The 56,427-nt window shown below is 69.5% G+C and carries 51 protein-coding genes (1 of these 51 only partly in view); 27 read left to right on the top strand and 24 right to left on the bottom strand.

The genetic code is table 11. From position 1 onward, the window contains the following. On the top strand, positions 1-59 hold the end of the coding sequence (gene trxA, locus C516_RS0113535) for a thioredoxin TrxA (RefSeq protein WP_018718946.1). It extends 268 nt beyond the left edge of the window; only the last 59 of its 327 coding nucleotides appear in the window; the start codon falls outside the window, past its left edge; the stop codon is at positions 57-59. 179 nt (positions 60-238) lie between these two features. Here trxA and dxs read toward each other — a convergent pair whose 3' ends face one another. Beyond that, complete coding sequence (gene dxs / locus C516_RS0113530) at positions 239-2,140, bottom strand: 1-deoxy-D-xylulose-5-phosphate synthase (protein ID WP_018718945.1); 1,902 nt, start codon at positions 2,138-2,140, stop codon at positions 239-241. An 11-nt stretch (positions 2,141-2,151) separates the two neighbouring features. After that, a complete protein-coding gene (locus C516_RS0113525; protein WP_040409579.1) occupies positions 2,152-2,628 on the bottom strand; it encodes a YcgN family cysteine cluster protein in 477 nt (158 codons plus the stop codon). 120 nt (positions 2,629-2,748) lie between these two features. Here C516_RS0113525 and C516_RS0113520 point away from each other — a divergent pair, with 120 nt between their 5' ends. After that, positions 2,749-4,329, top strand: a complete 1,581-nt coding sequence (locus C516_RS0113520) for a peptide chain release factor 3 (protein ID WP_018718943.1) — start codon at positions 2,749-2,751, stop codon at positions 4,327-4,329. A gap of 23 nt (positions 4,330-4,352) precedes the next feature. Here C516_RS0113520 and C516_RS0113515 read toward each other — a convergent pair whose 3' ends face one another. From C516_RS0113515 to C516_RS0113495, 5 genes are all read right to left on the bottom strand, one after another. Then, a complete protein-coding gene (locus C516_RS0113515) occupies positions 4,353-5,015 on the bottom strand; it encodes a nicotinamidase (RefSeq protein WP_018718942.1) in 663 nt (220 codons plus the stop codon). Positions 5,016-5,094: 79 nt separating this feature from the next. After that, the gene (locus tag C516_RS0113510) at positions 5,095-6,993 is read right to left on the bottom strand and encodes a propionyl-CoA synthetase (RefSeq protein ID WP_018718941.1); all 1,899 of its coding nucleotides are present in this window, start codon (positions 6,991-6,993) and stop codon (positions 5,095-5,097) included. Between the two features lie 274 nt (positions 6,994-7,267). Continuing rightward, positions 7,268-10,963: a DUF1631 family protein gene (locus C516_RS0113505; protein WP_018718940.1), complete on the bottom strand. Its 3,696-nt coding sequence runs from the start codon at positions 10,961-10,963 to the stop codon at positions 7,268-7,270. 65 nt (positions 10,964-11,028) lie between these two features. After that, the gene (locus tag C516_RS0113500; protein WP_018718939.1) at positions 11,029-11,475 is read right to left on the bottom strand and encodes a CBS domain-containing protein; all 447 of its coding nucleotides are present in this window, start codon (positions 11,473-11,475) and stop codon (positions 11,029-11,031) included. 275 nt (positions 11,476-11,750) lie between these two features. Then, positions 11,751-12,428, bottom strand: a complete 678-nt coding sequence (locus tag C516_RS0113495) for a YiaD family glycine zipper/OmpA-like lipoprotein (RefSeq protein ID WP_018718938.1) — start codon at positions 12,426-12,428, stop codon at positions 11,751-11,753. A 161-nt stretch (positions 12,429-12,589) separates the two neighbouring features. Here C516_RS0113495 and C516_RS0113490 point away from each other — a divergent pair, with 161 nt between their 5' ends. Next, on the top strand, positions 12,590-13,189 hold the full coding sequence (locus tag C516_RS0113490; RefSeq protein WP_018718937.1) for a GNAT family N-acetyltransferase: 600 nt from the start codon (positions 12,590-12,592) through the stop codon (positions 13,187-13,189). Positions 13,190-13,238: 49 nt separating this feature from the next. Here the strand turns inward: C516_RS0113490 and C516_RS0113485 are convergent, their stop codons facing one another. Continuing rightward, on the bottom strand, positions 13,239-14,258 hold the full coding sequence (locus tag C516_RS0113485) for a class I fructose-bisphosphate aldolase (RefSeq protein WP_018718936.1): 1,020 nt from the start codon (positions 14,256-14,258) through the stop codon (positions 13,239-13,241). A 195-nt stretch (positions 14,259-14,453) separates the two neighbouring features. Between C516_RS0113485 and C516_RS0113480 the strand changes: the two genes are divergently transcribed. Continuing rightward, the gene (locus tag C516_RS0113480) at positions 14,454-16,094 is read left to right on the top strand and encodes an acyl-CoA synthetase (RefSeq protein WP_018718935.1); all 1,641 of its coding nucleotides are present in this window, start codon (positions 14,454-14,456) and stop codon (positions 16,092-16,094) included. Positions 16,095-16,165: 71 nt separating this feature from the next. Next, positions 16,166-16,834: a rhomboid family intramembrane serine protease gene (locus C516_RS0113475; RefSeq protein ID WP_018718934.1), complete on the top strand. Its 669-nt coding sequence runs from the start codon at positions 16,166-16,168 to the stop codon at positions 16,832-16,834. A 15-nt stretch (positions 16,835-16,849) separates the two neighbouring features. On the opposite strand, the gene C516_RS0113470 is transcribed toward C516_RS0113475, so the two are convergent. Next, positions 16,850-17,365 carry a methylated-DNA--[protein]-cysteine S-methyltransferase gene (locus C516_RS0113470; protein WP_018718933.1) on the bottom strand — a complete coding sequence of 172 codons (516 nt, stop codon included), beginning with the start codon at positions 17,363-17,365 and terminating at the stop codon, positions 16,850-16,852. Between the two features lie 5 nt (positions 17,366-17,370). Then, complete coding sequence (locus C516_RS0113465; RefSeq protein ID WP_018718932.1) at positions 17,371-18,819, bottom strand: DNA-3-methyladenine glycosylase 2; 1,449 nt, start codon at positions 18,817-18,819, stop codon at positions 17,371-17,373. Between the two features lie 352 nt (positions 18,820-19,171). Here C516_RS0113465 and fabG point away from each other — a divergent pair, with 352 nt between their 5' ends. Beyond that, the gene (gene fabG / locus C516_RS0113460) at positions 19,172-19,918 is read left to right on the top strand and encodes a 3-oxoacyl-[acyl-carrier-protein] reductase (RefSeq protein WP_018718931.1); all 747 of its coding nucleotides are present in this window, start codon (positions 19,172-19,174) and stop codon (positions 19,916-19,918) included. A 41-nt stretch (positions 19,919-19,959) separates the two neighbouring features. Here the strand turns inward: fabG and C516_RS0113455 are convergent, their stop codons facing one another. From C516_RS0113455 to dusB, 3 genes are all read right to left on the bottom strand, one after another. Next, positions 19,960-20,940: a threonine/serine dehydratase family protein gene (locus tag C516_RS0113455; protein WP_018718930.1), complete on the bottom strand. Its 981-nt coding sequence runs from the start codon at positions 20,938-20,940 to the stop codon at positions 19,960-19,962. Continuing rightward, entirely contained in the window at positions 20,924-22,174 is a 1,251-nt protein-coding gene (locus C516_RS0113450; RefSeq protein ID WP_018718929.1) for a M24 family metallopeptidase, read from the bottom strand. The genes C516_RS0113455 and C516_RS0113450 overlap by 17 nt, the downstream gene beginning before the upstream one ends. Before the next feature lie 136 nt (positions 22,175-22,310). Beyond that, positions 22,311-23,291: a tRNA dihydrouridine synthase DusB gene (dusB, locus tag C516_RS0113445; RefSeq protein ID WP_018718928.1), complete on the bottom strand. Its 981-nt coding sequence runs from the start codon at positions 23,289-23,291 to the stop codon at positions 22,311-22,313. A 332-nt stretch (positions 23,292-23,623) separates the two neighbouring features. Between dusB and C516_RS0113440 the strand changes: the two genes are divergently transcribed. The 4 genes from C516_RS0113440 to C516_RS19575 are packed head-to-tail and all read left to right on the top strand — an operon-like array spanning position 23,624 to position 27,087. Further along, positions 23,624-24,619, top strand: a complete 996-nt coding sequence (locus tag C516_RS0113440; protein WP_018718927.1) for a D-2-hydroxyacid dehydrogenase — start codon at positions 23,624-23,626, stop codon at positions 24,617-24,619. After that, positions 24,616-25,446: a M90 family metallopeptidase gene (locus tag C516_RS0113435; RefSeq protein ID WP_018718926.1), complete on the top strand. Its 831-nt coding sequence runs from the start codon at positions 24,616-24,618 to the stop codon at positions 25,444-25,446. The genes C516_RS0113440 and C516_RS0113435 overlap by 4 nt, the downstream gene beginning before the upstream one ends. A 2-nt stretch (positions 25,447-25,448) precedes the next feature. After that, complete coding sequence (locus tag C516_RS0113430; protein ID WP_040409564.1) at positions 25,449-26,189, top strand: SDR family NAD(P)-dependent oxidoreductase; 741 nt, start codon at positions 25,449-25,451, stop codon at positions 26,187-26,189. After that, positions 26,164-27,087, top strand: a complete 924-nt coding sequence (locus C516_RS19575; RefSeq protein ID WP_245558780.1) for an alpha/beta fold hydrolase — start codon at positions 26,164-26,166, stop codon at positions 27,085-27,087. Before C516_RS0113430 ends, C516_RS19575 begins: the two co-directional genes overlap by 26 nt. Before the next feature lie 17 nt (positions 27,088-27,104). On the opposite strand, the gene C516_RS0113420 is transcribed toward C516_RS19575, so the two are convergent. Beyond that, on the bottom strand, positions 27,105-28,184 hold the full coding sequence (locus C516_RS0113420; RefSeq protein ID WP_018718923.1) for a hypothetical protein: 1,080 nt from the start codon (positions 28,182-28,184) through the stop codon (positions 27,105-27,107). Positions 28,185-28,603: 419 nt separating this feature from the next. Here C516_RS0113420 and C516_RS0113415 point away from each other — a divergent pair, with 419 nt between their 5' ends. From C516_RS0113415 to C516_RS19570, 5 genes are all read left to right on the top strand, one after another. Then, positions 28,604-29,788, top strand: coding sequence for a thiamine pyrophosphate-dependent dehydrogenase E1 component subunit alpha (locus C516_RS0113415; protein WP_051088243.1), 1,185 nt, complete (start codon positions 28,604-28,606; stop codon positions 29,786-29,788). Between the two features lie 8 nt (positions 29,789-29,796). Continuing rightward, positions 29,797-30,765: an alpha-ketoacid dehydrogenase subunit beta gene (locus C516_RS0113410; protein ID WP_018718921.1), complete on the top strand. Its 969-nt coding sequence runs from the start codon at positions 29,797-29,799 to the stop codon at positions 30,763-30,765. A gap of 9 nt (positions 30,766-30,774) precedes the next feature. Beyond that, complete coding sequence (locus C516_RS0113405) at positions 30,775-32,088, top strand: 2-oxo acid dehydrogenase subunit E2 (RefSeq protein ID WP_018718920.1); 1,314 nt, start codon at positions 30,775-30,777, stop codon at positions 32,086-32,088. Between the two features lie 13 nt (positions 32,089-32,101). After that, the gene (locus tag C516_RS0113400; protein WP_018718919.1) at positions 32,102-33,982 is read left to right on the top strand and encodes a protein kinase domain-containing protein; all 1,881 of its coding nucleotides are present in this window, start codon (positions 32,102-32,104) and stop codon (positions 33,980-33,982) included. A 164-nt stretch (positions 33,983-34,146) separates the two neighbouring features. Next, complete coding sequence (locus C516_RS19570; RefSeq protein WP_018718918.1) at positions 34,147-34,584, top strand: GtrA family protein; 438 nt, start codon at positions 34,147-34,149, stop codon at positions 34,582-34,584. 5 nt (positions 34,585-34,589) lie between these two features. Here C516_RS19570 and C516_RS0113390 read toward each other — a convergent pair whose 3' ends face one another. The 8 genes from C516_RS0113390 to C516_RS19565 form a co-directional block, all read right to left on the bottom strand. Next, positions 34,590-35,054 (bottom strand): RrF2 family transcriptional regulator, encoded by a 465-nt coding sequence (locus C516_RS0113390; RefSeq protein ID WP_018718917.1) that lies wholly within the window; start codon positions 35,052-35,054, stop codon positions 34,590-34,592. 126 nt (positions 35,055-35,180) lie between these two features. Then, the gene (locus tag C516_RS0113385; protein WP_018718916.1) at positions 35,181-35,432 is read right to left on the bottom strand and encodes a cytochrome C oxidase subunit IV family protein; all 252 of its coding nucleotides are present in this window, start codon (positions 35,430-35,432) and stop codon (positions 35,181-35,183) included. Beyond that, on the bottom strand, positions 35,429-36,019 hold the full coding sequence (locus tag C516_RS0113380; protein WP_018718915.1) for a cytochrome c oxidase subunit 3: 591 nt from the start codon (positions 36,017-36,019) through the stop codon (positions 35,429-35,431). The genes C516_RS0113385 and C516_RS0113380 overlap by 4 nt, the downstream gene beginning before the upstream one ends. Then, on the bottom strand, positions 36,016-37,851 hold the full coding sequence (locus C516_RS0113375; protein ID WP_018718914.1) for a nitric oxide reductase activation protein NorD: 1,836 nt from the start codon (positions 37,849-37,851) through the stop codon (positions 36,016-36,018). The genes C516_RS0113380 and C516_RS0113375 overlap by 4 nt, the downstream gene beginning before the upstream one ends. 14 nt (positions 37,852-37,865) lie before the next feature. Next, positions 37,866-39,275: a cbb3-type cytochrome c oxidase subunit I gene (locus C516_RS0113370; RefSeq protein WP_084594219.1), complete on the bottom strand. Its 1,410-nt coding sequence runs from the start codon at positions 39,273-39,275 to the stop codon at positions 37,866-37,868. Between the two features lie 28 nt (positions 39,276-39,303). Beyond that, entirely contained in the window at positions 39,304-39,750 is a 447-nt protein-coding gene (locus C516_RS0113365) for a c-type cytochrome (RefSeq protein ID WP_018718912.1), read from the bottom strand. A 47-nt stretch (positions 39,751-39,797) separates the two neighbouring features. After that, positions 39,798-40,607 (bottom strand): CbbQ/NirQ/NorQ/GpvN family protein, encoded by an 810-nt coding sequence (locus tag C516_RS0113360; RefSeq protein ID WP_018718911.1) that lies wholly within the window; start codon positions 40,605-40,607, stop codon positions 39,798-39,800. 145 nt (positions 40,608-40,752) lie between these two features. Beyond that, a complete protein-coding gene (locus C516_RS19565; RefSeq protein ID WP_018718910.1) occupies positions 40,753-41,154 on the bottom strand; it encodes a putative zinc-binding protein in 402 nt (133 codons plus the stop codon). Between the two features lie 77 nt (positions 41,155-41,231). Between C516_RS19565 and C516_RS0113350 the strand changes: the two genes are divergently transcribed. From C516_RS0113350 to C516_RS0113295, 12 genes are all read left to right on the top strand, one after another. Further along, complete coding sequence (locus C516_RS0113350) at positions 41,232-41,984, top strand: helix-turn-helix domain-containing protein (protein ID WP_018718909.1); 753 nt, start codon at positions 41,232-41,234, stop codon at positions 41,982-41,984. Between the two features lie 239 nt (positions 41,985-42,223). Continuing rightward, positions 42,224-43,405: a transporter substrate-binding domain-containing protein gene (locus C516_RS0113345; protein WP_018718908.1), complete on the top strand. Its 1,182-nt coding sequence runs from the start codon at positions 42,224-42,226 to the stop codon at positions 43,403-43,405. Then, on the top strand, positions 43,402-44,037 hold the full coding sequence (locus C516_RS0113340; protein WP_084594210.1) for an ANTAR domain-containing response regulator: 636 nt from the start codon (positions 43,402-43,404) through the stop codon (positions 44,035-44,037). Before C516_RS0113345 ends, C516_RS0113340 begins: the two co-directional genes overlap by 4 nt. A gap of 321 nt (positions 44,038-44,358) precedes the next feature. Next, positions 44,359-45,930, top strand: coding sequence for a substrate-binding domain-containing protein (locus C516_RS19560; RefSeq protein WP_018718906.1), 1,572 nt, complete (start codon positions 44,359-44,361; stop codon positions 45,928-45,930). A 67-nt stretch (positions 45,931-45,997) separates the two neighbouring features. After that, positions 45,998-46,867 carry an ABC transporter permease subunit gene (locus tag C516_RS0113330; RefSeq protein ID WP_018718905.1) on the top strand — a complete coding sequence of 290 codons (870 nt, stop codon included), beginning with the start codon at positions 45,998-46,000 and terminating at the stop codon, positions 46,865-46,867. 32 nt (positions 46,868-46,899) lie between these two features. Continuing rightward, entirely contained in the window at positions 46,900-47,883 is a 984-nt protein-coding gene (locus tag C516_RS19555) for an ABC transporter permease subunit (protein ID WP_018718904.1), read from the top strand. A 10-nt stretch (positions 47,884-47,893) separates the two neighbouring features. Beyond that, the gene (locus C516_RS0113320) at positions 47,894-48,634 is read left to right on the top strand and encodes an ATP-binding cassette domain-containing protein (RefSeq protein WP_018718903.1); all 741 of its coding nucleotides are present in this window, start codon (positions 47,894-47,896) and stop codon (positions 48,632-48,634) included. A 40-nt stretch (positions 48,635-48,674) separates the two neighbouring features. After that, the gene (locus tag C516_RS0113315) at positions 48,675-49,379 is read left to right on the top strand and encodes an ABC transporter ATP-binding protein (protein ID WP_018718902.1); all 705 of its coding nucleotides are present in this window, start codon (positions 48,675-48,677) and stop codon (positions 49,377-49,379) included. Between the two features lie 15 nt (positions 49,380-49,394). Next, entirely contained in the window at positions 49,395-50,411 is a 1,017-nt protein-coding gene (locus tag C516_RS0113310; protein ID WP_018718901.1) for an acetamidase/formamidase family protein, read from the top strand. A gap of 31 nt (positions 50,412-50,442) precedes the next feature. Then, entirely contained in the window at positions 50,443-51,957 is a 1,515-nt protein-coding gene (locus C516_RS0113305) for an amidase (protein WP_018718900.1), read from the top strand. A gap of 149 nt (positions 51,958-52,106) precedes the next feature. Continuing rightward, on the top strand, positions 52,107-53,465 hold the full coding sequence (locus tag C516_RS19550; RefSeq protein ID WP_018718899.1) for an MFS transporter: 1,359 nt from the start codon (positions 52,107-52,109) through the stop codon (positions 53,463-53,465). An 84-nt stretch (positions 53,466-53,549) separates the two neighbouring features. Next, positions 53,550-54,725 carry a trans-sulfuration enzyme family protein gene (locus C516_RS0113295; RefSeq protein ID WP_018718898.1) on the top strand — a complete coding sequence of 392 codons (1,176 nt, stop codon included), beginning with the start codon at positions 53,550-53,552 and terminating at the stop codon, positions 54,723-54,725. Between the two features lie 87 nt (positions 54,726-54,812). On the opposite strand, the gene C516_RS0113290 is transcribed toward C516_RS0113295, so the two are convergent. Both C516_RS0113290 and C516_RS19545 read right to left on the bottom strand, forming a co-directional pair. Then, on the bottom strand, positions 54,813-56,171 hold the full coding sequence (locus C516_RS0113290; protein WP_211210623.1) for a multidrug effflux MFS transporter: 1,359 nt from the start codon (positions 56,169-56,171) through the stop codon (positions 54,813-54,815). 17 nt (positions 56,172-56,188) lie between these two features. After that, the coding region (locus C516_RS19545; RefSeq protein WP_018717190.1) for an IS256 family transposase at positions 56,189-56,427 on the bottom strand (239 nt) is incomplete at its 5' end.

Genomic DNA, 56,427 nt, shown 5'->3' with positions numbered 1-56,427 from the left:
CCAAGGTCGGCGCCCTGAGCAAGGCGCAGCTGACCCAGTTCGTTGACGCCAACGTCTAGAGACAGCCCGTCGCACCAAACCGCGTCAGGGCAGAGGGAGTGTCGGCGCCGGGGCCCCGTCCCGGCCTGTATGTGATGACGTCCCCGGCCCGACGGGCCGGCTCCCGGTAACCTGACGGTCTGGTTAGACCCCGCCTCCACCGGGTCTGCGGGTGCCGCCCGGCACCCGCAGACCGGGCTCATCCCCGGCCACGACCCGTGTCCGTGGCCGCCGCCTTCTCCGACCCCAGCCATTCCCCGACCTGTGCGGCGATACCGTCCGCGTCCAGGCCCAGCCGCGAGAGCAGGGTGGCCGGGTCGCCGTGATCGGTGAATCGGTCCGGCAGGCCGATGTGGCGGCAGACGGCCGTCTCCCCGGCGGCGTCCAGCGCCTCGGCCACCGCGCTGCCGGCGCCGCCGGCGATCACGTTCTCCTCCACGGTCACCAGAAGCTCGTGCGTGGCGGCGGCCTTCAGCACCGCGTCTTCATCCACCGGCTTGACGAAACGCATGTTGATCACCGTGGCGTCCAGTCGCTCGGCGGCCGCCAGGGCAGGCGCGAGCATGCTGCCGAATGCGAGCAGGACGACGCGGTGGCCGTTCCGGCGCGGCTCTGCACGGCCGATGGGCAGGGCCTGCATCTCCGGGGAGACCGTGACCCCGGGGCCCGTTCCCCGGGGGTAGCGGACCGCCGCGGGACCGTCGTGCCGGTAGCCCGTGTAGAGCATCTGTCGGCACTCGTTCTCGTCCGCGGGGGCCATCACCACGAGGTTGGGGATGCAGCGCAGGTACGAGAGGTCGAAGCTGCCGTTATGGGTCGGTCCGTCCGCGCCCACCAGGCCGGCACGATCGAGGGCGAGGAGTACTGGCAGCTCCTGGAGGGCGATGTCGTGGATGAGCTGGTCGTAGCCGCGCTGCAGGAACGTCGAGTAGATCGCGAGCACCGGGCGCTCGCCCTCGCAGGCGAGGCCGGCGGCGAGGGTGACGCTGTGCTGCTCGGCGATCCCGACGTCCAGGTAGCGCCCGGGGAAGCGCCGGGCGAACTCCACCAGGCCGGAGCCCTCGCGCATGGCCGGGGTGATGCCCCAGACCCGGCTGTCGCGCTCGGCGATATCGCACAGCCACTCCCCGAATACCTGGGTATAGCTCGGCCGGCCGCCGCCACTGCCGCCGGTCAGCCCCTCGGCGGGATCGAACGCCTTCACGCCGTGGTAGGCGATGGGATCCTCCTCGGCCAGGGCGTAGCCCTTGCCCTTGCGGGTGACCACGTGCAGGAGCAGTGGTCCGGGCGTGGTGCGCAGACGGCGCAGCACCGGGAGCAGGGCCGAGAGGTCGTGGCCGTCCACCGGCCCGAAGTACTGGAAGCCGAGCTCCTCGAAGAAGGTCCCGGGCACGACCATGCCCTTGGCATGGGCCTCGGCGCGCCTGGCGAACTCGCGCATCGCCGGGGGCATGTGCTCGAGAACGCGCTTGCTCTCGCGACGGAGGTTGCCGTAGAGGCCGCCGGCGAGCAGCCGCGCGAAGGTACGCGAGAGCGCGCCGACGTTCTCGGAGATGGACATCTCGTTGTCGTTGAGTATCACGAGCATGTCCGGGCGGGCGTCGCCGGCGTGGTTCAGCGCCTCGAAGGCCTGGCCCGCGGTCATGCCGCCATCGCCGATCACCGCGCAGACCCGCCGGCCGTCGCCGCGGGCGCGGGCCGCGAGCGCCATGCCGATCGCCGCACTGAGTGAGGTGCTGGAGTGACCGACGCCGAAGGTATCGTAGGGGCTCTCGTCGCGCTTGGGAAAGCCGGCGAGGCCGTCGGTCTTGCGCACGGTGCCGATGCGCTCGCGCCGCCCGGTGAGGATCTTGTGGGGATAGCACTGGTGGCCGACGTCCCAGACGAGCCGGTCCTCCGGGGTCTGGTAGACGTAGTGCAGGGCGATGGTCAGCTCCACGACCCCGAGGCCGGCGGCGAGGTGGCCGCCGGAGCGGGCCACGCTGTGGAGCAGAAAGTCCCGCAGCTCGCGGGCGAGCGCGGGGAGCTCGCCGGCGGACAGGGCGCGCAGGGCCTCGGGGGAGTCGATGCCTTCGAGCAGGGGGTAGTCTCCGGGTGTCATGATGTCCCTGGTCAGTCCGTGTCGTCGTCGAGGTCCTCGACGATGAAGTCCTCGAGATCGTAGGGCGGCGCTACCGCCTGTTCACCGACCACCCGGCCGCGCACGGACATGCCCGCGCGATGTACCGTCTCCGGGTCGCCGGAGACCAGTGGGTGCCACCACGCCAGCCCGCGACCCTCGGCCACACGGCGGTAGGCGCAGCTCTTCGGCAGCCAGCCGAAGCGCTCCACCCGCTCCGGGGTGAGGGTGATGCAGTCCGGCACGTGGCGGTGGCGATGCGCATAGTCGCTGCACAGCGCGGTGCGGGTGTCGAGCAGTCGGCAGGCCAGCTCGGTGAAGTGGTAGTCGCCGTCCTCGTCCTCGAGCTTGTGAACGCAGCACTTGCCGCAGCCGTCGCACAGGGCCTCCCACTCGGGCGCGGAGAGCTCGTCGAGGCGCTTGCGCTCCCAGAACGGGCGTTCGGCGGCGCCGGAAAAGCTGCCAGTCATGCGCGGGTCGTCCTCGTCGTCGGCGCGGTGTTTCCGGGGCTCGGTGCGGATCCGCCGGGTCATGTATAATCGCGGCGCTTTGACGATGCCACACTCCAACGCCCGAGCGCACGGAACCCCATGAGCGAGTTTCTCCAGGAGGTCGCCCGGCGGCGCACCTTCGCGATTATCTCACACCCGGACGCGGGTAAGACCACCGTCACCGAAAAGCTCCTTCTCTACGGCGGCGCGATCCAGATCGCCGGGACCGTGAAGGGGCGCAAGTCCGATCGCCATGCCACCTCCGACTGGATGGAGCTGGAGAAGCAGCGCGGTATCTCGGTGACCTCCTCGGTGATGCAGTTCCCGTACAAGGAGCGGATCGTCAACCTGCTCGATACCCCCGGGCACGAGGACTTCTCCGAGGACACTTACCGCACGCTTACCGCGGTGGACTCGGCGCTGATGGTCATCGATGCGGCCAAGGGCGTCGAGGAGCGCACGATCAAGCTCATGGACGTCTGCCGGTTGCGTAGCACGCCGATCATGACCTTCATGAACAAGCTCGATCGCGAGGGGCGCGACCCGATGTCGCTCATGGACGAGGTCGAGGAGGTGCTGCGTATCCGCTGCGCCCCGGTGACCTGGCCCATCGGCATGGGCAAGGGCTTCAAGGGCGTGTTCCACCTCCTCGATGACCGCGTGCACCTGTTCAGCGCCACCCACGAGGGGCGGATCAACGAGGGCGAGACCATCGAGGGCCTGGACAACCCGCGCCTCGACGAGGTGCTCGGCGACGACGCCGGGACCCTGCGCGAGGAGGTCGAGCTGATCCGCGAGGCCAGCAATCCCTTCGACGTCGAGGCCTACCGCCGCGGCGAGCTTACGCCGGTGTTCTTCGGCTCGGCGATCAACAACTTCGGCGTGCGCGAGCTCCTCGACCGCTTCGTTGAGGACGCCCCCTCGCCCCAGCCCCGGGAGACGGAGACCCGCGAGGTGGCCGCCGAGGAGGAGACGTTCTCCGGGTTCGTGTTCAAGATCCAGGCCAACATGGACCCGAACCACCGTGACCGCATCGCCTTCCTGCGGGTGTGCTCCGGGGTCTACGAGAAGGGTGCCAAGGTCCATCACGTGCGCATCGGCAAGGACGTGAAGATCGCCAACGCCATCACCTTCATGGCCTCGGACCGGGACAACATCGCCAATGCCTATCCCGGCGACATCATCGGGCTGCACAACCACGGCACCATCCAGATCGGCGATACCTTCACCGCCGGCGAGAAGCTCAAGTTCACCGGCATCCCGAACTTCGCCCCGGAGCTCTTCCGCCGGGCGGTTCTGCGCGACCCCATGCGCATGAAGGCGCTGCAGAAGGGACTGGTCGAGCTCTGCGAGGAGGGGGCCTCGCAGCTGTTCCGGCCGCTGCAGGGCAACGACCTGATCGTCGGCGCCGTGGGCGTGCTCCAGTTCGACGTGGTCGCCTTCCGGCTGAAGAACGAGTACGGCGTGGAGTGCAGCTTCGAGCCGGTGAACGTGGCGACCGCCCGCTGGGTGGACAGCGACGATTCGAAGCGCCTGGAGGAGTTCCGCGAGCGCAATGTCGCGAACCTCGCCGAGGACGTCGCCGGCAACCTCACTTATATCGCCCCTTCCCGGGTGAACCTTCAGCTCACCGAGGAACGCTGGCCGGAGATCGGCTTTCACGCCACGCGGGAGCACTGAGTGCCCCCGCGGTGCCGGGGGCGTCAGTTGAGGGCGCTGCTGTCGGTCACGTTCACGCCGGCGTCGGCCAGGGCCTGGCGTACGCCGTCGTCGTTGGCCGGGTCCACCGGCCGGGTGAGATCCCACAGCAGGTAGGTGTTGAAGCCCATGGCCACGGCATCCTCCGCGGTCCATTTCACGCAGAAGTCCCGGGCCAGCCCGCAGACGAACACGTCCGTGACCCCGCGCTCGCGCAGGTAACCGGCCAGCCCCGTGGGCGGGCGCTCGCCCTGGGCGTCGACGTTGTTGCGGAAGCCGCTGTAGCTGTCCACCGCCGGGTCCTCGCCCTTGCGGACGATCACCGACGCGCGCTCCCAGGGCAGGCCGTCGTGGAGCGCCGCGCCCGCGGTGCCCTGTACGCAGTGGTCCGGCCAGAGGACCTGCTCGTGGCCGTAGAGCTCGATGATGTCGAAGGGCTGACGGCCCTCGTGGCTGCTGGCGAAGGAGATATGCCCCGCGGGATGCCAGTCCTGGGTGGCGGCGATCTGGCCGAAGTCGCTGTCGCGCATGATTGTGGCGACACCGTCCAGGATCTCCGAGCCACCCTTGGTGGCGAGGGCGCCGCCCTCCATGAAGTCCGGCTGCATGTCGACCACGATCAGGGCGGAACGCTCCCGGTCGACCCGGACAGGCTGTTGTGCTGCCATGCTCACCTCCGGTTCTCTACCGGAGATGGATGGAGGCGCCGCGCCGGGGAGACAACCCCGCACGGCGCCGTCGCGGCACTCAGGAGAAGCGTCCGACCCCGGCGTCCTCGAGGGTGTCGCGGATCTCGTCCATGATCGCCGGGTCGTCGATGGTGGAGGGCACGGGGACGTCGTCCTCCTGGGCAAGGCTGCGGATGGTCTTGCGCAGGATCTTGCCTGAACGGGTCTTGGGCAGTCGCGGGACGACCATCACCCGGCGCAGGGCGGCCACGGCGCCGATCTCCTCGCGCACCCGGGCGACCAGGGCGGCCTCGACCGCCTCCGGGGTCATGTCGACGCCGTCCTTGAGCACCACGAAGCCCACCGGCACCTGTCCCTTGAGCTCGTCGGGCAGGCCCACCACGGCACACTCAGCGACCGCCTCGTAGCCGCCGATGACCTCCTCCATGGCGCCGGTGGAGAGGCGGTGACCGGAGACGTTGATGACGTCGTCGGTGCGGCCCATCACGAACAGGTAGCCGTCCTCGTCGAGATAGCCACCGTCACCGGAGAGGTAATGGCCGTGGAAGGTGCTCAGGTAGCTGCGCTCGAAGCGCTCGTCGTCATTCCACAACGTCGGCAGCGTCCCCGGGGGCAGCGGCAGCTGCACGACGATGTTGCCGATCTGCCCGGCGGCGGCGGGTTCGCCGTCGTCGTCGAGGACGCGCACGCGGTAGCCGGGGGCGGGCACGGTGGCGGAGCCCGGCTTGATTGGCAGCCGCTCGACGCCGATGGGGTTGGCCGCGATGGCCCAGCCGGTCTCGGTCTGCCACCAGTGGTCGATGATCGGGCAATCCAGGTGCTCGTCGAGCCATTCGTAGGTGGGTGGGTCCAGGCGCTCGCCGGCCACGAACACGTTGGCGAGTCCGGAGAGGTCGTAGCGCTGCTTGTGCCTGGCCTCCGGGTCCTCCTTCTTGATCGCGCGGAAGGCGGTGGGGGCCGTGAAGAAGGTCTTTACGCCGTGCTCGGCGATCACCCGCCAGAACGCCCCGGCGTCGGGGGTGCGCACCGGCTTGCCCTCGTAGACGATGGTCGTGCAGCCGCGGATCAGCGGGGCGTAGACGATATAGGAGTGGCCCACGACCCAGCCCACGTCGGAGGCCGCCCAGTAGACCTCGCCGGGATGGGTGTCGTAGACGACGTCCATGCTGTAGTTCATGGCCACGGCATGGCCGCCGTTGTCCCTCACCACCCCCTTGGGTTTACCGGTGGTGCCGGAGGTGTAGAGGATGTAGAGCGGGTCGGTGGCGGCCACGGATACCGGATCGACGGGGGAGGCGCTTTCCATGAGCTCGAACCAGTCGTGGTCGCGCCCGGGCTCCAGCGCCGCCTCCGCCTGCTCCCGCGGCACGATCACGGTGTGTGCCGGCGGGTGGGCGGCGATCTCCAGTGCCCGGTCGACCAGGGGCTTGTAGGGGATGACCCGGTCGAACTCGATGCCGCAGCCCGCTGATACCACCACCTTGGGCCGGGCGTCGTCGATGCGCACCGCCAGCTCGTGGGGGGAGAAGCCGCCGAAGACGACCGAGTGGATCGCGCCGAGCCGCGCGCAGGCGAGCATGGCGATGAGGGTCTCCGGGATCATCGGCATGTAGATCACGACCCGGTCGCCGTGCTCCACGCCGAGCCCCCGCAGGGCGCCGGCGAAGCGGGCGACCTGATCCTGGAGCTCGGTGAAGCTGATGTGCCGCTGGGTGCCGGTGGCCGGCGAGTCGTGGATGATCGCGGTCTGCTCGCCGGCACCGCGCTGGACGTGGCGATCCACGGCGAGGTGGCAGGTATTCAGGCGGCCGTCCGGGAACCAGCGGTAGTGGCCGCGCTCGTCGCGGCCGAGGATGGTCTGCGGGAATTCATACCAGTCGATCTCGCGGGCGCGCTCTCGCCAGAAGCCTTCCGGGTCGTCGACGGACTGACGATAGACGTCCTGATAGCGTCTCATGATGCTCTCCTCCCTGCCTTGTGCTGGCCGGTTGTGCTGTCTCTTCCCGGTAGCGCCCGCGCGCACCCCGCCGGGGGCAATGCCGCCTCCGGTGAGGGGTTTGTTATTGCAGCATAGATGGCCGCGACGGGGGATTGAATAAGTCAATTCACGTCCCGCGCCAGCATTGCCGCGCGGTCCGGGGCGTCATCCGGCGGCGTGTCCGGGCGCACGTCCGTGTGCCGTTCCGGCCGTCGTCAAGGGCGTGTCAGGGCGGCGTCGGTGAGCCGCCGTGTCAGCGCAGCGGCTGTGGCCGCTCGATGGCGTAGCCCTGGAGATAGTCCGCGTCGATCTCGCGGAGCCGGTCGAAGAGGTCGATGCGCTCGACGCCCGCGGCGATGATCCGGCGCCCGAGGAGGTGGGCCATCTCGGTGACGGTCTGGGTCATCGCCTGATCGGCGCGGTCGAGATCGATGCGCTCGATCACCTGGGGGTCGAGCTTTAACAGGTCCACCGGGAGCAGCCGCATGAAATCGTAGCCGGCGAGGGTGGTGCCGAAGGCGTCGATGCACAGCTCCACGCCAAGGCCGTGGGCACGGTCGAGGAAACGCACCACGCGTTCGAGCTGGCCGGCCGCGGTGGCCTCGCTGATCTCGAGGCAGACCCGGGCGTTGCCGTCGCGTTCCCGCCCGGCGGAGAGGCGGGAGAGGGTATCGAGGACGGTGTCGTCATCCACGCTTGCCGCGGCGATGTTCACGTGGACCACCGTATCGCGTCCATCCCGCGCCGCCAGGCGCCGGGCAAGGGCCATGCCGTGACGGATCATTGTGCTGTCGAGCTGGGGCATGCGCCCGCGCTGGCGGGCGACACCGAGGAACTCCCCGGGCAGCAGCCGCTGTTCGCCGCCACGGTCGTAGAGGGCGGGGAACAGCTCGTAGCGCTGCTCGCGCTGACGCTCGCCGTCCCGTGGCTGGATGCGCTGGGCGCGCAGGGAGAGCGAGTCGGCCTGGATGGCGTCGTCGATGAGCCGGCAGAGATAGTCCTGGTCCACCGGGGACTCGTGGCTCGGTGCGGGCACGAGTGCGCTGGCCTCGTTGTCCCGGGCGCGGGCGCACGCCTCGCCGAGGCGCTCGAGGAGCCGGTCCGGGATGCTGTTGTCAGTGTCGAAGACGGTGACCACGGCGGCGACGCGCCAGGGGGTGTCGGCCAGCTCGCCGCGGATGCGTCCGGGCAGCGCACTGACGCTGCGGCGCAGGCGCTCGGTGAGCAGCTCCGCGGCCTCGGTGTCGGCGACGTCGATCACCGCGGCGAACTCGTCGCCGCTGACCCGGGCAACGATGCCGTGGGCGCCGGCGGCACGGCGGATCAGGTGCGCCGCGCGTCGCAGCAGCCGGTCGCCGGTCATGCGCCCGGCGCGCTCGTTGATGGCATTGAGGTCGCGCAGCGCGATCTGTACCACCGCGTAGCGGCGGCCGGCGCCGTAGTGCGCGAGCTGCTCGAGGGTCCGCGAGAAGGTCTTGCGGTTATACGCGTCGGTGAGTGGGTCGCGTGTCGCCCGGCGGATCAGGGTGTCGTGGGCCTGTACCAGGGTCTCGCGCCACTGGCGTTCGGTGAAGGGCGCCTCGTCGAGGTCGTCGACCACGCGGCAGCCGTCGCGCAGGGCGTTGGCGACCTCGTCCAGCCCCAGCTCCCGGGTGGTGTGTCCATCGCGCGCGAGGAAAACGAATCGCCGGCGGTGCGTGTCCATCCAGCGCAGCTGGAGCGGCTCACCCTCGAGCGCGGGGACCAGCCAGTCGCCGATGCCGAGCAGGCGTGCCCGGGCCTGCCACAGGCCCGGGCGTTCCGGGGGGCCGTGAGGGCGCGGCGGTGCGTCGGCATAGTCGATCGCCGGCTCCGGAGGCTCGCCGCGGCACACGGCGAGCACCGCTGACTCGATGGCGTCCAGCGTGTTCGCCAGCTCCGGCGTGAGGCGGGAGAACTGGCGGAGCTGGAAGCGAGCATACTCGACGACCCGCTCGGCATCGCGGATCGGGCGCGGGGCGTCGTCGTCGTGTCCCAGCCCCGCGAGCAGCCGGTCGATCACTGCGACACATCGCCGCCAGGTGTCGTGCTCGCCACCGAAGCGCAGCCGCACGAGCACCAGCAGGTTCCGCCAGCCGTCCGTCATCAGCCGTGAGAGCAGACGCGGTACGCGATGCCCGTCGATACGCTCCGCGAGGACAGCGTCGACGGCCTCACGGGCCTGCTCCAGCCGGTCCCGGCCAGCCAGCTGGCTGTCGATCCGCTCGATCTGCTGGGCGCGCTCGCGCAGCGGTTCCGCCGCCGCCTCGGCCACCCGTCGTGCGGCGTCGTCCACCGCGGTGGCCTCGCCCCGCTCCAGTGCCGGGCGAACGAGCGCGTCCACGGTCTGGCGCAGACCACGGGCGTTGCGTTCCGGGAGGGCGCGCATGGCCACCCCGGCGCGTTCCATCGCGTCGATGAGTCGGTTGACCGGGCTGGTGCCCCCGGCGAGGAAGGCGCCACTGTCGATCTGTTCCTGACGGGCGGCGGCGGCGAGCTCGTCGGCCCAGTCACGGACGTAATCCGGCGTGGCGCGATCGGCACGGATCTGGCGGAACCAGCGATCCACGGCGGCGAGGTTCTGGCGCTGGTCCACCGAGGCCGGGCGTGTCGGGGCAGGGGTCGGTCCCGCGTTGCCGGCGTTGCCGCCGGCCGGGACGGCCGCGGGGCCGCTGTCCCCGGCGCCATCAGGGGTGCCAGTCCCGCCGGTGTCATTGGCCAGGGTCTCGAGCTCCCGGGCGACGCTGGTGAGTGTGGCCGTGGTGACCCGCTCACCGCCGCCCCCCGTGGATGTCGGGTGGGCCTCCGTGCCGTCCGCCGCACGGCCGGTGGCCACGCCATGGCCGGTAATGCGGGCCCGGCCGCGTCTGCCACCGGAGCGGGCGTTGTCGTCGGACAGGGCCCGTCCGCCGCCGAGCATGCGGATCTCCGGGCGTTCTTTCTCGGCGTCGGGCAGCAGCCCGGCCTCGCGGAACTCGGCGTTGATGCGCTCGTAGAAGCGCGGCAGGGCGCTGAAGACCTTCTGGCCGAACACCTCGTAGATGGTATGGACGGCGATCGACGGTACGCGGTCGAGGCCCAGGGTCTCGCTCAGGGCGCGGGTCAGACCCTCCGGCGAGACCGGGTTGGTCGAATCGTCCAGGGAGGCATCCAGGGCGTAGTTCAGGCGGCGATTGAGCGCGCGCAGCGCATTCCGGTTGCGCCGCTCGGCATCGCCGACGAGCTCGGAGCGTCGCAGCCAGTCGTCGAATTCCTGTTCGTCGACCAGTGACAGCTCACCCGGCGTCGGGTCGTGCTCGGGCTCCTCGTCGATCTCGCCGCTGCCCTCGCCGAGGTGGTCGACACCATCGAGGACGTGACGCAGGAAGGTCGTGGGCAGTGTCTCGCGCTGGCGGCGAACGATCTGGAAGGTCTTGAAGACGCTCGTCTGCTCCTGGGTCGTGGCCACGGTGCGCGAGCGGTTGAACAGCTCGTCCACCACGTCGGAGGCGAAGGTCGGGATGGTTTCGTTGCATAGCCACTCGGCGTGACGCCGGCAGACCTCGTGGACCCAGCGGACCCGGGCGTTCGCGCCGCTGCGCGGTGCTGGTGATTCCGGCCGCGGCGGTGCGCCGGGACCCGCGACGGACTGAAGGGTGCCGACCAGCTCCGGCTGGGGGCTCTCGAACGCCAGGCCGACCCCCGCCGGGGTGCTGCGGGCGATGCGTGCGGCGATTTCGCGGGTCTCGCCGGCGACGGGATCGTAAAAACACACGTGGCGGTGATCGTCGATCGTCAGCGACGCGGCTGCGCCCGAATCGTCGACGGCGGCGAATACACCGCCGACGCAGACGTCCTGCAGGGTCACGGCAACCCGGTTGTGCCCCTGGTCGACAATCTCCGCCGGCCACTGGACCGGGTGCCTCTGGTATGCCCGACGCTCACGGCTCATGGTTCTGCCTTGTCTGCCGCGTGAGTGGATGCCCCGCGCGTCCCCCTCGACGCGCCCGGCGTGGATCAGTTCGTGCCGGCCGGCGTCTCGCCGCGCGCGGCGCGGTGGAGCGCGGCGAGGATGTCCTCGCGCGCGATGATGCCGGCCAGCCGCTCCTCGTCGAGGACCGGGAAGGCCTTGTTGCGCATTTCCACCATGCGCTGGAGCACCCGTGTCAGGGGCAGCTCCGGTGGGACCCACAGCGGGTCCCGGGTCATGCCGTCCGCCACCGGACGGCACATGATCTCCTCGTAGGGCGGCATCATGTGCGCGGTGTCGAAACGGAAGGCGGCGAGCAGGTCGAGCTTGGTGATCACGCCGCAGAGCGTGCCACCGTCGTCGACCACGGGAATGCTGTTGAAGTCGTACTGCGCGAACAGGGCATCCAGTGCGGACAGCGGCTGGTCCGGGGCAATGGTGATCACATCCCGCACCATGACGTGATGCACCTTGTAATCGAGGAACGGATACATGCTGGCCACCTCCTGCTAGCCGTGTGCCGCTGCACCGGCCGTGCCGGTGCCCTGCCTGTGCGCCGGTGGGCGATCCCGGCCCGGGCGCGGGTACGCGCCGTGTCGTCCGCATCCGCGGGCGTAAGGGTCGTGCGCGGCCGCGCACCGTCGCCGTGCGCCCGTGTCATGGGCCGGGCAGGCAGGCCGGTGTCTCCCTGGCCCGACAACATACCGCATCACACGGCGTTTTGCCCGGGATCGCGCAAAAAACCGGACGTTCCCGTCCGGCGGTACGCCTACTGCGCGCGCAGCGGCGTCAGCTCCAGGGTCACGCGGCGGTTCTGCTGGCGGCCCTGCTCGGTGTCGTTGCTGGCGATCGGGTAGTCCTCACCGTAGCCGCGGGCGATGATCCGCTGACTGTTGATGCCACGGTTACGGAGGTAGTCCGCCACGGTCTGTGCCCGCCGCTCCGAGAGGCGCTGGTTGTAGTCCGCCGGACCGGTGCTGTCGGTATGGCCGGCGACGTTGATCACGGTCTTCTCGTATTCCTTGAGCACGAGCGAGACGGAGTCGAGGACATCGAAGAACTGCGAGCGCAGATCGGCACTGTCCGTGGCGAAGGTGACGTTGCCCGGCATGTTGAGGATGATGCGGTCCCCTTTGCGGGTGACGCTCACGCCGGAATTGCGCAGGCGCTGGCGCAGCTCCGCCTCCTGGCGGTCCATGTAGTTGCCGATCGCCGCGCCGGAGAGGCCACCGATACCGGCGCCGATGAGCGCGTGCTGCCGGCGCTCGGTGGCGTCATCCCCGGTGGCCAGTCCCACCACGGCGCCGGCGACGGCGCCCACCGCGGCGCCGGTGGTGGTCTTGCTGGTCTGCGGCTCGCCGGTGTAGGGGTCGGTGGTCTGGCAGCCGGCGAGCAGGGTGGCGGTCAGCAGTGCGAAGGCACCGGCTCTCATGGAAACGGAACGCATGGGTAGGTTCTCCCGTTCTGGTTGTCGAGGCGTGGCGGGCGTCGCCCGCTCCGGACCTCTGGTATACTGTTTTTTGCGATGCAGCAAAAGCGCCGCCACGCCACAAGCGCGGCCGGCCCCTTGCGTGCGCATCGTCCGCACCAACACAGCGGGTATGCAACGTGAACGACGAATCGAGCACCATCGACGGCCAGCCCGTCGTCATTCGGCGACTGCTCTGGCAGGAGCGCGGTGCGCTGGCCGCGCACCTGGAGCGCCTCTCGGAGACCGACCGCTATCTGCGCTTCGGCGGCCGTGTCAACGACGCCTTTCTCATCGAATACGCCAACCGCAGCGACTGGCTGCAGCGCACCGTCTTCGGCGCCTTCGTCGGCGGCGATCTGCGCGCCGCCGGCGAGTGCCAGATCCTCGCCCGGGACTGGCCCCGGCAGGCCGAGCTGGCGTTCAGTGTCGAGGCACCGGTGCAGGGTCGGGGCATCGGCACGCAGCTGTTTCAGCGCCTGATCACCTTCGCGCGCAACCGCCGGATCCGGCGTGTCTATCTCACGACGCTGCGCCACAACCGGCCTATGCGCCAGATCGCGCGCAAGTTCGGTATGACGCTGTGCAGCTGCGAGGACGAGGTGGAGGGGCGTATGGAGCTGATCGCACCCACGCCGGTATCGTTCTGGGACGAGGCGCTGGAAGAGGGCGGGGCCTGGTTCTGGACCGCGTGGAACGAGGCGGTGAGCGCCGGTATGCGGGAAGCAGGATCACGCTGACGGCGGTGGCCGGCGCGCCGGGATACTCCCCGGCGCGCCGGCCACCGGCTTATGCCGCTTCCATGTCTGCCGAATAGCTGCCGCGGCGGGCCTCGCCGTTGAGCCGGGCGCGCTGGTAGAAGGCCTGCTGGGCGGCCTCGATGCGGTCGCTGTGGCCGCGCCAGGCCTGCTGTGCGGGCTCCTGAAGGGCCCGGCCGTAGGAGAACGTCAGTGACCAGGGGCTGGCACCCCCGGCGGCGTTGATGGCGTTGAGGTTGGCGGTCGCCTCTGCCGGGGTCTGGCCGCCGGAGAGGAAGGCGATCGCCGGCACCGCCGCCGGCACCGTCCGTTTCAGCACCTGCAGGGTATGCTCGGCCACGGCCTCGGGCGCCAGGCGCTCGCGCTCCTTGCCAGGCAGGATCATGTTGGGCTTGAGCACCATGTGCTCGAGGCTCACGCCGTAGCGGTAGAGCGCGTCGAAGACGCTGCGGTGCACCCACTCGGTGATCGCCGCGCAGCGCTCCACGCCGTGATCGCCGTCCATGAGGACCTCCGGCTCCACGATCGGCACCATGCCGGCGGCCTGCACGAGTGCGGCGTAGCGGGCCATGACCTCGGCGTTGGCCGATACCGCCAGCGGTGTCGGGTTATGTCCGCCGATGGTGTAGGTGTTGCGCCACTTGGTGAAGCGCGCGCCCTGTTCACGGAAGCCGGCGAGGCGCTCGGGCAGGCCGTCCAGGCCCTGGGTGATCTTGTCGCCGGGGGCGTTGACCAGATCGATGGTGCCCTTGTCGACCTTGATCCCGGGGACGATCCCCGAGGCCTCGCAGACCTCCGGCAGGGTGCGGCCGTCGTCGGCGCGCTGGCCGAGGGTCTCCTCGAAGAAGATCACTCCCCCGATGTAGTCCTCCACCCCCGGGGTGGACACCAGCAGGGAGCGGTAGGTGCGCCGGTTCTCCTCGGTGGATTCCACGTCGATGGCCTTGAAGCGCTTGGCGATGGTGCCGAAGCTCTCGTCCGCGGCAAGGATGCCCTTGCCGGGTGCGGCCATGCGCTCGATGGTCTCAGCGAGCTCGGTGTAGTCGGTCATGGGGACTCCAACCTCCGGGGTCTGGACGGGCGCGGGCGCGGCGGGCGCCCGCGGCAGTGTTTAAAGGTCTTTCGCGCTCGCTTATGGTACGACGGGTACCGGGCGCACCGGAAAACCGGTCGCCCGCGCGCACGGGCCGTATATCCTAATCAACGCGGGCCCGGGCGGCCACCGTCATCACAGGAGGAGAGAGCGATGCTCGCGAGCGCGTCCAGCTACGAGGCGCAGTGCCGGGCATTCCGTTGGCGGATACCGGCGGAATACAACATCGGTGTCGATGTGCTCGACCGCCACGCCGACGCTGCCCCCGGGAACACGGCCATCATCCACGACCTCGGCGACGGCGGCGCCGAGCACTGGAGCTTCGAGCGCCTGCGTGCGGATTCCAACCGGCTTGCCAATGCCCTCGCCGGGCTCGGCCTGGAGCGCGGTGACCGGGTCGGCCTGCTGCTCTCCCAGCGCCCGGAGACGGTGGTCGCCCACACCGCCGTCTACCGTCTCGGCGGTATCGCGGTCCCGCTGTTCACCCTGTTCGGCCCCGACGCGCTGGCCTACCGCCTCGGCGACTGCGGGGCGCGGGTGCTGGTGACGGACGCCGCCTGTGCCGAGACGGTGGCGGCGCTGCGCGAACGGCTGCCGGCACTGGAGACGGTGATCGTGGTCGGCGGCGACGCGCCGGCGGGGATGCACGCCTGGCGGACGCTGCTCGACGGGGCGTCGGCGGCGTTCACTCCGGTGACCACCCGGGCCGAGGATCCGGCGGTGATCATCTACACCTCGGGCACCACCGGCCAGCCCAAGGGGGCGCTTCACGCCCACCGGGTGCTGCTCGGCCATCTGCCGGGGGTGGAGCAGCCCCACGAGGGCTTCCCCCAGCCCGGGGACTGTTTCTGGACGCCGGCGGACTGGGCCTGGATCGGCGGCTTGCTGGACGTGCTGCTGCCCTCGCTGCACCACGGGGTACCGGTGGTCGCCCACCGGGCGCGGCGTTTCGACCCGGAGGCGGCCTTCGCCCTGATCGCCCGCCATGGGGTGCGCAATGCCTTCCTGCCGCCCACCGCGCTCAAGCTCATGCGCCAGGTCCCCGACGCCGCCGAGCGTTTCGGCCGGCACCTGCGCTCGGTGGGCAGCGGTGGCGAGAGCCTCGGTTCGGAGCTGCTGGACTGGGGCCGGGAGACCCTGGGGGTGACGATCAACGAGTTCTACGGCCAGACCGAGTGCAACCTCATCGTCGCCAACCGGGCGGGGCTGATGCCGTTGCGCCCGGGGTCCATGGGGCGCGCCGTGCCGGGCCACCGGGTGGCGGTGATCGACGAGGCGGGCAACGAGCTGCCCGCGGGGAAGGTGGGGGCGATCGCCGTGCACGCCCCGGACCCGGTGATGTTCCTCGGCTATTGGAACCGGCCCGAGGCCACCGCGGAGAAGTTCCGCGGCGAGTGGCTGGTCACCGGCGACACCGGCTGCGTGGACGAGGACGGCTACTTCCGTTTCGTCGGCCGGGACGACGACGTCATCACCTCCGCGGGCTACCGCATCGGTCCAGGGGAGGTGGAGGATTGCCTGATGCACCATCCCTCTGTGGCGATGGTGGCGGTGGTGGGCAGCCCGGACCCGCTGCGCACCCAGGTGGTGAAGGCGTTTGTCGTGCCCGCCGAGGGGGTGACCGGCGACGAGGCGCTGGCGGAGTCGATCCGGCAGTTCGTGCGCGAGCGCCTCGCCGCCCACGAGTATCCGCGGGAGGTGGAGTTCGTTGCCGAGCTGCCCATGACCACCACCGGCAAGATCATCCGCCGGGAGCTGCGCGAGCGCGAGCAGCGGCGCAAGGGCGGCGGCTGAGGCGCGTGCACCGGTGCAGCCGGGGGCGCTATGATGCGCGCACCATATACGTCCCGCTGCCTGGAGTACCGATGCTACAACGTGACACCAGTCTGCCTCCGGCGGTCTTCGCGCTGCTGGTCGTGAACGCGCTCGTGTTCGGCGCCGAGCAGCTCATCGGCATGACGGCGGCGGATCAGCTCGCTCTCTGGCCCCTGGGTACGCCGGACGTCGCGCGCACTGCCACCGGGCTGATGCGCGTGCCGGACTTCGCGGTCTGGCAGCTGGTGACGTACGGCTTCCTCCACGGCGGGCTGTTCCACCTGTTCGTCAATATGTTCGCGCTGTGGATGTTCGGCACGCCCATCGAGCGGACCCTGGGCACGCGGGCGTTCACGAGCTACTACTTCGTCTGCCTCGTCGGTGCCGGGCTGATCCAGCTCGTGGTCGCGACCATGGCCGCCGGCAACGGCATGATCTATCCCACCGTCGGCGCTTCGGGGGCGGTGTTCGGCATCCTGCTGGCCTTCGGCATGTTCTTTCCCAACCAGCAGGTCATCCTCATCTTCCCGCCCATCCCGATGAAGGCGAAGTACTTCGTCATCCTCTACGGCGCCTTCGAGCTCTTCGCCGGGGTGACCAACACCTTCTCCGGCGTGGCCCACTTCGCGCATCTCGGCGGCATGGCCTTCGGATTCGTCATGATCCTCTACTGGCGGGGCCGGCTGCCGATCAAGCCGCGCCGCCGCCTCAACCTCTAGGGCAACGCCCCGGGCTCACAGCAGCTCGGCCTGGGCGTCGGCGACCACGGCGCGGAAGCGCCGTTCGTGGGCGAGTAGCCAGCGCTTGCGCTCCAGTCCGCCGCCGTAGCCGGTCAGGCTGCCGTCCGCGCCGATCACCCGGTGGCAGGGGATGATCACGGCGATGGGGTTGCGGTTGTTCGCCAGTCCCACCGCACGGGCCGCCCCCGGCGTGCCCAGGCGCCGGGCGACGTCGCCGTAGCTCGCCGTTTCGCCGTAGGGAATCGCGAGCAGCGCGTCCCATACCCGGCGCTGGAACGCCGTGCCCGCCGGGGCAAGCGCCAGGTCGAAGCCCTCGCGGTCGCCGGCGAAGTAGGCGTCGAGCTGGGCCCGGGCCTCGGTGAAGGCGGTGTCGTCACGCTGCCAGCCCGCCGCCGGGTCCGGGCGCGGATCGCCGGGATCGCGCAGGTCCAGGCGTGTGAGCGCGTATCCGTCGCCAGCGAGCAGGAGCTCGCCGATGGGGCTGTCCATCAGGGTGTAGCGCAGGGTCATGGTCCTTATCCTCCGCTGGCGCTTCGGTGCCAGAGATGCATGGCGGCGTAGGCGCGCCACGGGCGCCACGCCAGGGTGCCGGCGCGGACGTCGGCGGGACGCTCCGCGCCGACCGCGCGGCGCAGGGCGAGGTCGCTCTCGGGGAAGGCGTCCGGGTCCGCCAGCGCCCGCATGGCGACGTACTGGCTGGTCCACGGACCGATCCCGGGGATCGCGGTGAGCGCCGCGGTGGTTGCCTCCAGGGTGGCGGTGGGGGCGAGGGAGACGGCATCGTCGGCCACGGCCCGGGCAAGGGCCTGGATCGTGCCGGCGCGCCGGCTCGGCAGGCCGCAGTCGATGATCGACTGCAGCGGCGCCTCGGCAAGGGTCCGGGGCGTGGGGAAGAGCCGGTTCAGGTCCGGCCACGGCGTCCCTGTCGGTGCGCCGAAGCGCTCGATGAGCCGGGTGAAGACCGTGGTCGCCGCCCGTACCGCGATCTGCTGGCCGATCACCGTGCGCACCGCGATCTCGAAGCCGTCGATCGCGCCCGGGACGCGCAGGCCGGGGGCGGCGGCGACGGCGTCCGCGAGGCGCGGATCGCCGCTGAGGTGGGCGTCGATCACGCCGGGCGTGGCGTCCAGGTCGAAGAGGTGGCGCAGGCGCGCGCGCAGCGGGGTGAGCACCGGCAGCAGCGAGGGCGCCACCGAGATCCGGACCACCGGGCGGCGCGGGTCGTTGACCGCCTCGATCCATCCCGTGTGTTCGCCGATGCGCACCGTGCGCCGGTAGTAGTGCACCCCGTCGGTCTGCTCCACCGCCGGGGCGCCGCGACCGCCGAGGAAGGTCACCAGCGGTGACCACGCCAGCGGCGGGCGGTAGCCGAGCTTGAGTGTGACGGCCTGCGGCTCGCCCGCCGGACGGCGGCGCCGCAGGGCACTCGGTGTCAGCCGGTAGCGGCTGCGGAAGAGGTGGTTGAAGCGCCGGACACTGCTGAAGCCGGCGGCGAAGGCGACGTCGGCGACGCGCATGGACGTGTCCGTGAGCAGCTGCTTGGCGAGCAGCAGCCGGCGCGTCTGTGCGAGCTCCACCGGCGTGACGCCGTAGGCCTGCTGGACGAGGCGGCGCAGCTGCCGCGCGCTCACGCCGAGCTCGGCAGCGAGGGCGTCCACGCCGCCGTCGGTCAGGGCCCCGGCCTCGATGCGTGCGACTGCGATGTCGGCGGTACGGCGCGGCGAGTCCAGCGGCGAGGCGCCCGGGGCAAGCTCGGGACGGCAGCGCAGGCAGGGCCGGAAGCCCGCCGCCTCGGCGGCGGCCGCGTCCGCGAAGAAGCGGCTGTGTTCGCGCCGCGGCACCCGTACGGTACAGACCGGACGGCAGTAGATGCCGGTGGTGGACACACCGACGAAAAACGCCCCGTCGAAGCGGGCGTCACGCGCCTGTACGGCCTGGTAGCAGTGATCGGGATCGAGTTCCATGATGCGAGTCTAGATCGTCCCGCGGCGGGATGTCTCGCCGTTTTCGGACGCCTGATCCACGCCCGACTTCCGGGTTTTTCCGGGCGGCGGACAGGAGCGGGCGGGATGCGTGGGCGTTTGCGGACCGCCCGGCGCGCCTACAGGCGCGCTGGTGACACGGGAGCTTTCGTGACGCCGTCGCGCAGGCTGCATCGGCGGTGCGAACTCTGGCATAGTCGACCCACGGGTCGAAGCGGGGCGCCGGGCGTTCCGCACGGATCCGCAATCGATCTCAGGCAGCCGGCCGGGATGGGCCGGTAAACCGGTCTTCCGAGTGGACCGCACAACACAGGCCGAATAAGGAGTGAGCAGCATGGCTAGCCGCATCGATAACCAAGTCGCCCTGGTAACGGGGGGATCCCGTGGTATCGGCAAGGAGATCGCCCTGGAGCTGGCGCGTCTCGGCGCCCGTGTCGCCATCAACTACAACAGTGGTGCCGACGGCGCGAAGGCCGTTGCCAGCGAGGTCGAGGCCCTGGGCAGCGAGTGCCTGGTGCTGCAGGGCAACGTGGCGGACAAGCACGAGGCCCGCGGCCTGGTCCAGAAGACCATCGAGCACTTCGGACAGCTCGATATCCTGGTCAACAACGCCGGCATCACCCGCGACAAGACCCTGAAGAAGCTCACCGACGACGACTGGGAGGAGGTGATCAACACCAACCTCAACAGCGTCTACTACACGGTCAGCGCCGCCTACTCCCACATGATGGACCGCAACTACGGACGGATCGTGAACATCAGCTCGTTCGTGGGCCAGGCCGGCAACTTCGGGCAGACGAACTACGCCGCGAGCAAGGGCGGCATCATCGCGTTCACCAAGAGCGCCGCGCAGGAATTCGCCAAGCACAACATCACGGTGAACGCCATCGCGCCGGGCTTCACCGAGACCGAGATGCTGCAGAAGGTGCCGGAGGAGATCCGCGAGAAGATCCTCGCCAAGATCCCCATGCGCCGTTTCGGCGAGCCCAACGAGATCGCGCGTGCGGTGGTCTTTCTCGCCGCGGACGGCGACTACATCACCGGCCAGCAGATCAACGTCAACGGCGGCGTCTACATGTAATGCCGTCCCGGAGGGCGCCCGCGGGCGCCCTCCGGCAGGGCTCAGGCCAGCAGCTCGCGGGCCTGGGCCGTGTCCATGTTCCCGCCCGTGATCACCAGCGCGGTGGCACCCTCCGCCGCGGCGGGCACCGCCCCGTCGAGCACCGCTGCCAGTCCCACGGCCGCCCCCGTCTCCACGTACAGCCGTCCCTGGGTCATCAGCGCCCGCGTGGCCCGGGCGATGGCGTCGTCGCTGACGGTGACGATGTCGTTCACCCAGCGGCGGCTGGCCGCGTAGGTGTACTTGCCCACCACCACCGGTGCGAGGCTGGGGGCGATCGTGCTGACGCCGTCCAGTGCGGCCTCGGCGCTGTCCCTGTCCCAGGCGTTGCGCATGGTCGCCGCGCCCTCGGGCTCGACACCGATGAGCTCGATGTCCGGGCGCTGGCTGCGGATGGCTATGCCGAGCCCGGAGACGAGCCCGCCGCCGCCGATGGGGCAGAGCACCCGCCCCAGCCGCGGGATCTGCTCCAGCATTTCCAGGCCCACGGTGCCCTGGCCGGCCATGATCCGCGGGTTGTCATAGGGGTGCACCAGGGTCAGGCCGCGCTCCTCGCGCAGCCGGTGGCACTCGGCCACCGCGGCCTTGATGTCCCCGTGGATGATGACCTCCGCGCCAAAGGCGCGGGTGGTCTCGATCTTCATCGTGCTGGAGCCCTCGGGCATCACCACCGTGACCGGTACCCCCTGGCGCTCCGCCGCCCAGGCCAGGGCCATGGCGTGGTTGCCAGCGGACACGGTGATCAGCCCGTTGCCCGTCTCCTCCGCGGTCGCGGTCGCCGTCCAGTTGTAGGCCCCGCGCACCTTGAACGAGCCGGTGCGCTGGAGGCTCTCGGCCTTGACCCAGAGCTCCGTGCCGAGCGATGCCGAGAGGTCCTGGGCCGGGAACGCCGGGGTCGGCGGGATGGCGGGGCGGATGCGCGCCGCCGCGGCGCGCACCGCCTCGAGGTCCGGGAGCTCCGGGGCGTCAGCGGACACAGGCATCGCGGTTCACCGTGGTCAGGAATTCGCAGCCGGTACCAGTGACGGTGATCGTGTCGGAGAGGAACGCGTCCCCCTGGCCGGAGCCGAGCAGCCAGCTCATCAGGTGGAAGACCATCCCCTCGCGCAGCTTCATGTCGGAGTTCCTGCGCAGGCCCACGGGCACGCCGCTGCCCGACCAGCTTGGCGGGTAGCCGATGCCCACCGAGTAGCCACAGTGGTGGCGGTGGTAGTGGGACAGGCCGTTGCGATCGAGCACGCCCTGCCAGGCCTCGTAGACGTCGCCGGCGGGGACCCCGGGGGCAATGGTGCCCGCGGCGGCCATCATCGCCTCCTGGCAGATCTCGTTGATGCGCTGCGCCTCGGCGGGCTGTTCGCCGATGAACGCCAGCCGCCCCATGGGGGCGTGGTAGCGGCGCACGCAGCCGGACATCTCCAGGAACAGCAGATCGCCATGGACGAGGTTGCGGTCCTCCCAGGTGCCGTGCTCGTGGTCGAGGTTGGCGGTGGTGCGCACCAGTGGCACGAAGCCGGGATAGGTGCCGCCGCGGCGGAACATGGCGTCGTAGATCGCCGCCATCACCTCGCGGGCGTTCATGCCCGTGCCGGCGGTGGCGATGGCCGAGAGCATCATGGAGTCGGAGATCGCCGCGGCCTCGCGGGTCAGGGCGAGCTCGTCGGCGGACTGCACCAGGCGCACGTCGTCGATCAGGCTGCCGATGTCCTCCCAGTTCGCCTCCGGCGTGCCCTCGATGATCCCGTCGAGCACGGCGTAGGGCAGGAAGGTGCTGGTCTGGTCGACGGCGATCTGGCCGCTGGCGAGGCCGGCATCGTTCAGCGCACGCACGGTCTCGCGCACCGCCGCGGAGCTCATCAGCGGCGGCCGCCGGCGCGGCTCACGGGTGATCTCGCCCGCCGCACCGGTGAGCGAGAGCGGGTCGTCCGCTGCCGGCGCGGAGCCGTCGGTATAGCCGATGTGGATCAGGTCCGGGACCTGATCGCGTACCACGGCCTGTTCCATCGCCCGGGTCACCAGCATGGGCTGGCCCTTGGCGGGGAAGATCAGGAGCTGGCAGGCGAAGTAGCCCATGTGGTCGAGACCGGAGAGGTAATTGATGTTCTCCGGACTGGCAATGAGCAGGGCGTCGTGTCCCTGCTCGGACATGCGTTCGCGGACCAGGCGTCGCCGACGCTCGTACTCGGCGTCGGAGAAGTAACGACCGCTCGCCTGCTGCATGGGAGGTCTCCTCTGCTGATGTGCTGCATGATCGGCGATGGTGTCCGGTTCGCCCGCCGCGGCGATCCCGACGATTCTTCAAGCGGTCTATGATGGCGCGCTTCAGGACCCTTCGGGAAGGGGGGGAGCAGCGATTTCAGGCGGCGTCGGCGCGCGCCAGCCCGTCGAAGAACCGTTCGACTTCGCCGATCTGCTCCTGCGGGTCGTCCAGGCGCACGAGCCCGCGGCGCGCCGCCTCGCCGCCGGGGCGCCCGGAGAGGTACCAGCCGATGTGCTTGCGCGCGATGCGTACGCCCTGGTGCGGGCCGTAGAACGCGTGCAGTGCATGCAGATGCCCGAGCATGACGGCCCGGACCTCGTCGACCGGCGGCGGTGGCAGATGCTCGCCGGTGCGCAGATAGTGCTCGATCTCGCGGAAGATCCAGGGCCGCCCCTGTGCGGCTCGGGCGATCATCACCCCGGAGGCGCCGGTGTAATCGAGCACCGCACGGGCGCGCTCCGCGGTGGTGATGTCGCCGTTGGCCAGGACCGGAATGTCCACGGCGGCACAGATCGCGCGCAGGGTCTCGTACTCGGCCTCGCCCCGGTAGGCCTCCCGGCGGGTGCGTCCGTGTACCGCCAGTGCCGCGATGCCGGCTGCCTGGGCCATCTCGGCGACGCGCACGCCGTTGCGCCGCTCGGGACTGACGCCGGTGCGGATCTTGAGCGTCACGGGTACGTCCACCGCCGCGGTCACCGCCCGGAGTATCTCCTGGACCAGCGCCTCGTCGGCGAGCAGCGCCGAGCCCGCCATGCGGTTGCAGACCTTCTTTGCCGGGCAGCCCATGTTGATATCGATGATCTCGGCGCCGTCGGCGACGTTGTCGGCCGCCGCGCGTGCGAGCATGGCCGGGTCGGCGCCCGCGATCTGGACCGCGCGCGGTCCCGGCTCGCCGTCGTGGACGCGCCTGAGGCGCGACTTGCGCGTGCCGCGCAGCGCCGGATCCGAGGCCACCATCTCCGAGACGGTGAGGCCCGCGCCCATCTGTCGGCACAGCCGCCGGAACGGCAGGTCCGTAACGCCGGCCATGGGCGCCAGGGCGAGATTGTTCGCGAGCATGTGCGGGCCGATCTGCATGGGGCTGGACAGCGCTGGTGCGGGATACCGATGATACTGAGCGGGTAGCCCGGTCGCCACCCCGAAGGCAGGTGTCCGGGGGCGGTGCCACCGCTGGGGCCGGCGTCGCCGGACGGTTTCCGGGTTCTCCACAGAAGCTGTGGATAACCCTGTGGAGGAAACGCGGATAAGGGATCTAAATCCCCGTCGTCACTGAGACGCTTTTGGATTGATCAAAAACCGGGCACGCTTGTATTAATTTGTTTAAAAACATGTTTTTAAATTGTTTTTCTATATTCCACATAAGAAATTTTTCCCAGATGACACACCCGTGAAGCCTCCGGAGGGGACCTGTGCATAAAAATGCCGATGTCAACCCCGGCGAGGGCGCCGTCTTCCTCGACGCCGATTCGCTGGACCGCGGTGACCTGGACATTTCCGCCCTGGAGCGTGAGCTGCCAGGCATGGCGTGGTACGGCACCACGCCACCGGAGCACGTGGCCGAACGCGTCGGCGATGCCGGCTGCGTGGTGGTCAACAAGGTGGTGCTGGACGCTGCCTTTTTCGAGGCGCATCCCGCGGTGGCGCTGGTGTGCATCGTCGCCACCGGCACCAACAACGTGGATCTCGAGGCGGCCGCCCGCCACGGCGTGACCGTGGTCAACTGCCAGGGTTACGGTACGCGCTCGCTGGCCCAGCACGTGCTCGGGCTGGTGCTGATGCTCGCGCGCAGTATCCCCGCCTATGTCGACGACGTGCGCGGCGGGGTGTGGAGCCGATCGCCGTTCTTCTGCCTGCTCGACCACCCGATCCGCGAGCTGGACGGCATGCGCCTCGGGCTCGTGGGCTACGGCGCCATTGCCGAGGAGGTCGGGCGTGTCTGCGGCGCCCTCGGCATGGAGGTCGTGGTGGCGGAGCGGGCCGGCCAGGCGCCGCGGTCGGGACGCGTGGGGTTCGACACGGTCGTTGAGACCAGCGACGTGATCAGCCTGCACTGTCCGCTCACGGAGCAGACGCGCGGACTGGTGGACGAGGGCGTTTTGCGGCGCATGCGCCGGGGGGCCATCCTGATCAATACCGCACGCGGTGGCGTGGTCGACGAGGCGGCGCTGCTGCACGCGGTGCGCGAGGGCTGGATCGCCGGCGCGGCGGTCGACGTGCTCGACGGCGAACCGCCGGCGCCGGACCATCCCCTGATTGCCGCCGGGTTGCCGAATCTCATCGTCACCCCGCACTGCGCCTGGGGCAGCCTTGAAGCACGCCAGCGCGTCGTCGAGCAGACCGCGGAGAACGTGGCCGCCTGGCGGGCGGGCCGGCCCGTGCGCGTCGTGGCGCAGCCCCAGCCGTGATCGCGCGGGTCCTGCGGGGCTGGTGGCGCGGTCGCCAGCTGCGCCGCTACGCCGTCGACGACGCGCTCTGGCGGCGGGCGACACACAGTGATTCGGTGCTCGCCGGGCTGGATGCCGGTGAGCGCGTGCGCCTGCGCGAGCTGGCGACACTGTTCCTCGCACGCAAACGCTTCTATGCCGCCGGTGGCGGTGAATTCGTGCCGGAGCAGGCCGTACGCATTGCCGCCCTCGCAGCGGTCCCGGTGCTCGGCCTGGATATCGACTGGTACCGTGGCTGGCAGTCCGTGATCGTCTATCCGTCGGGCTTCCTGGCACGTCACCGCGAGATGGACGAGGCGGGCGTGGTGCATGACGAGGCCCGGGCACTGGCCGGTGAGGCCTGGGACAACGGTCCGGTGATACTGTCCTGGTCCGACGTGGAGGCCGGGGGCCGCCGGGATGGCTGGAACGTGGTCCTCCACGAGCTCGCGCACAAGCTGGACATGCTTAACGGCGAGGCCAACGGCATGCCGCCGCTGCACCGTGGCATGGACCGCCGCGCCTGGACCCGCGCCTTCACCGAGGCCTTCGAGGCGATCAATGCCGCGGTGGAGGCGGGCCGCGACCCGGGCATCGACGATTACGCGGCGACCGACCCGGCGGAGTGCTTCGCGGTATTCAGTGAGACGTTCCTGGAGATGCCGGAGGTGGTGGCGGCCCATTTCCCGGCGGTCCACGAACAGCTCGCGGCCTTCTACCGGCGTACGCCCGCGGAGGCGCACGCCGGACACGGGCCGGCCGGCCATCATGGCGGCCGGAGCGGATCGAGACACGGGGAGTCGAGGTGAACATGGAAACGGTATCGGTGATTACCGGTGGTGGCAGCGGGATCGGCCGGGCACTGGCCCGGCGCCTCGCCGGCGCGGGCGGGCGTGTGCTGGTCGTCGGACGCCGGCGGCTGGCCTTGGAGGAAACCGCGGAAGGCCACGACGGCATCGAGGTCGTCGCGGCGGATATCGCCGAGGCCGCCGGGCGTGACTCGGTCGCCACCGCGGTGGGCGAGCGCGCCGTGCGCTATCTCGTGCACAACGCCGGCCGCCTCGAGCCCGTGGGGCCGCTGGCGGGGGTGAGCGTGGGCGCGTGGCGGGCGAGCCAGGCGGTGAACGTCGAGGCACCGCTGTTCCTGACACAGGCCCTGCTGTCCCGCCTGCCGGGCGGTCGCGTGCTGCACGTCTCCTCCGGGGCGGCGCACCGGGCGATCCCGGGGTGGGGGGCCTACTGCACCAGCAAGGCCGCGCTGTACATGCTCTACACGGTGCTCCGTGAGGAGCTCCGGGACCGGGACATCGCCGTGGGCAGCCTGCGGCCCGGGGTGGTGGATACCGACATGCAGGCACTCATCCGCGAGCAGGACGAGGCGGATTTCCCTGCCGTGGCGCGTTTCCGCGCCCTCAAGGAGGCCGGTGAGCTGGAGCCGCCGGAGCGGGTGGCCGCCTTTGTCGAGGCAGTGCTGACCGGTACCGAGACGGCGGCCTTCGGTGCCGAGGAATGGGATATCCGCGAGCATGCAGCACGTTTCGGCATCGATTGACCCGGACTGGTGGCCCGCCGCGAGCCGCCGGCACGAGCTCGGCGGCGTCGGTTATACCGTCCACGAGTGGTCCGGCGCGCCGTCAGCGCCCACGATGCTGCTGCTCCACGGCTGGATGGATACCGGTGCCGGCTTCGGTCCGCTGGCGGCGGCCCTCGGTGACGGCTGGCGGCGGCTGGCACCGGACTGGCGGGGATTCGGCGACAGCGACCGGGCCTCCGAGGGGCGCTACTGGTTCCCCGACTACCTCGCTGATCTGGACGCCCTGATCGACCGGGCGGTGCCCGCGGGCGAAGCGGTGGTTCTGGTCGGCCACAGCATGGGTGGCAACGTCGCCGGGCTCTACGCCGGCGTGCGCCCGGAGCGGGTGCGCGCGGTGGTCTCGCTGGAGGGCTTCGGGCTCCCGGCCACTGCCGCGGAGACCGCGCCTGGGCGCTACCGGGAGTGGCTGGACAGCCTCGCACAGACACCGCGCCTGCGGTCCTTCCCCGACTACGGGGCGCTGGCGGACCACCTGGCCGGGCGCAACCCCCGCATGCCCGGGGCGGTGGCGGCGTATCTCGCGCGCTGCTGGGGCCGGGAGGTGGACGGGGCGGTGCGCCTGCGTGGCGACCCGGCCCATCGCCGGCCGAACCCGGTGCTCTACCGGCTCGAGGAGGCGATGGCGTGCTGGCGGGCGATCGAGGCCCCCGTGCTCTGGCTCTGGGGCGGCGAGTCGTCCGTCGTCCGCCGTCTGCGCGGGGGCGATGACTGGTCGGCGCGACTCGCCTGCTTCGCCGACCTGCGTACCGCGGAAATCCCTGCCGCCGGGCACGCCCTGCACCAGGAACGCGCACCGGCGTGTGCCGATGCGATACACGGATTCCTCGCGGAGACGGGGGCGACGCCCCGGGGCTGAGCCCCGGGGGACACGGCTCAGGGGGCCGGCGTCACCAGGATCATGCCGTCACGCAGGGTGTCCGGGTTCTCCAGGACGTGCCGGTTGGCCTCGTAGAGCGTGGGCCAGCGGTTGGCCTCGCCGTACAACCTCGCGGCGACCTGGCCCAGGGTGTCGCCGCCGCGCACGTCGTAGAGCCCTTCGTGCTCCAGCCGGGCGACCAGTGACTGGGCAACGCGCAGCGCCTGGCGTGCTTCGGTGAGGGCCTGGTCATCGGCCTCGTCCCGGCGATGGGCGGCATGTACGTCGCGGAAATGCGCCGCGGCCTCGGATGCCTGCGCACGGGCCTCGTCCAGCGACGCCGTGCCGCCGTTGGCGGGGGCGAGCTGCGCGCGCAGCCCGGCGATGGTCTGCTCCCGCGACTTCACGGTGGCGCGGGCCTGGTCGAGGCTATCCTTCAGGGTGCCGGCGCGTTCGCGGAGTTGGGCGATGGTGCTTTTCTGGTTGTCGATGGTCCCGCGGGCGTCGTCCAGTGTCGCGGCGGTCTCCTCGCCCTGCTGACGTGCCTTCTGCAGCGCCTCGGTCAGCCGACCCTGTTCCTTGCGGGTCGCGGTGAGCTGTTCGCGCAGGTCGGCGGTCTCCGCCTCCAGCGAATCGATCCGCTCTTTTGCCTTGCCGAGCTCGCCGCGCAGGCGGTCCCGGGTATCGGTGCGCTCGGCGAGCTGCTGTTCGAAGGCGTCCCGCTTGCCCTGCGTTGCGGTGAGCTGTTTGCGCAGCTCGGCGGTCTCCGCCTCCAGCGAACCGACCTGTTCCTTCGCTTTATCGAGCTCGTTACGCAGGCGGTCCCGGGCATCGGTGCGCTCGGTGAGCTGCTGTTCGAGCGACTCGACGCGTTCACGGGCGTCGTCGAGCTGTGATTCGAGGTTGTCCGCACGGTCGCGGGCGTCTGAGAGATCGTTCTCCAGGCCGGTGATACGTGTCTGTGCGCTGGCCAGGGCGTCCGCGGGGGCGCCGCTGTCGCCCGACTGCTCCTGGGCGAGGGCGGCCGGGCACGCGAGTGCGGCGGCGATAACCAGGGCGGCGGGAAGGGTGTGCCGGCGAATGGGTGGACGTCGCATGGATTGTCTCCTCCCGGTTGCGGTGTGGCGGGGGCTGAAGGTCCGGGCACGGTCGTCGTTATGTTCCTGGATGCCCGCGACCCCGGTATCGCCGCCGGGAACCCCCGTACGCCGCGTCGCGGCCGCTGCCGGGGTCCTGGCAGGGGCGATCCCGGGGGACCGGTTCGGTCGCCCCGGAGGTAAGCCTAGAAGAGCCCCATGTGCGCCGCCATCACCGCCGTGTTACGGGTAGACCGGTGGGCCACGGGGGGACTGTGTCCGCGGCCCCTTCGCGGGCGCGTTATCGCTATCCGGTGCGGATCAGGACCGGTGATGGCGTCGGCGGGGTGTGCTGCTGCTAGACTGCATTGAGACCGATAAGCGGCGCGGGCATCGGCCCGCGGACAGAACACAATCACGGAGGAGGGGAGAAGTCCGCCATGTATGCGCCGTCTTCAGTGGATGCCCCGCGCATCCATACCCCGGATTTCATTACCGAGTCCGCGCTGACCATCCCGATCTACGGGATGCTCGGCGAGGATGGCAGGCCCTACGAAGGCGCCGACCCCTCGGGTGTGGCGAAGGAGATCGTGCTCGCGATGCACGACGCCGCGGTGTTTACGCGGCTGCTCGACGAACGCATGGTCGCAGCACAGCGTCAGGGCCGGCTGTCGTTCTACCTCACCGCCACCGGCGAGGAGGCCGCCACGGTGGGCAGTGCGGCCGGGCTCGAACCGGACGACATGATTCTGCCCCAGTACCGCGAGCAGGGCGCGCTGCGCTACCGCGGCTTCACCGCGGCGCAGTTCATGGACCAGCTCTTTGCCACCGAGGACGACCTCGGCAAGGGCCGGCAGATGCCGGTCCACTACGGCAGCCGCGCGCTGTCGTACATGACCGTCTCCTCGCCGCTGGCGACCCAGATCCCCCAGGCCGCGGGCTACGCCTACGGCCAGAAGCTCGCCGGCGAGGGGCGCTGCAGCATCTGCTACTTCGGTGAGGGCGCGGCCTCGGAGGGGGATTTCCACGCCGCGCTGAACATGGCGGCGGTGATCCGCTGCCCGGTGATCTTCTTCTGCCGCAACAACGGCTATGCGATCTCCACCCCGGTGAGCGAGCAGTACGCCGGCGACGGCGTCGCCGCCCGCGGCGTCGGCTATGGGGTGCGCTCCATCCGCGTCGACGGAAACGACTTCCTCGCCGTCTACCTCGCGACGCAGGAGGCGCGGCGCCAGGCGGTGAGCGAGGGCGTGCCCGTGCTCATCGAGGCGATGACCTACCGCCTCGGTGCCCACTCCACCTCCGACGACCCCTCCGGCTACCGCAGCCGCAAGGAGGAGGAGGCCTGGCAGCGCTTCGATCCGATCGCACGCATCCGCGCGTTCATGGAGGCGCAGGGCTGGTGGGACGCGGAGCGCGACGAGGCCCTGCGCCAGGGGTACCGCGACGAGATCCTTGCCGCGATGAAGACCGCCGAGGCCAAGCCGGCGCCGTCGCTTGCACGCCTGATCGAGGATGTCTACGCCGCACCGCCCTGGAACCTCACCGAGCAGTACGAGGCGTTGCGTGAGCAGGTGCGGGCGAACCCGGACGCCTATCCGAAGACGGCGGGGCGGATCGAGTGATGGCAAGGATGAATCTTCTGCAGGCCCTCAACAGTGCCCTGGACACCGCCATGGCGGCGGACGAGCGGGTGATCTGCTTTGGCGAGGACGTCGGCCAGTTCGGCGGCGTCTTCCGCGCGACCAGTCACCTGCGCGACCGCTATGGCAACGAGCGCTGCTTCAACACGCCGCTGGTGGAGCAGGGCATCATCGGCTTCGCCAACGGCCTCGCCGCCGCCGGCTTCCGGGCGGTGGCGGAGATCCAGTTTGCCGACTACATCTTCCCGGCCTTCGACCAGATCGTGAACGAGACGGCCAAGTTCCGGTACCGCTCGGGCAACGAGTTCAACGTCGGCGGGCTCACCATCCGCAGCCCCTACGGTGGCGGCATCTCCGGCGGGCACTACCATTCCCAGTCCCCGGAGGCCTACTTCTGCCACACGCCGGGCCTCAAGGTGGTGGTGCCGAGCACCCCGGAGAACGCCAAGGGGCTGCTGCTGGCGAGCATCCGTGATCCGGACCCGGTGCTGTTCTTCGAGCCCAAGCGCCTCTACCGCGCGGCGGTGGGCGATGTCCCGGAGGAGGACTACACCGCCGAGCTCGGGCGCGCGGAGGTGCTGCGCGAGGGCGGCGACGTCACGGTGCTCGCCTGGGGGGCGCAGGTGGAGGTGGTGACCCGTGCCGCGGAGATGGCCGCGGAGAAGGGCATCGACTGTGAGGTCATCGACCTGCGCACGCTGCTGCCCTGGGACGTGGAGACCGTGACGCGCTCCGTGCTCAAGACCGGGCGGCTGGTGATCAACCACGAGGCGCCGCGCACCGCCGGCTTCGGCGCCGAGCTCTCCGCCACGGTCCAGGAGCGCTGCTTCCTCTACCTGGAATCACCGATCTGCCGGGTCACGGGCCTGGACACGCCGTTCCCGCTGGCCCACGAGCGGGAGTACATGCCGGACCACCTCAAGACGCTCGCCGCGATCGAGCAGACCGTGAACTTCTAGGGCACCACCATGATCAAGGACTTCATCCTGCCGGATATCGGCGAAGGCATTGTCGAGTGCGAGCTCTCCGAATGGCTGGTCGAGGAGGGCGATAACGTCGAGGAGGACCAGCCCGTCTGCGACGTGATGACGGACAAGGCCCTTGTGCAGATCCCGGCCATGGAGACCGGCCGGGTGGTGAAGCGCTACTACGCCAAGGGCGAGATCGCGCGGGTGCACGAGCCGCTGTTCGCCATCGAGGTCGCCGGCGAGGACGGTGACGCCGCCGAGCCTGGCGGCGGTAATGCCGCTACGGCGCCGGCGACGGACAGTGACCGGTCGCCGGCACCGCCCGCGGAACCGGCCTCCGGTGGCGAGGCGGTATCCCCGGCGGCGGCCGGGGACGGCAACGGGCGGTCCGCCGGGCCCGCCGGACGGGTGCCGGCGAGCCCGGCAGTGCGGCGCCTGGCCCGGGAGCTCGGGGTGGACGTCCATGCCGTGCCTGGTTCGGGCAAGAAGGGGCGGGTCTACAAGGAGGACGTGCGTGCCTTTGCCGAGGCCGGAACGGCGCCGGCGAAGGGAGCGGAGGCGGCGGCTCCGGCTTCGGCATCGTCGGGCGCCGCCACGGGCGGCGGCGACGAGGTGATCCGCCGCGAGCCCCTCAAGGGCGTGCGTGCGGCGATGGCCCGGCAGATGAGTGCGTCGGCGCGGACCATCCCGCACTACACCTACGCCGACGAGGTGGACGTCACCGCCCTGACCGAGGTGTATGCGGAGATCCGCGATCACTACCGCGAGGAGGTGCGCATCACCCTGATGCCGTTCTTCGTCAAGGCGCTGTCCCTCACCCTGCGCGCCTTTCCGCAGCTCAACGCGACCTTCGACGACGAGCACGAGGAGATCCATTACCACCGCCGGCACAACATCGGTGTGGCCGTAGATGCCGCCCACGGGCTGGTCGTCCCGAACATCAAGGGGGTGGAGTCGCTGTCGCTGCTCGCCACCGCCAAGGCCCTGAACGAGCTGGTCGAGGCGGCGCGGGCCGGACGTGTGGCCGCCGAGGACATGAAGGGCGGGACCATCACCATCTCCAACATCGGGGCGATCGGCGGCACGGTGGCCACCCCAATCATCAACAAGCCGGAACTCGCCATCGTCGCCCTGGGGGCCACCCAGCGGCTGCCGCGCTTCGACGCGGAGGACTGCGTGGTCGCCCGCCGGATCATGCCGATCTCCTGGTCCGCCGATCATCGCGTGATTGACGGGGCGACCATGGCGCGGTTCAGTAATCACTGGAAACGACTGCTGGAACAGCCGGCGCTGATGCTCGCAGAGGCGGGCTGACGGGGGCGGGGCGATGTCCCGTGCGGCGACGGCGGAGTCGATCCGCCACTTCTACATCCCCGAAGAGCAGTCGGTCTATCTGCTCAGCAAGGACGAGGCCCACCGCCTCAAGGCCTGGGTGCGGCTGTGCGAGGAGCAGCTCCGCGGGCTCGGCTACCGCCAGGTCTGCCTCCTGGGCAAGGGCGCGTACAGCTTTGTGTTCGCCGGCCGGCGCAGCGAGGGCGCGAGCCAGGTGTTCAAGTTCTCGCGTATCACCCTGGCCCAGCACATCCAGGACCGGCTCGAGGAGGAGGCGTACATGCTCTCGCAGGTGCGTCACCCCAACGTCCCGGCCTTCCTCGCCTTCGAGCGCATCCACGGCCAGCGCATCCTGGTCATGGAGCGTGCCCCCGGCGAGGACCTGGATCAGCGCTCCATCCAGGTGGGGCCGCTGCCCGTGGACGAGCTGCTGCACATCGCCCGCCAGCTCGCGGACATGCTAGCCTACCTGCGTCATCATCCCCGCGGGCCCATCGTCCACGGGGACATCAAACCCTCGAATCTGGTCTACGACCCCGACGACGGCCGCGTCTCGCTGATCGACTGGGGCTCGTCGGTGTTCGCCCAGGTGGACCACGAGGATCAGCCCACGCCGTTCTGCTCGCTGGACGCGATGACCGGCGGTGGCGAGACCAATGCCCGCCTTGGCGACGTCTACTTCATCGGCGAGGAGCAGCTGGGCGGCGGCCTGTCCTCCCCGCGCTTCGACGAGCAGGGCGTGGCGAGTACCCTGTACGCACTGGCCTCGGCGCAGTCCTGTAGGTTCGGCAGTGACGTGATTCCCGCCCGCGCGCTGGGGCTGCCGCGGCCCTTCGCCCGGGTGCTCGACGGCCTGCTCAGCCGGGACCCCGACGAGCGTCGCCGTGCCGGCGACTACTTCCTCGGCGAGATGGCGCACCTCGGGCGCATCGTCGCCGTGCCGCGCCCGGCCAGGCCGGCCATGACCCTGTTGCCGATCAAGGTCGCGCCGGCGCAGGACATGGAGAGCGTGGTCTACAGCTCGCGCAAGTCGTTCCTGCGCGAGGAGGTGGCGGAGGCCACCCTGGCCGGCGCGGACGACGCCCAGCTCGAGCGCTACTACAAGAACTTCATGCACGGCATGGGGGACCGGGAGAAGGCGCTCATGGCCGCGGTCAGCCGCCTCTCGCGCTACCCGGTGGTGGGCGGGCTGGGCATCCGCTGGAAGCCCGAGGGCCTGGAGATCGACAGTTACCTGGAACTGCGCGACCCGGACCGGGTGAGTGCCTTCGCCGCGGCGGTGAACGTGGTGGTAACCCTGGCGCGCTCGCTGGAGCGCGAGGGCGTGTTCAAGTGCGTGATGTTCGATGCCCGCCACACCCTGCACCTCGAGCGTGCCGGCGAGGGCGAGCCCTTCGAGGTGCCGCCGGACCTGCGCATTCCCTACGAGGTGGTGCCGCCGGAGAGCGCGGATGCCCGGCTGCATCCGCATTCCTATTTCGAGGACGGGCGTGATCCGGACGAGTACCTGGCCCTGCCGCAGCCGATCATCGATGCCATCGTCGAGCTCAACGACATCCCCCACACGGGCTGCGTGATCTTCGAGAGCAAGCCCACGCACCTGAAGATCCACAGCTACTACACGCTCCTGGCGCCCGAGCGTGAGGCGGAGTTCGCCGCGCTGCTGGAGCGTATCGCCGAGGCGGTGGACCAGATCCGCGGCGTCGGGATCGCCGGGTTCATGAAGCTGCCCTACAAGCGCACCCGTCACTTCCGCCGTCGCCCCGGGCTCGGCGATTGCTTCTACCCGGCGAATCCGCGCCGGGCCGCCGATCCGCGCGACCTGACCTCGCCGCTGTTCCTTCTGGGCGAAAGCGCCGACAGCGACGCGGCCTGAGCGCCGCCACGGTTTTCTCCGGCGGCGTCGCCGGCACTGCTGCCGGCGGGCGTGGCGCACACGTGAAACCCGGCTGTCACGGTGGCGCCCCCGGGGGCACGGTATGGTGTCGGCAGATCAGGCGACGCGGGTATCCCAGCATGAGGCCAAGGCGGGACGGTGGCGTGACGCGGTCGACGGCGGGTGGCGCGACGTTCGCCCGCTTTGCCCTGGTCGGGGGCGTGATGGCCGGCGTGGATGCCGCCGGCCTGTACACCATTCACGCGTTGTGTCCGGTGGGCCTGCGTGCCGCGCGCCTCGGCTCACTGGCCTTGGCGATGACCGTGGGGTATTTCCTCAACCGCCGGTTCACCTTCGCGGGGCACCGGCGCAGGCGGCGGGTGCTGCCACAGCTGCTGAGCTTCTACAGCGCCCACGCGACCGGCGGTGCCCTCAACCTCGCGCTGTTCGCGCTCGTGCTCCATGCGGGCCGGGGCGTGGCGGCCGCAGTGCCCGCCGGTACGGCACTGCTGCCGCTGTGCGCGGTGCTAGTCGGCGGCGCCGGCGGCATGAGCGTGAACTTCGTGCTCTCCAGCCGGCTGGTGTTCCGGCCGCGGCGGTGACCCCGTCAGCCGCTCTTCGCCGCCTGGACCACGGGGATGCCGCGGATGCCGAGCAGCTCGCGCATGTCGTCCCGGGTGGTGAGCAGGTCCGCGAGGGTATGCTTGTCCAGTTCCGCGAAGAAGGCCTTGAGGGCGTCGCCCAGGATGTGGGTCAGCCGACAGCTCGGCGTGATGACGCAACGGTTGTCCGGCGCGAAGCATTCCACCAGGGCGAGATCCTGCTCCGTGTCGCGGATCAGTGCCCCCAGGTTGATGCTCTCCGGGGCGCGCTGGAGGTACATGCCGCCGTTCTTGCCGCGAACGGTTCGGATGTAGTCCGACTGGCTGAGTCCGTAGACCACCTTCATCACGTGGTTACGGGAGATGTCGTAGCGCTCGGCGATCTCGCTGATCGTCGCGAACCGGTCTTCCTTGACACCGAGGTACATGAGCACGCGCAGGCAGTAGTCGGTGTAGAGGGTCAATCGCATGGGCTGGGAGCCTCCGCTGACGCGTTACCCGGAGGTGACGCGGTGTGCATCGTGTTGAGTGTACCGTCCGACGGACAGTCATACCATCGATGAGATACCTCTAAAGAGGTAGTTATTTGTGATTCATCATGTCAGCCGTATGACCACGCCCAGAGCGACCACCCCCGCGAGCCAGGCGCTGACCGAGTGGCGCAGCAGCGGCGAGGCGCCACGCAGCCCCATGAACGAGTCGATCACCGTGCGCCCCTTGATCACGGTCAGCGCCGCCACCGCCGGCGTAAGCCAGGGGGCAGGCACCACCGTGGCTGCCAGTGCCGCGGCGACGGTCAGCGCGAGCAGCATGATCCAGTGCTGCGACAGTGTCTCGGCCCGGCTCATGGCAGCACGTAGAGCAGCGGGAAGAGCGCGAGCCATACCAGATCCACCATGTGCCAGTAGCTCGCCGCGCTCTCCGGGGCCCTGAGCCCCTCGTCGTCGTAATCGCCCCGCCGGCACCGCCGGGCCACTGCCGCCAGCACGATCATGCCCAGCACCACGTGCATAAGGTGGAACACCGTGGTGAAGAAGTAAAAGAAATGAAAGGTGCTCGTGCGCAGATTGTATCCCGCGGCGGCGAGGTCGGCGTATTCACCGAGCTTGACGGCCACGTAGCCGGCGCCGGCCAGCGTCGCGGCCAGGAACCACGGCGCGCAGCGGCGCGGGCCCTCCGCGGCGGCGGCGTCGATGCCGCGGGCGACGAGGTAGCTGCCCGTCAGCAGCATCACGGTGTTGGCCAGGCCGGCGACGGGGTGCAGTCCGGCACGCCCGGCCGCGAACACCTCCGGAGCCAGCGCGCCGGCGACGATCAGGCTGGCGAGCAGGGCGCCGAACACGGCGAGCTCGGCGAGGATGAACCACCACATCGCCAGATCGCCCGGCACGGCATAGGCGCCGGGGCGCGCGGTGTCAGCGGCTGCATCGCTCATGCCGTCGCCTCCGTGAGCAGCAGGTAGAGCCGCGGCAGCAGCTCCGGCAGGGCCTGGGCCCGGTGGAGCAGGGCGTGGTGGCGCTGGCCGAAGAGGTAAGGCAGGTAGTCCGCCGCCTCCTGGTCGATGGTCACGCAGAAGGGTGTGACGCCGGCGCGGCGCGCCTCCAGCAGGGCGTGGCGCGTGTCCTCCAGCCCGTAGCGCCCCTCGTAGACGTCCAGGTCGTTGGGCTTGCCGTCGGTGAGCAGCAGCAGCAGGCGCTGGGAGGCCGGCTGCTCGGCGAGGATCTCGGTGGCCTGGCGCACCGCCGCGCCCATGCGGGTGTAGTAGCCCGGGCGCAGCGCGTGGATGCGGCCGTGGGCGGTCTCACCCCAGGGCTCGGCGAAGTTCTTGAGCAGGCTGAAGCGCACGTGGGAACGCCGGCGCGAGGAGAAGCCGTACATGGCGAAGCGGTCGCCGCCGGCGTCCAGGGCCTCGCCGAGCAGGTGCAGGCTGTCGCGCACCACCTCGATCACCTGGTGGTCGTCGTCCACCCAGGCCTCGGTGGACAGCGACAGGTCCGCGAGCACGAGGCAGGCCAGGTCGCGCTGCTGCTCCCGCGGATCCGCCCACAGGCGTGGCGCCGTGTCGGCCCGGCCGCGGCGGCGGGCGGTGCGGTGCTCGATGCACGCGGGCAGGTCCAGGGCCCGGCCGCTGGCCTGGCGGCGCTGCCAGTAACGCTCGGGGCGCAGGGCCTCGAAGCGGCGCCGCAGCCGCGCGGCCGGGGCAGCAAGGTGGGTGGGAATGGCCATCGGTGCGGCGTCCCGCGGCAGCAGGGGCACGACCCGGCAGTGCCGGGGGCGCAGCTCGCCCCGGCGCCAGTCCCATTCCGGCAGCAGCCGGCCGTCGCCGAGGGGCGTGTCGTCGTCGCCGGCAGCGGGAAGGTCGAGATCCAGACGCAGGCGTGAGGCCGGCGCCGTGCCGGTGCGGCTGAGGCTGAGCCGGTCCAGGTCCTCGGCGACCCGCGGGGCGTCCTCGTCCTCGCTGTCGTCCACGGTCCGGTCCACGGGGACGTACTCCGACCACGAGAACAGGCTCTCGAGCCGGAAGACGATCAGCCCGCTGCGGCCGTCCGTGTCCTCGACGTACTCCGCGGCCTTGCGCCCCCGGCCCCGCGGCGGCGTGCCGGCGGTGGTCTCCGTGGCGTCGTCATCGCGTTCCGCCGGCGTCGGGGCCGTGCCGGTTTCCGGAGCCGGGTAGAGCCAGACCGGGACCGGTTCCGGCTGGCCCCGCGCCGCCGGCAGCGCCGTCCGGCTGCCGGGGTCCTCCAGTGCGGCGCGGATCGCGGCCTCGCGGCGCCCTTCCGCACGGCCGAGCCGGTCCGGATCGCGGCGCGCGGCGAGCGTCGCCGCCACCAGCCGCCGGTACACCGGTGTCAGGCCGGGGAAGGCCGCAAGGGTTCGCCGGACCGCGGCCTGGTTGCCGGTGAACCAGTCCCCGCCGTGGGGATCGGAGCGGCTGGCGAGTGCTATCAGCCAGAGGTAGAGGTCGCGGTTGCGCCCGGCGTCCGGAAAGCAGGCGATGCGCTCGGGCACGCAGACCCGCTCGCCGTCACGCCATGCCAGCGGATGGCGGTGGCCGGTGCCGGCCACGCGCTCCAGCCAGCGTCGGCGGGCCCGGACCGCCCGCGGCGTGGCGGCGGTGACGCGCAGGCCGGCGTCGCCGCCGAGGGCACGGAGCACGAGCCCGAGCCGGGCCTGCTCGTCGGCGAGCGCCACCGCCGCCTCGGGGTGGTCCCGCCGCGCGAGGCGGGTGATCACCCGGTGCCAGCCGAGACCGACGACCTCTTCCATGGCACGGGCCTCCCCTAGGTCGTGGCCGCCGCGGCGTCGTGCGCGGTGTCACCCGCGCGCTCGCCGACGAAGAAGCTCGCCGCGTAGAGCACCAGGCCTACGGCGAAGAGCACGCCCGCGCCGAATCGCAGCCAGTAGAAGAGCTCGAGCTTCTCCTGGGTGGCCATGAACGACAGGGCCTGGCCGCTCTCCGGCCAGCGCTGCAGCCAGATCTGCATCGCGCCGGCGGCGGTGAGGAACACCGTGATGGCGAGCATCGACAGGCTCATCAGCCAGCAGCTCGCGATCTCCAGCGACTGGGCCCGGGCGCTGTTGCCCTCGGGCCGGCCGCGCAGCGCGGGTACGGCGTAGGAGATGATCGCTAGATTGATCATCGCGTAGGCCCCGAAGAAGGCGAGGTGGCCGTGGGCGGCGGTGAGCTGGCTGCCGTGGGTGTAGTAGTTCACCGGTGCCAGGGTGTGGAGGAAGCCCCACACGCCGGCGCCGAGGAAGGCCACCACCGAGGTGCCGAGCGCCCAGGTCGTGGCCGCGCGGTTGGTGTGGTTGCGCCGCCGGCGCCGGACCATGCTGAAGGCGAAGAGCAGCATCATGAAGAAGGGCAGCGGCTCGAACGCCGAGAACACCGAGCCGATCCACAGCCAGTACGACGGCGCGCCGATGAAGAAGTAGTGGTGACCGGTGCCGAGGATGCCGGTGATCAGGGCCATGGCGATGATCACGTACAGCCACTTCTCGATGACCTCGCGGTCCACGCCGGTGGTCTTGATCAGCACGAAGGCGAGGATGCTGCCCATGATCAGCTCCCACACGCCCTCGACCCAGAGGTGCACGACCCACCACCAGAAGTACTTGTCCATGGTCAGCGACGAGGGGTTGTAGAAGGCGAACAGGAACATCACCGCCAGCCCCACGAGGCCCGTCATCAGGACCATGTTGATCACGGTCTTGCGCCCGCGCAGCACGGTCATGCCGACGTTGTAGAGGAAGCCGAGGGCGACCAGCACGATGCCGGCCTTGGTGATGGTGGGCTGCTCCAGGAACTCGCGGCCCATGGTCGGGAAGTACTCATTGCCGGTGAGCTCGGCCAGCCGCGCGTAAGGCACGGCGAGGTAGCCGATGATGGTCAGCGTGCCCGCGATGGCGAACACCCAGAACAGCACTCGTGCCAGCCACGGGCTCTGGAGCTCGCGCTGGGCCTCTTCGGGCACGAGATAGTAGGTCGCGCCCATGAAGCCGAACAGCAGCCACACGATGAGCAGGTTGGTGTGCACCATGCGCGCGACGTTGAAGGGGATCAGCGGGAAGAGGAAGTCCCCGATGATGTACTGCAGGCCCATGATCAGCCCGAAGGCGATCTGGCCGAAGAAAAGGACGATGGCGAAGACGAAGTAGGGCATCGCCACCGACTGGCTCTGGTATTTCATGCTCGTGTCCCCCTGGTTCATTGACCGTTCAGCCCTCGACGTTCGGCGGCCAGTCGTTGTTGCGGATGCGCGAGGTCCAGATCAGGAACTCCGCGAGGGCGTTGATCTCGTGGTCGGAGAGATTGAACTGCGGCATCTGCCGACGGCCCGGGGCCTGGGTGGGCTGGGCGTTGATCCAGGCGTTGAGGTACGCCTTGAACGCGGCCTCGTTGCCGTTGCCACGGCGCTCGAAGACGTTGCCGAGCTCGGGGGCGAAGTAGGCACCTTCGCCGAGCAGGGTATGGCAGCCGATGCAGTCGTTCTGCTCCCACACCTCCTTGCCCTCGGCAACGGTATCGGTCAGCCCCGCGCGATTCTCGCGGTCGGGCAGCGCCGTCACCGTATCGAAGGTGAGTCCCAGGAACAGGAGGATGAAGAACAGGCTCCCCCCGTAGTAGATGTTTCGGGCCATGCCCTTGGTAAAACGTTCCGACATCGAATGTCCCCCTGAAGGTTGAGAAAGCGGTGTTCCGGTCCGCGGGGTCAGCCGAGGTGGGCGCCGACGACATCCATCAGCGCCTCCAGGGCGGCGGGCTCGTCGCTCAGCGGCTCCGCCAGGCAGGCGCGGCAGGCCGCGAGCGGTGCCACGCCCCGGGCGATCAGCCGGGCCGCGTGGACCAGCAGCCGGGTGGAGGCGGCCTCCTCGAGGTCGTGACCGTCGAGGCGTCGCAGGTCCGTGGCCAGGCGCACGAGCTGCTCCGCCCGTGCCGTGTCGATCCCCGCTTCCCGGGCGACGATCTGCCGCTCCGCGGCGGCGTCGGGGTAGCCGAAGGACAGGGCCACGAAGCGCTGCCGCGTGCTCGGCTTCAGGCCCTTCATCAGGTTGCGGTAACCGGGGTTGTACGAGACCACCAGCAGGAAGTCCGGGTGGGCCTCGATCAGCTCGCCGGTGGCGTCCAGCGGCAGCACCCGGCGGTCATCGGCGAGGGGATGGAGCACCACGGTGGTGTCCTTGCGCGCCTCGATGATCTCGTCGAGGTAGCAGATCCCGCCCTCGCGCACCGCGCGGGTCAGCGGACCGTCCTGCCAGTAGGTACCCTCGCTGCCGAGCAGGTGGCGGCCGACGAGGTCGCCGGCGGTCAGGTCGTCGTGGCAGGCGACGGTGTAGAGCGGGCGCTCCAGACGCTCCGCCATGTGCTGAACGAACCGTGTCTTGCCGCACCCCGTGGGGCCCTTGATGAGTACCGGCAGGCGCTCGGCGGCGGCGTGCCCGAACAGTGCGACCTCGTCACCCAGGGCGTGGTAGAAGCTGCCGGCGGGGGCGGTTTCGGCGGTGTCGCTGACGATGTGCATGGTTGAATCCCCTATGTTCCGATTAAAAAGTACTATAGATACATCTTAAAAGAAACACCTGGAATGCATGTTGACCACGATGCTTCGTTCGGCCCGGCCGGGGCGCCCCGGTTACGGGCGGTGTCCCGGCCGGCCTTGCGCGGGGTCAGCCGCGAACCGCGGAGGCATCCGTTGCTGGCGCGAACAGGCCCGCGCCGGTGGCCTCGGCCTCGACGCGCTGGCGTACCTCGGCAACCGTCTCCTCGCCGTAGTCCTCGCGGTAGCGCTTGCGCAGGTCGTGATCCGTCAGCGTCGTGTGGTAGTCGGCGGTGACGCCGACGCCCTCGAGGCAGTGGCGGACACAGGCCAGAGGGCAGCCGTCGATGGCGATGACGGGCCGGCCGCTGCGGGCCCGGCGCACCAGTGAGAGCACACCGCCGCCGACACCGGCAATGCAGGACATCTCCGCGCGGCCGTCGCGGTCCATGGCCACGGCGACACGGTTTGCGAGCTGGGCGACATTGGAGCAGCCGGAGCAGGCGTAGACTAGCGGTCGGGACTCGGTCATGACGGGCTCCTGTTATTGCACTCGGGAAAATACATGTATATTTAATGCAGGTTAATGATCGATCAGGAGGGTAAGCCATGTCGACCGACGCGCCGTCACAGGCCCTTGACCGCGGGGACACAATACCGGTGCTGCAGGGCTGCACCGACTGTGACCTCTACCGCGTGTGCTTCCCGGAGGGGTTGCGCAATCCCGTCGGCGAGCCGGACACCCCGATGGTGCACCAACGCGTGACCCTGCCGGCGCGTCAGGCGCTTCGCTGGCGGCCGGGACGTTGCCTCGGGGTGTTGCGCTCCGGGGCGGTCAAGCGCTCGCGCTACACGGCGACCGGCGAGGAGGTCATCGCCGGCTTCACCCTGCCGGGCGAGCCGATCGGGCTCGATGCCGGTGAACGCATGGCCCCGGACGAGCGGCTGGTGACGCTCGAGCGCAGCCGCGTCTGCGAGCTCCCGTGGGAGACCGTGGAAGAGGCTATGGCGGCGGATCCGCGCGTCCGGCAGGCGGTCAACCGACTGCTGCGTGAGGAGCTCAGCACGGCAAGGGAGCGCCTGCTCGGCGCCTGCCGGGGCTCGGCGCGGCAGCGCGTTGCCGGGTTCCTCCTGGACATGGCCGAGCGCCGCTGCCGCCGCGGCTTCGACGGCATGCGCCTGCGCCTGGCGATGGGGCGGCGGGAGATCGCGGCTTATCTGAACATCACCCTGGAGACCGTCAGCCGCACCGTCTCGCAGCTCGGGCGCGAGGGCATCATCGGCGTGGACGGCCGGCGCATCACCCTGCGCAACGCCCTCTCGCTCGCCTACATCGCGGACGGGGTGGAAATGCCGGCCTGAGGCGGGGCGGTACGGTCCCCGTTCCACGCTGTCCACACGTGATGATCATGGACAGCCTTGACAGGAGGGGATCCACCTACCATAACTACAAGGCAATCGCGTTTTCCGGTGGCTGCCGGAGAGCCGATCCAATACAGACGTCGGTCGGGCCAACCCGGCCACGGAGCGAAAAAGCTCCCATCTGCGCCGTCGCTCGGCGTGATGGGGGCTTTTTTTTTTGCCCCAGGGAGGTGGCACTCATGAAATCGGTGGTTCCAATCGGGATCCTGTTCTCGACGCAAGGCCCCTACGGGACGGTCAGCCGGGCGATGCGTGACGGCGCCATGCTGGCCCTGGAGGAGGTCAACGCCGACGATCGCTTCGACTTCCGCCTGGAACCCCACGTTCAGGACCCCGAAGGGGTGCCTGCCGCGTATCTCTCATGCGCGCAGCGGCTGCTGCGCGAGGAGGGGATCAAGCACGTTGTCGGCTGCTACACCTCATCGAGCCGCAAGGAGATCATCCCGAGCTTCGAGAAGCACGACGCGCTGCTCTGGTATCCGTCCCACTACGAGGGGTTCGAGACCAACGACAACGTGATCTACACCGGCGCGGCGCCGAATCACCATGTCCTGCCCCTGATGGACTACGTCCTCAGGCATGTCGGCCGGGATATCTACTGCGTCGGCTCGAACTATGTCTGGGCGTGGGAGAATCACCGCATCGTCCGCGAGCTCACGCAGGTCAGCGGCGGGCGCATCCTCGGCGAGCGCTACCTTCAGGTCCACGACTGCGATGTGGACCGGATCATCGACGAGATCCTGGATCGCCGCCCCAGCTTTGTGCTCAACATGCTCATCGGCGAGTCGAGCTACGCCTTCTACCGGGCGTTTGCCGAGGCACGCCGGAGCCACGAGGCCCTGCATGACACAGTGATCGGCAGCTGCACGCTCTGCGAGCCGGAGCTCGCGGAGATCGGCGCCAGCGCCTGCGGCGGTCACCTCTCTTCCAGCGTGTATTTCTCGACCGTCGAGACACGCGTCAACCAGGCCTTCCGTGACGCCTACCGCCGCCGGTTCGGCGAGCGCGCGGTGCCGTGTGCGGACGCGGAGGCCTCCTACAACACCGTGCACCTGCTGGCGCGAGCCCTGACCGGGACGACCCCCTCGGAGATAGAGGCCGTGAAGCGCTCGCTCTACGGCGTCGCCTTCGCGGCGCCGCAGGGCCAGGTGTCCGTGGACAGCGAGAACAATCACAGTTTCCTGGTGCCGAGGCTCGGGGTGTCCCGCTCCGACGGCACCTTCGACATCGTCCGGGAATCAGCCGAACCGGTACGCCCCGACCCGTATCTGGTCTGGGTCGACGGGACGGGTGTCTGGGCGAGCTGGAACGGGAGGCGGAGAGAGCTGACGAACCGTCCCAGGCTACGGGTGATCCGATGAGCAGAAACACGAGACCACGACGTAACTTCCTCGGCTGGCGGGCACTGATGCTGTGCGGTGCCGGTCGCGACCGCGACGTACTCACGCAGCAGCTCCAGCGCCTGGGGATCGTCCCGGTCGTCGTCGACGCGATGTCCGAGCCGGTGGCGCAGGAGCCGTGCGATCTGGTTTTCATCGACGTTGACGTGGGCCGTCATTCACCCGCCCTAGGCGGGGGAGTCGATATCCCGCAGGACCGCCCGGTCCTGGCGTTGATCGGTTCGGACGTGCCCAGTGCGGTGGAATGGGTGATCGAGCAGGGCGCCTGCGGCTATCTGGTCAAGCCGATTCGAGGCACCGGCATTCTCGCGAGCCTGGTCATCGCCTGCCACGTCTTCGAGGAGCGGACGACGAGCACCCGCACCATTTCGGAGCTCCGCCACCGGCTGAAGGCCCGCCAACTGGTCTGCAGCGCCGCGATCCGGATTATCGACGTCTTCGGTATCGGTGAGGACGAGGCATTCCATGTCCTAAAGATCGGCAGCATGGAGCGGCGTACCACCGTCGAGGATCTCGCGGCGATGATCGTCAGCGGTGAGCTCTCGGTCCAGGCGCTCGGCTCCGACGTCGAGGCGCGGAGGCTGAGGGTGTGACGGTGTCGGGAGCCGGAACGTTGCCGCGGGGGATGGCGATACCGGGCCGGAATCGCTGTGGCCGTTGCGGCCGCGGTCGCCGGCACGGATTCCGGGCCTCGCTTTACGGATCCATCGTTCCATAGAAGTGCATTAATCGGGCGAAAAGGAACCGGAATGGTGCAGAAAAGAATGCACTTTTTCGGACGGATTCCTGTGCCCGTAAAATTTGAAAAATACATTATAACTTGTTGATTTTTAGGTGATGTTTTATTGGCACGAACCGTGCTAAATGTTCTGGCGGTCACCGATTTCTTTTCTGTGCAACGGGAGGGACGAGGAATGAGTGACGATCGTAAAAAGGGGGATGCCCCGGTGAATGGCGTGAATCATTCTGCGAGTGATTCGGATCGCGGCAACGGGGACGGGCCGGAGCTCGGTGTCAGCCGCCGCGACTTTCTCAAGGGGGCGAGTGTCGCCGTCGCCGGATCGATGATCGGCGGTGGGCTGCTCATGAAGGGCGTGCCGGCGATTGCCGCCCCGGAGTCCAAGACGGTGAACATCGGCTTCATCGAGGACCTGTCCGGCAACCTCGCGGTGTATGGCCTGCAGAAGTACCACGCCGCACAGCTCGCGGTGGCCGAGATCAACCAGGGCCTGACCCTGGCGGGCGGGCCGGTGGGCGTGGGCGGCTTCGCCTCGACGGGCAGCCAGGCGGGGGAGCCGCCGAAGGTCCGTCTCGACACCGCAAGCGGCGAGGTGAAGGTCGCGGAGCAGGGCGGCGGAGACGCGACGTCGGGCATCCTCTACGGCGAGGACGACGAGATCCTCGTGCCCTCCGGCGAGAAGGGCCTGCTCGGCAAGGAGGTCGAGCTGACCGCGCCGGACGGGCAGTCGAACAACCGGCTGTGGCAGCAGCTCGCGCGCAAGCTCATCCAGCAGGACAAGGTCGACGTCCTGGTTGCCGGGTTCTCAAGTGCGGAGCGCGAGGCGATACGGCCGATCATCGACCGCAACAAGCAGCTCTACTTCTACACCAACCAGTACGAAGGCGGCGTCGCCGACGAGTTCACCTTCTGCACCGGCGCGGTCTGCGAGCAGCAGGTCATCCCGGTGGTCCAGTACATGGTCGAGAACTACGGCCCCCGTGGCTTCACCATCGCGGCGGACTACAACTTCGGCCAGCTCACGGCCGCGTGGGTGCGGGCCTACACGCCGCTGGTGGGCGGGGAGATCGTCGGCGAGGAGTTCGTACCGCTGAGCGTGAGCCAGTTCAGCCAGGTGATCTCGAAGGTGCAGGCCGCGAAGCCCGACTGGGTGATGACGCTCCTCGTCGGCCAGAACCAGTCCAACTACTACCCCCAGGCGGCGGCCGCCGGCCTGGAGTTCCCCATGGCGTCGACGATCAACATGGCCCAGGGCTACGAGCACCTGCGCTTCAACAAGCCGTCGCTCGCGCGGATGCACAACGCCATCAACTACATGCCGGAGATCCCGACGGCGCGTAACAGGGCGTTCGTCAAACGCTTCTTCGAGATGTTCCCGGAGGACCCCTACCTCGGGCAGATGGCCCAGAACACCTACTTCAGCATCCACCTCTATGCCAAGGCCGCGCGGCTGGCGGGCACCACCGACCAAGACGCGGTACGGCGGGTGCTGGAGAGCGGCTGGACGATCGAGGCCCCGGAGGGGCCGGTGTTCCTCGAACCGGGGACCCACCACGCCTCGCACTACATCCGCATGGCCCGCGCGGACGAGAACCACGACATCAGCTTCGTGCGCGACTGGCCGACGGTGGAGGCGTGGTGGCTGCAGCGCCTGGGTGTGAATCTGGTCGGCCGGCCGGAACACAAGCAGTACACGCCGCAGGAGGACAAGTTCTTCCCGATGCTGCAGAAGATGGCGGCCAAGTGACGCCTGCCGGGCCCGGCCGCCGGCCGGGTCCCGGCTCCGTTGCACGCGCATATTTCGGGGGAAGATCGTGGACGGTGTTCTGAGCGTTCTTTATCAGTTCGGCACGAACGCGGCGTTTCTGCTGCTCAGTGCCATCGGGCTGATCGTGATCCTGGGGATGATGAACATCATCAATCTCGCCCACGGCGAACTGATGATGATCGGCGCCTACGTGGCGTCCTCTCTCTACCACTCGGGCGTGCCGTTTGCCGCCTGCGTCGTGGTGAGCTTTTTCGCGGTGGCCCTGGTCGGCGTCGCCCTGGAGCGGGTGCTGATACGCCGCTTCTACGGGCGCGAGCTCCAGGCGCTGGTGGTGACCTGGGGCGTCAGCCTGATCCTGGCCCAGGGGGCACTGCTGGCCTTCGGGCCATTCCTCGCGTCCATTCCGATCCCGTTCGGCTCGGGGACCGTCGGGACGTTCTCGTTCTCCTGGTACTGGATCGCGCTGATCGTGCTGGCCCTGCTGCTGGTCGCCGGTCTGTGGTTCCTCTACTACCGCACGGCGTTCGGGCTGCGCGCCCGCGCGACCATGCAGGAGCGCGAGATGGCGCAGGCGCTGGGGGTGAAGACGGGCCGCGTGTACATGCTCACCTTCGCGCTCGGCAGCGGTCTCGCGGGGCTGGCCGGTGCACTCATGGCACCGACGACGACCATCGCGCCATACATGGGCCAGCAGTATGTCGCGCCGGCGTTCATCACGGTCGTGACCGGCGGGTCGGCCAACGTCATCGCCGGTGCCCTCGGCAGCACCGGCTTCCTGTCGCTGGCGGAGACACCGTTCACGATCTGGTTCGGCACCTTCATCGGCATCGTGGCCATGCTCCTGGCCTCGCTGGTGCTCATCCGGCTGCTGCCCAAGGGGCTGTCCGAGTGGATCCAGCGCCGGTGGCTGAGCTAGCGCCACCGATGCCAACAGTACGGGACCGTTTCATGTTCAAACGCTTGCAGATCGAAGACTACCTGGTCGCCCTGCTGTGGATCGGCGTGGCCGTCTACGGCTCGGTGATCAACGACTACGCGGCGTCGAGCACCGCCTATTACATCCTGAACGTGCCGATGGCGCTGGGACTCGCCATGCTCTGGGGCATCTCCGGGGTGCTGAGCTTCGGCCAGGTCGCCTTCTTCGGCCTTGCCGGATACACCTACGGGATCGTTGCCGGCAACCTCCTCTCCAGCCCCGGCCTCGCGGCCGTGGCGGGGATCGCCGGCGGCCTCGCGGCGGCGCTCGTTCTCGCCGTGGCGTTCGGCTACTTCATCTTCTACGGCCGCGTCGAGGCGTGGATCGTGCCCATCGTGACGCTAGTCATGACACTCATCCTGGCGACGTTCATGGGCCAGACCGCCGGGTACGAATGGAAGGTCGGCGAGGTCCTGCTCGGCGGCTACAACGGCATGACCAACATCCCGCCGATGAACGTGTTCGGCAGCGATCTCTTCGGCCGGGCGCTGTTCTACTATGTCCTGATCGCGGTCGTGATCGCCTGGCTGGCGGTGGTGCTGTGCGTGCGCTCGCGCTTCGGTGACGTCCTCATCGCGCTGCGCGAGGACCCGTTGCGCACGGAGCTGTTCGGCCACGACGTGCGGCTGATGCAGCTGCTGTGCTTCAGCGTGGCGGCGCTGCTCGCCGGGCTGAGCGGCGTGCTCTACGTGCAGTGGGGCAACTACATCACCCCGGATTCCATGGGGCTGCTGCAGGCGACGCTGCCGGTGGTCTGGGTCGCGGTGGGCGCGCGCACCAGTTTGCTCGGCGTCACCGTCGCGACCGTCGCGCTCAACGTCCTGAGCTTCCGGCTCTCCTCCAGCGGCAACCAGTACGCCTTCGTCATTCTCGGGGCGCTGCTTGTGGTGGCGATGGTCGTGCCGACGATGGGCTGGGCGCAGCGTCTCTCGGGCCTCGTCGGGCGCCGGGGATAGGGGGAGTCACATGAGCACGCATACCGAGCAGGTCGTCATGGCCGACGGCCTGCACAAGAGCTTCGGCGGGGTGATGCCCGCCAGGAACGTCTCGTTCGTCGTCGAGGCCGGCGAGCTGCGCTGTCTCATCGGCCCGAACGGGGCCGGCAAGTCCACGCTGTTCAAGCTCATCGCGGGTATCGAGCAGCCGGACCGGGGCGACGTCTTCCTGTTCGGGCGCGACGTCACCGCCCAGCCGCCATTCCGGCGGATACGCCTGGGTGTGGGCGTGAAGCTCCAGAGCAACCGTGCCTACAAGCAGCTCGGCGTCGACCGCAACGTGCGCGTCGCGGATATCGTCGCGCGGCGGCTGAACGGTCACGCCGGCCGGGGCGCCGGGGTGACCCGGGCGGAGGCGATGGCGCTGTTCGGTATCGCCCACCTCGCGGACGGCCGCCGCCTCGTCTCCGAGCTCTCTCACGCGGAGCAGCAGTGGCTGGAGATCTGCTGTGCAATCTCGGAGAACGTCGGGCTGCTGCTGCTCGACGAGCCCACCGCCGGGATGGGCGTGGAGGAGACGGAGGCGAGCGGCCGGGCGCTGCTGGCGCTGCGCGAGCGGGGCATGACCGTGGTCGTGGTCGAGCACGACATGGCGTTCGTCCGCCAGGTCGCCGACCGGGTGACCGTGCTGCACCAGGGCGAGATCTTCGCCGAGGGCGCGATGGACGACCTCGCCGGACGCAGCGACGTACGCGAGATCTATCTCGGATGAACGGGCCCGCAGCGGGATCCGAATGTTTTGAGGAAGCCTGATGAACGAGACCGTACTCAGCATCGCCGGCCTGACCGCCGGTTACGGCAGCGGGGACATCCTGCAGGGGGCGAGCCTTGAGGTGAGGCGCGGGGACGTCGTCGGCGTCCTGGGGCGTAACGGCGTTGGCAAGACGACGCTGATGCGCACCGTCATGGGACTGACGCCGTCGAGCGCCGGCTCCATTACCCATAACGGCGCCGACGTCACCGGCCTCGATGCCGAGGAGCGGGCGGTGCGCGGTTTCGGCTACGTGCCCCAGGGCCGGATGGTGTTCCCGCACATGAGCGTGGAGGACAACCTGCGCATCGGCGCGCTGGAGCGGGGTCGCAACTGGCGCCGTCTCGAGGACATGTACCAGCGCTTTCCCAGGCTAAGGGAGCGCCGCCGCCAGCGTGCGGGCACGCTCAGCGGCGGCGAGCAGGAGATGCTCGTCATCGCCCGTGCGCTGGTCGGCGACCCGGACATCCTGCTGCTCGACGAGCCCAGCGAGGGTGTCCAGCCCAACATCGTCAAGGACATCGGTGCCCTGATCAACGAACTGAACCAGACCGGGATCACCGTGCTCCTGGTCGAGCAGAACGTGGAGCTGATGCAGGCAGCGGCCCGTGTCGGCTACGTCATGGAGAAGGGCCGTATCACCCAGGCCCTGTCCGAAGCGGATATGCATGACGGGGAGCGCCTCCGTCATGTGCTTTCCCTCTAGATTACGGAGAACGTCATGTCCGATAGCAATGGTCCGTCGGAACGCTGGCTCGACGGCTCGATCATGGCCCGCCAGGGCGTCGCGGGTGGCCGGGTGGGGCAGACCTACCGCCTCACCGAGGCGGTGCAGGGCGACTATCACTACACCATCGGCCCGTACTCGGAGCCGGTCATGGAGATCGACCCGGGAGACCGGGTCGTCGTCGACACCCGCGACGCCTTCGACGGCAAGATCCAGAGTGAGAGCGACTCGCCCTCGGAGCTGCTGCGGATGCCGTTCCTCAATCCGCAGAACGGCCCCATCAGCGTCCGAGGTGCGGAGTGGGGCGACGTGCTCGCGGTCTACATCGAGGAGATGAGGACCCGCGGCGAGGAACCCACGGGGACGTGCTGCATGATCCCGGAGTTCGGCGCGCTGACGGGGACCGAGCACACCGCGATACTCAACGACCCGCTGCCGGAGCGCGTTCGCCGGATGCGGCTCGACGACGAGTACATCTACTGGAGCGAGCGCAACGTCCTGCGCTATCGCCCGCACATCGGCACCCTGAGCGTCTCCCCCGAGATTGACTCCATCAACGCCCTCACCCCGGACCAGCACGGCGGCAACATGGACCTCCCGGACATGGCGCCGGGCAGCATCACCTACCTGCCGGTGCGGGTGCCGGGGGCGCGGCTGTTCATCGGCGACGCCCACGCCTCCCAGGGGGACGGCGAGGTCTGTGGCACGGCGGTGGAATACCCGAGCACCACCACGATCCGGGTGGACCTCATCAAGTCCTGGCACATCACCTGGCCGCGCCTGGAGAACGAGGAAATGATCATGGCGATCGGCAGCGCCCGGCCGCTGGAGGACGCCACCCGGATCGCCTATCGCGAACTCGTCCGCTGGATGGCCGCCGACTACGGTTACGACCAGTGGGACGCCTACATGATGCTCAGTCAGTGCGGGCGGGTCCGCCTGGGCAACTTCGTCGACCCGAAGTACACGGTCGGTGCCGGGGCCCTGAAGAAGATCGTCGAGACACACTGATTCCCCACTTTTGCACGACAGGAGACGCGCAATGGCGATTTCACGTCCCACCCTGGAGGAGATCCAGGCCATTTCGGAGCGGTTCAATCTCGGGCTCTCCGGCGACGAACTGAAGGAGTACTGGGGCTTTGCCTGCGAGGCCGTCGACGGCTACGCGGAGATGGACGAACTGGCCGACGTCAAGCTGCCGGTCCGCTACCCGCGCCAGGAGGTCGGATACCGGCCGGTGGGGGAGGACAATCCCGTCAACGGCTGGGCCTGGAAGTGCCGTATCGAGGGCGCGGCGGAGGGGCTGCTCGCGGGCAAGACCGTCGCCATCAAGGACAACACCGCCGTCGCCGGCATGCCGATGCTCAACGGCTCCGCGCTGATGGAGGGCTACGTCCCCGACGAGGACGCGACCGTGGTGACGCGGCTGCTCGACGCCGGCGCGACGATCGTCGGCAAGACCAACGTCCCGGGATTCTGTGTCGACGGCGGCGGGGTGACCGGCTATCCGGAGCCGCAGCCGATCAACCCGCACGGAGCGGACTACCTGCCGGGGGCGTCGTCGAACGGCAGCGGGGTGGTCGTGGCCAATGGCGAGGTGGACATCGCCACCGGCGGCGACCAGGGTGGCTCCATCCGGCTGCCGGCGTCCTGGAGCGGCTGCTGCGGCCTCAAGCCCACCCACGGACTGGTCCCGTATACCGGTATCTTCCCGATCGAGCTGACCCTCGACCACACCGGGCCGATGGCACGCACCGTCGAGGAATGCGCCCGGACCCTGCAGGCCATCGCCGGGCCGGACGGCATGGATCCCCGTCAGCCGGCCGGGCTTCAGCCCGGGGACTACCTCGGGGCCCTCGGCCGGGACGTCAAGGGGCTGCGTATCGGGCTGCTGCGCGAGGGCTTCTCGATCCCGGGGGCCTCCGAGCCGGAGGTGGACGAGGCGGTGCGTGCGGCGGTCGCCGAGCTGGAATCCGCCGGGGCCAGCGTCACCGAGGTGTCGGCGCCGCTGCATCGGCTCGGGGTGACGCTCTGGAACGCCATCGCCTTCGAGGGCGCGACCGCGCAGATGGTGGCGGGTGACGGCTACGGCTTGAACTGGAAAGGCCACTACTCGACCGGCCTCATGGACTTCTACGGGCGCGCGCGCAAGGCCCGCGGCCGGGACTTCTCGCCGACGACCAAGGTCACCATCCTGGTCGGCTCGTACATGTCCGAGGCGCACAACCACCACTACTACGCCAAGGCGCAGAACACGGCGCGGCGGCTGCGCGAGCAGTACGACGCGGCACTGGCGCAGGTGGACGTGATGGTCATGCCGACGACGCCCATGGTCGCGCGCCGCCGCCCCCAGGGGAACAGCCTGGCGGAGACCTTCGACGGCGCCCTGGGCAATCTCCACAATACCGCCGCGTTCGACATCTCCGGTCACCCGGCAATGAGCGTGCCCTGTGGCAGCAAGGGGGGATTGCCGATCGGGATGATGATCGTCGGCGGGCACTTCCGCGAGGAGACCGTCCTGCAGGTCGCCCGCGCCCACGAGCAGGCAGGGCGCTAGCGGTTCCCATCCGGTGCGTGCACGGAGGCGGGGACCGGCAAGCCGCCGCCTCCGTGCGGTTGATGGGTCCGGACGGCGGTGGACCTGCTGTTGGGGAAATCGCGTATAACGAGAGGCGATCCCGGCAATGTCAGATTGGGGGCGGACCCATGGCACGGACGCTGATCTCCATTGCCCAGCTGCTGATTGCGGTTGCGCTGCTGGAGACGGGGTCGGGGCTGCAGGGCGTCGTCGTGCCCCTGGAGGCCCGGACGATGGGCTTCAGCAACCTGGCCATAGGGCTGCTGGGGTCCGGCTACTACGGTGGTTTCATCCTCGGCTGCCTCGCGGTGCCGGCGCTCATACACCGGGTCGGGCACATCCGGGCGTTCGCGGGGTTCAGCTCCCTAGTGGCCGCCGGACTGCTTGCACACACGCTGTTGATGACCGACGCGTTGTGGTTCGGGCTGCGCATGGTGGTGGGCTTCGGTTTCGCCGGGCTCTACATCGCCACCGAGAGCTGGCTCAACGACCTCGCCCCGACGGCAACACGGGGCCGCGTGCTCGCGGCCTACATGCTCGTGAGCTGGGCGGCGCTCATCGCCGGCAAGCTCGCCTTCGGCTGGGCGGGGCCGGTCGACTCGGTGCCGCTGGTGCTGGCGGCCATTGCCGTCTCCCTGGCCATTCTCCCGGTGGCCTTCACCACCATGCAGGCGCCGGGGGCGCAGGCCGGAGCGCCACCGGTCCTCGGGCGACTGTTGGCTGTCTCGCCGGTCGGTGTGCTCGGCTGCCTCGGTGTCGGCGTCGCCAACGGCACGTTCTGGACCCTTGCCCCGCTGTTTGCCGAGGCCGGTGGGCTGGACGCCATGGGGGTGGGGCTGTTCATGGCGGTGGCGATTCTCGGCAGCGTGTTTACCCAGTGGCCGCTGGGATGGTGGTCGGACCGCGTGGACCGGCGCAAGGTGATCGTGTTCACCTGCCTCTTCGCCAGCATCAGCGGGGTCGTGCTCGCCGGCTCGTTCGGCAGGGACGCCCACGTGCTGCAGATCGCGGCCTTCGCATTCGGGGCGAGCGCGTTGCCGGTGTATTCCCTGTGCGTCGCCCACGCCAACGACTATGCGCCCAATCAGGCCTTTATCGAGGTCAGTAGCCTGCTCCTGCTCGTGTTCAGCCTGGGGGCGGTGATCGGTCCGCCGGTGGCGTCGCTGGTGATGGACATGGCCGGTCCCGCCGGGGTGTTTCTCTTCACCGCCGGCGTGCACGCCACGCTCGTCGTCCTCGTGCTGATCGCGATTTCGGCCGGGCGCGCCGCGTCACAGGCGGAGAAGGGGGCATTCGTCGCCGTGCCGCGGACCACGCAGGCGGTCCTGGCGCTGGATCCGCGTGCTGCGGGGAGCGGCGCACCCGGGGACGTTGCGACGCTCGGGGAAACGGAGGGTGAACCGCCGGCGGTGCGTGACGGCGCCGGATTCAACGGTGAACGGGGACCGGAAGAAAAGGAGACGCCGGGCGATCCGCCACCGGCGTGACGTGACTGACGGGGCGCCGCCTCGCATGACGCCGCGGGATCGGTCATCCTCTGCGAATTCCACATACGCCTTGACGGAGGACCCATGGCGAGCGATGAGCGTTTCCCCACGCGCTGTATCCATGCGGGGCAGGTTGCCGACCCTTACGGGGCGCCGTACGTGCCGGTCTACAACACCACCACCTTCGGCTTTACGGACACGCAGGCGCTACGCGAGGCTGCCGCCGCACCGGACCGCCGTCCTCTGTATACGCGCTACGGCAGCAATCCGACGATCTTTGCCGTGGAACGCCAGCTCGCCGCACTGGAGGGCGGTGAGGCGGCGCTGGTGTTCGGGGCCGGCATGGCCGCGATCTCCGCTGTATGCATGGCGCACGGGCAGGGCGGGGTGGCCGTGGTCGGCAACGCCTACGGGGGCACGCTGGAGCTGGTCTCGGAGCGTCTCCCGGCGCTCGGGTGGCGGGGGCACCTGGCCTTCCCCGACGAGATGGAGGCGCTCGACGGGGTCCTCTCTGCCGGTTTCGGCGTCGTCATCATCGAGACGCCCGGCAATCCGGACCTCGCCGTGCTGGATATAGGCGCTGTCGCCGAGGCCGCGCACCGGGCGGGGGCGCTGCTGGTGGTGGACAGCACCTTCGCCTCGCCGGTGAATCAGAACCCCTTGGCGCTCGGTGCGGATCTCGTGGTGCACAGCGCGACCAAGTATCTCGGTGGCCACAGCGACCTCACCGCCGGCGCGGTCATGGGGCCGGCGGCGCTACTGGAGCCGGTGGCTGGCTGGCGCAAGACCCTCGGCCAGACACCGTCGCCGGAGACTGCTGCGCTGCTCGCGCGCAGCCTGCGCACGCTGGACGTGCGGATGCAGCGCCACAACGCCAATGCCCAGCGCATCGCCGAGGCCATGGCGAACCATCCGGCGGTGCGCCAGGTGCATTATCCGGGGCTGCCGGACCACCCGGACCATGCCCTGGCCCGGCAGCAGATGCGCGCTTTCGGGGGCATGCTTTCGCTGACCCTGGAAGGGGACGCGGCCGGCGCGATGGCTATGGTGGATGCCCTCGAGCTCTTCCTGAATGCTCCCAGCCTCGGCGGCGTCGAGAGCCTGGTGACTCAGCCGGTGATGACCAGTCACGCCGACCTGGACGAACGCGAGCGTGCCCGGCGGGGCATCGGCGAGACCATGGTACGGCTGTCCGTCGGCCTCGAGGACGCGGACGACCTGATCGCCGACCTGGAGCAGGCGCTGGCCCGCGCGGGATAGGTGCTGCGGGAAGGGTAGGGGGCGGCGTGGGCGTTCGGCGGCGAAAGGCGATTGCACGACCGCTGTCCGCATTCGGGCGGGCTGCTCTTAGCGAGCTCGGCGGTGTATCAGGACGACGTATCCTGAGCTGACCAGCGTGCCGGTCGCCGCCATCGCGACGACCAGCCCGAGCGGCTGCGGCGTGCCGTCGGCGAGCAGCCCGACCAGGGCGGAGCCGACGACGCCGCTGCCATACTGGGTCGCGCCCACCAGGGCGGAGACCGCGCCGGCGCGCCGGGGAAAGTCCTCCAGTGCGCCCGCCATGGCATTGGCGATGATGAACCCGGTGGTCGAGACGAACGCGAACAGCGGTACGGCGATCCCCCAGAGCCCGCCCCAGCCCGTGGTGGCGTTCACCCCGGTGACCGCCGCGCAGCCAAAGGCCGCCAGCGATCCCGCGAGTAGCATCCGGTTCACGCCGAAATACCGCACCAGACGCGCGTTGACGAGGTTGGTGGTCATGATGCCGATCACGCCGGCACCGAAGAGAAAACCGTAGAGCCTGTCCGGCACGCCGTAGTAGTCAATGTACGCGAACGGCGTCCCGGCAATATAGGCGAACATGCCGCCGTAGAAACACCCGCCCACGCCGACGTAGCCGAGCAGGTGCCGGTGGCGAATGAGCTCGCCGTAGCGACGGAGTGCCTGCGCGAACGTTTCGCGGCTGCGGTGTTTCGGGGCATGTGTCTCGGGCAGTGTCAGCAGCAGGAGCAGCGCGATCGCACCGATGCCGACCAGTGTCCAGAAGATCGCGCGCCAGCCGGCGAAGGCGGCAATCTGGGCGCCGACGAGTGGACCGAGCAGGGGCGCGATTGCCATGATGGTCATCAGGGTCGACATCATCTGCGCCGCCCGATTGCCGTCATACAGATCGCGGACCATTGCGCGCGAGAGCGCAACGCTCGCGCAAGCGCCTATGGCCTGCACGACCCGCCAGGCGATCATGATCGCCGCACTGTCCGAGAGGGCACAGCCCGCCGAGCCTATGACGAACAGGATCAGGCCGATGGCCACCGGTACACGGCGCCCGAAGCGGTCACTCACCGGACCCCAGATCAGCTGCGTGAGACTGAAACCGACCAGATAGCCCGAGACGGTGAGTTCGATCGTTCCGTCCCCCGCTCCGAGCGCATCCGCGATTGCCGGCATGGCCGGCAGATACAGATCCGTCGAAATCGAGGCGAACCCCATCAACAGGCTCAATATGGCCAGAACGTACCAGCCCTTGTGTGCGGCGGGGGCGGCAGTTGTTGGCTTGGATGGCGTATCCGGCATGTTCACAACAATAAAGGCCGTAATATTGTTCGACCAGACGGGATTGATTGGATGCCGTAATGAATTCCGTTCATTAATACGGTGGAAAGCCTGTCCGGGGTTCTGTGCGTCAAGTTGTGCAAAAGCGGCCATGGTCGGGTTGGGGAGTCTCAGGCGGCGTTGGCTTGCCTGAGCAAGTCCTTCTTGTGCTCCTTGAGTAGCTGCATGTTCAGGTAGCGGTTGTCCTCGAGCCAGCCCTCGTGGGTTTCGGCGGCGAGCGCGCGCACCAGGCGCAGGCAACTGGCGGCGTTGGGGAAGATGCGCACCACGCGCGTGCGTCGCCGGATCTCCTCGTTGAGCCGCTCGAGCATGTTGGTGCTCTTGAGATGCTTGTGGTGGGCGCGCGGCA

The organism is Arhodomonas aquaeolei DSM 8974, from assembly GCF_000374645.1.
Taxonomy (GTDB): Bacteria; Pseudomonadota; Gammaproteobacteria; order Nitrococcales; family Nitrococcaceae; genus Arhodomonas; species Arhodomonas aquaeolei.
The sequence above is the reverse complement of the archived record's forward strand: the minus strand, read 5'-3'. Positions and strand labels throughout refer to the sequence as shown.

Excerpts from the sequence above, each read along its gene's own strand:
- dxs (WP_018718945.1), bottom strand. The coding sequence starts at position 2,140 with ATGACACCCGGAGACTACCCCCTGCTCGAAGGCATCGACTCCCCCGAG.
- C516_RS0113525 (WP_040409579.1), bottom strand. The coding sequence starts at position 2,628 with ATGACTGGCAGCTTTTCCGGCGCCGCCGAACGCCCGTTCTGGGAGCGC.
- C516_RS0113520 (WP_018718943.1), top strand. The coding sequence starts at position 2,749 with ATGAGCGAGTTTCTCCAGGAGGTCGCCCGGCGGCGCACCTTCGCGATT.
- C516_RS0113515 (WP_018718942.1), bottom strand. The coding sequence starts at position 5,015 with ATGGCAGCACAACAGCCTGTCCGGGTCGACCGGGAGCGTTCCGCCCTG.
- C516_RS0113510 (WP_018718941.1), bottom strand. The coding sequence starts at position 6,993 with ATGAGACGCTATCAGGACGTCTATCGTCAGTCCGTCGACGACCCGGAA.
- C516_RS0113505 (WP_018718940.1), bottom strand. The coding sequence starts at position 10,963 with ATGAGCCGTGAGCGTCGGGCATACCAGAGGCACCCGGTCCAGTGGCCG.
- C516_RS0113500 (WP_018718939.1), bottom strand. The coding sequence starts at position 11,475 with ATGTATCCGTTCCTCGATTACAAGGTGCATCACGTCATGGTGCGGGAT.
- C516_RS0113495 (WP_018718938.1), bottom strand. The coding sequence starts at position 12,428 with ATGCGTTCCGTTTCCATGAGAGCCGGTGCCTTCGCACTGCTGACCGCC.
- C516_RS0113485 (WP_018718936.1), bottom strand. The coding sequence starts at position 14,258 with ATGACCGACTACACCGAGCTCGCTGAGACCATCGAGCGCATGGCCGCA.
- C516_RS0113480 (WP_018718935.1), top strand. The coding sequence starts at position 14,454 with ATGCTCGCGAGCGCGTCCAGCTACGAGGCGCAGTGCCGGGCATTCCGT.
- C516_RS0113475 (WP_018718934.1), top strand. The coding sequence starts at position 16,166 with ATGCTACAACGTGACACCAGTCTGCCTCCGGCGGTCTTCGCGCTGCTG.
- C516_RS0113470 (WP_018718933.1), bottom strand. The coding sequence starts at position 17,365 with ATGACCCTGCGCTACACCCTGATGGACAGCCCCATCGGCGAGCTCCTG.
- C516_RS0113465 (WP_018718932.1), bottom strand. The coding sequence starts at position 18,819 with ATGGAACTCGATCCCGATCACTGCTACCAGGCCGTACAGGCGCGTGAC.
- fabG (WP_018718931.1), top strand. The coding sequence starts at position 19,172 with ATGGCTAGCCGCATCGATAACCAAGTCGCCCTGGTAACGGGGGGATCC.
- C516_RS0113455 (WP_018718930.1), bottom strand. The coding sequence starts at position 20,940 with ATGCCTGTGTCCGCTGACGCCCCGGAGCTCCCGGACCTCGAGGCGGTG.
- C516_RS0113450 (WP_018718929.1), bottom strand. The coding sequence starts at position 22,174 with ATGCAGCAGGCGAGCGGTCGTTACTTCTCCGACGCCGAGTACGAGCGT.
- dusB (WP_018718928.1), bottom strand. The coding sequence starts at position 23,291 with ATGCAGATCGGCCCGCACATGCTCGCGAACAATCTCGCCCTGGCGCCC.
- C516_RS0113430 (WP_040409564.1), top strand. The coding sequence starts at position 25,449 with ATGGAAACGGTATCGGTGATTACCGGTGGTGGCAGCGGGATCGGCCGG.
- C516_RS19575 (WP_245558780.1), top strand. The coding sequence starts at position 26,164 with ATGCAGCACGTTTCGGCATCGATTGACCCGGACTGGTGGCCCGCCGCG.
- C516_RS0113420 (WP_018718923.1), bottom strand. The coding sequence starts at position 28,184 with ATGCGACGTCCACCCATTCGCCGGCACACCCTTCCCGCCGCCCTGGTT.
- C516_RS0113415 (WP_051088243.1), top strand. The coding sequence starts at position 28,604 with ATGTATGCGCCGTCTTCAGTGGATGCCCCGCGCATCCATACCCCGGAT.
- C516_RS0113410 (WP_018718921.1), top strand. The coding sequence starts at position 29,797 with ATGAATCTTCTGCAGGCCCTCAACAGTGCCCTGGACACCGCCATGGCG.
- C516_RS0113405 (WP_018718920.1), top strand. The coding sequence starts at position 30,775 with ATGATCAAGGACTTCATCCTGCCGGATATCGGCGAAGGCATTGTCGAG.
- C516_RS0113400 (WP_018718919.1), top strand. The coding sequence starts at position 32,102 with ATGTCCCGTGCGGCGACGGCGGAGTCGATCCGCCACTTCTACATCCCC.
- C516_RS0113390 (WP_018718917.1), bottom strand. The coding sequence starts at position 35,054 with ATGCGATTGACCCTCTACACCGACTACTGCCTGCGCGTGCTCATGTAC.
- C516_RS0113385 (WP_018718916.1), bottom strand. The coding sequence starts at position 35,432 with ATGAGCCGGGCCGAGACACTGTCGCAGCACTGGATCATGCTGCTCGCG.
- C516_RS0113380 (WP_018718915.1), bottom strand. The coding sequence starts at position 36,019 with ATGAGCGATGCAGCCGCTGACACCGCGCGCCCCGGCGCCTATGCCGTG.
- C516_RS0113375 (WP_018718914.1), bottom strand. The coding sequence starts at position 37,851 with ATGGAAGAGGTCGTCGGTCTCGGCTGGCACCGGGTGATCACCCGCCTC.
- C516_RS0113370 (WP_084594219.1), bottom strand. The coding sequence starts at position 39,275 with ATGAAATACCAGAGCCAGTCGGTGGCGATGCCCTACTTCGTCTTCGCC.
- C516_RS0113365 (WP_018718912.1), bottom strand. The coding sequence starts at position 39,750 with ATGTCGGAACGTTTTACCAAGGGCATGGCCCGAAACATCTACTACGGG.
- C516_RS0113360 (WP_018718911.1), bottom strand. The coding sequence starts at position 40,607 with ATGCACATCGTCAGCGACACCGCCGAAACCGCCCCCGCCGGCAGCTTC.
- C516_RS19565 (WP_018718910.1), bottom strand. The coding sequence starts at position 41,154 with ATGACCGAGTCCCGACCGCTAGTCTACGCCTGCTCCGGCTGCTCCAAT.
- C516_RS0113350 (WP_018718909.1), top strand. The coding sequence starts at position 41,232 with ATGTCGACCGACGCGCCGTCACAGGCCCTTGACCGCGGGGACACAATA.
- C516_RS0113345 (WP_018718908.1), top strand. The coding sequence starts at position 42,224 with ATGAAATCGGTGGTTCCAATCGGGATCCTGTTCTCGACGCAAGGCCCC.
- C516_RS0113340 (WP_084594210.1), top strand. The coding sequence starts at position 43,402 with ATGAGCAGAAACACGAGACCACGACGTAACTTCCTCGGCTGGCGGGCA.
- C516_RS19560 (WP_018718906.1), top strand. The coding sequence starts at position 44,359 with ATGAGTGACGATCGTAAAAAGGGGGATGCCCCGGTGAATGGCGTGAAT.
- C516_RS19555 (WP_018718904.1), top strand. The coding sequence starts at position 46,900 with ATGTTCAAACGCTTGCAGATCGAAGACTACCTGGTCGCCCTGCTGTGG.
- C516_RS0113320 (WP_018718903.1), top strand. The coding sequence starts at position 47,894 with ATGAGCACGCATACCGAGCAGGTCGTCATGGCCGACGGCCTGCACAAG.
- C516_RS0113315 (WP_018718902.1), top strand. The coding sequence starts at position 48,675 with ATGAACGAGACCGTACTCAGCATCGCCGGCCTGACCGCCGGTTACGGC.
- C516_RS0113310 (WP_018718901.1), top strand. The coding sequence starts at position 49,395 with ATGTCCGATAGCAATGGTCCGTCGGAACGCTGGCTCGACGGCTCGATC.
- C516_RS0113305 (WP_018718900.1), top strand. The coding sequence starts at position 50,443 with ATGGCGATTTCACGTCCCACCCTGGAGGAGATCCAGGCCATTTCGGAG.
- C516_RS19550 (WP_018718899.1), top strand. The coding sequence starts at position 52,107 with ATGGCACGGACGCTGATCTCCATTGCCCAGCTGCTGATTGCGGTTGCG.
- C516_RS0113295 (WP_018718898.1), top strand. The coding sequence starts at position 53,550 with ATGGCGAGCGATGAGCGTTTCCCCACGCGCTGTATCCATGCGGGGCAG.
- C516_RS0113290 (WP_211210623.1), bottom strand. The coding sequence starts at position 56,171 with ATGGCCGCTTTTGCACAACTTGACGCACAGAACCCCGGACAGGCTTTC.